Source organism: Streptomyces sp. NPDC052721 (assembly GCF_040678315.1).
In the GTDB taxonomy this organism is placed as follows: domain Bacteria; phylum Actinomycetota; class Actinomycetes; order Streptomycetales; family Streptomycetaceae; genus Streptomyces.
In genome coordinates, this window is sequence record NZ_JBFATL010000037.1 from 1 (window position 1) to 56,474 (window position 56,474).

The 56,474-nt window shown below is 72.0% G+C and carries 46 protein-coding genes and 4 pseudogenes; 24 read left to right on the forward strand and 26 right to left on the reverse strand.

What is annotated here, in order from left to right; translation table 11 throughout:
- Positions 1-87: 87 nt before the first annotated feature.
- The 3 genes from AB0L21_RS29110 to AB0L21_RS29120 all read right to left on the reverse strand — a co-directional run bounded on the left by AB0L21_RS29110 (position 88) and on the right by AB0L21_RS29120 (position 2,603).
- Positions 88-1,035: a beta-ketoacyl-ACP synthase III gene (locus AB0L21_RS29110; protein WP_365707006.1), complete on the reverse strand. Its 948-nt coding sequence runs from the start codon at positions 1,033-1,035 to the stop codon at positions 88-90.
- A 136-nt stretch (positions 1,036-1,171) separates the two neighbouring features.
- Positions 1,172-1,300, reverse strand: coding sequence for a hypothetical protein (locus AB0L21_RS29115; RefSeq protein WP_258055802.1), 129 nt, complete (start codon positions 1,298-1,300; stop codon positions 1,172-1,174).
- A complete protein-coding gene (locus AB0L21_RS29120) occupies positions 1,275-2,603 on the reverse strand; it encodes an OFA family MFS transporter (RefSeq protein ID WP_365787405.1) in 1,329 nt (442 codons plus the stop codon). The genes AB0L21_RS29115 and AB0L21_RS29120 overlap by 26 nt, the downstream gene beginning before the upstream one ends.
- Positions 2,604-2,866: 263 nt before the next feature.
- Here AB0L21_RS29120 and AB0L21_RS29125 point away from each other — a divergent pair, with 263 nt between their 5' ends.
- Genes AB0L21_RS29125 through fdhD form a run of 5 tightly spaced genes read left to right on the forward strand, consistent with a single transcriptional unit; the run spans position 2,867 to position 9,296 of the window.
- Complete coding sequence (locus AB0L21_RS29125; protein WP_365787407.1) at positions 2,867-3,838, forward strand: 2-dehydropantoate 2-reductase; 972 nt, start codon at positions 2,867-2,869, stop codon at positions 3,836-3,838.
- Entirely contained in the window at positions 3,835-5,754 is a 1,920-nt protein-coding gene (locus AB0L21_RS29130) for a molybdopterin-dependent oxidoreductase (protein WP_365707000.1), read from the forward strand. The genes AB0L21_RS29125 and AB0L21_RS29130 overlap by 4 nt, the downstream gene beginning before the upstream one ends.
- Before the next feature lie 5 nt (positions 5,755-5,759).
- Positions 5,760-7,583 carry an NADH-ubiquinone oxidoreductase-F iron-sulfur binding region domain-containing protein gene (locus tag AB0L21_RS29135; protein ID WP_365787486.1) on the forward strand — a complete coding sequence of 608 codons (1,824 nt, stop codon included), beginning with the start codon at positions 5,760-5,762 and terminating at the stop codon, positions 7,581-7,583.
- The gene (locus AB0L21_RS29140) at positions 7,580-8,440 is read left to right on the forward strand and encodes a 2Fe-2S iron-sulfur cluster-binding protein (protein ID WP_365787409.1); all 861 of its coding nucleotides are present in this window, start codon (positions 7,580-7,582) and stop codon (positions 8,438-8,440) included. The genes AB0L21_RS29135 and AB0L21_RS29140 overlap by 4 nt, the downstream gene beginning before the upstream one ends.
- A 7-nt stretch (positions 8,441-8,447) precedes the next feature.
- Positions 8,448-9,296, forward strand: coding sequence for a formate dehydrogenase accessory sulfurtransferase FdhD (gene fdhD, locus AB0L21_RS29145; protein WP_365706996.1), 849 nt, complete (start codon positions 8,448-8,450; stop codon positions 9,294-9,296).
- 179 nt (positions 9,297-9,475) lie between these two features.
- Here the strand turns inward: fdhD and AB0L21_RS29150 are convergent, their stop codons facing one another.
- The 3 genes and pseudogenes from AB0L21_RS29150 to AB0L21_RS29160 all read right to left on the reverse strand — a co-directional run bounded on the left by AB0L21_RS29150 (position 9,476) and on the right by AB0L21_RS29160 (position 11,850).
- Complete coding sequence (locus tag AB0L21_RS29150; RefSeq protein WP_365706994.1) at positions 9,476-9,997, reverse strand: isochorismatase family protein; 522 nt, start codon at positions 9,995-9,997, stop codon at positions 9,476-9,478.
- 19 nt (positions 9,998-10,016) lie between these two features.
- Positions 10,017-10,136, reverse strand: a pseudogene (locus AB0L21_RS29155) (MarR family transcriptional regulator); the annotation flags it as partial.
- 697 nt (positions 10,137-10,833) lie between these two features.
- Positions 10,834-11,850, reverse strand: coding sequence for a bile acid:sodium symporter family protein (locus AB0L21_RS29160; RefSeq protein WP_365706989.1), 1,017 nt, complete (start codon positions 11,848-11,850; stop codon positions 10,834-10,836).
- Positions 11,851-12,020: 170 nt separating this feature from the next.
- Between AB0L21_RS29160 and AB0L21_RS29165 the strand changes: the two genes are divergently transcribed.
- Entirely contained in the window at positions 12,021-12,890 is an 870-nt protein-coding gene (locus tag AB0L21_RS29165; protein WP_365706987.1) for a LysR substrate-binding domain-containing protein, read from the forward strand.
- A gap of 809 nt (positions 12,891-13,699) precedes the next feature.
- On the forward strand, positions 13,700-15,526 hold the full coding sequence (locus AB0L21_RS29170) for an AMP-dependent synthetase/ligase (RefSeq protein WP_365787411.1): 1,827 nt from the start codon (positions 13,700-13,702) through the stop codon (positions 15,524-15,526).
- A 21-nt stretch (positions 15,527-15,547) separates the two neighbouring features.
- On the opposite strand, the gene AB0L21_RS29175 is transcribed toward AB0L21_RS29170, so the two are convergent.
- The 5 genes and pseudogenes from AB0L21_RS29175 to pqqA form a co-directional block, all read right to left on the reverse strand.
- Entirely contained in the window at positions 15,548-17,578 is a 2,031-nt protein-coding gene (locus AB0L21_RS29175; protein WP_365787413.1) for a PQQ-dependent sugar dehydrogenase, read from the reverse strand.
- Positions 17,575-22,104, reverse strand: coding sequence for a glycosyl hydrolase family 28 protein (locus tag AB0L21_RS29180; RefSeq protein ID WP_365787415.1), 4,530 nt, complete (start codon positions 22,102-22,104; stop codon positions 17,575-17,577). Before AB0L21_RS29180 ends, AB0L21_RS29175 begins: the two co-directional genes overlap by 4 nt.
- Positions 22,105-22,113: 9 nt before the next feature.
- Complete coding sequence (locus AB0L21_RS29185; RefSeq protein WP_365787417.1) at positions 22,114-22,890, reverse strand: heparin lyase I family protein; 777 nt, start codon at positions 22,888-22,890, stop codon at positions 22,114-22,116.
- Positions 22,887-24,104 (reverse strand): glycoside hydrolase family 88 protein, encoded by a 1,218-nt coding sequence (locus AB0L21_RS29190; RefSeq protein ID WP_365787488.1) that lies wholly within the window; start codon positions 24,102-24,104, stop codon positions 22,887-22,889. Before AB0L21_RS29190 ends, AB0L21_RS29185 begins: the two co-directional genes overlap by 4 nt.
- Before the next feature lie 12 nt (positions 24,105-24,116).
- A pseudogene (gene pqqA, locus AB0L21_RS29195) lies at positions 24,117-24,188 on the reverse strand (pyrroloquinoline quinone precursor peptide PqqA); the annotation flags it as partial.
- A 355-nt stretch (positions 24,189-24,543) separates the two neighbouring features.
- Between pqqA and AB0L21_RS29200 the strand changes: the two are divergent.
- The gene (locus AB0L21_RS29200; RefSeq protein WP_365706977.1) at positions 24,544-25,380 is read left to right on the forward strand and encodes an aldo/keto reductase; all 837 of its coding nucleotides are present in this window, start codon (positions 24,544-24,546) and stop codon (positions 25,378-25,380) included.
- A 98-nt stretch (positions 25,381-25,478) separates the two neighbouring features.
- On the opposite strand, the gene AB0L21_RS29205 is transcribed toward AB0L21_RS29200, so the two are convergent.
- Positions 25,479-26,090, reverse strand: coding sequence for a hypothetical protein (locus tag AB0L21_RS29205; protein ID WP_365706975.1), 612 nt, complete (start codon positions 26,088-26,090; stop codon positions 25,479-25,481).
- Positions 26,091-26,297: 207 nt separating this feature from the next.
- Here AB0L21_RS29205 and AB0L21_RS29210 point away from each other — a divergent pair, with 207 nt between their 5' ends.
- Positions 26,298-26,993, forward strand: a complete 696-nt coding sequence (locus AB0L21_RS29210) for a glycoside hydrolase family 75 protein (RefSeq protein ID WP_365706973.1) — start codon at positions 26,298-26,300, stop codon at positions 26,991-26,993.
- Between the two features lie 13 nt (positions 26,994-27,006).
- Here the strand turns inward: AB0L21_RS29210 and AB0L21_RS29215 are convergent, their stop codons facing one another.
- Complete coding sequence (locus tag AB0L21_RS29215) at positions 27,007-27,708, reverse strand: SDR family oxidoreductase (RefSeq protein WP_365787419.1); 702 nt, start codon at positions 27,706-27,708, stop codon at positions 27,007-27,009.
- Between the two features lie 94 nt (positions 27,709-27,802).
- Complete coding sequence (locus AB0L21_RS29220; RefSeq protein ID WP_365787421.1) at positions 27,803-28,711, reverse strand: methyltransferase; 909 nt, start codon at positions 28,709-28,711, stop codon at positions 27,803-27,805.
- Positions 28,712-28,834: 123 nt separating this feature from the next.
- Between AB0L21_RS29220 and AB0L21_RS29225 the strand changes: the two genes are divergently transcribed.
- A complete protein-coding gene (locus AB0L21_RS29225; protein WP_365787423.1) occupies positions 28,835-29,605 on the forward strand; it encodes a phytanoyl-CoA dioxygenase family protein in 771 nt (256 codons plus the stop codon).
- A gap of 36 nt (positions 29,606-29,641) precedes the next feature.
- Here AB0L21_RS29225 and AB0L21_RS29230 read toward each other — a convergent pair whose 3' ends face one another.
- Together AB0L21_RS29230 and AB0L21_RS29235 are read right to left on the reverse strand one after the other, a co-directional pair.
- The gene (locus AB0L21_RS29230) at positions 29,642-31,393 is read right to left on the reverse strand and encodes a glycoside hydrolase family 6 protein (RefSeq protein ID WP_365787425.1); all 1,752 of its coding nucleotides are present in this window, start codon (positions 31,391-31,393) and stop codon (positions 29,642-29,644) included.
- A gap of 31 nt (positions 31,394-31,424) precedes the next feature.
- Positions 31,425-32,885 carry a cellulose binding domain-containing protein gene (locus AB0L21_RS29235; protein ID WP_365787427.1) on the reverse strand — a complete coding sequence of 487 codons (1,461 nt, stop codon included), beginning with the start codon at positions 32,883-32,885 and terminating at the stop codon, positions 31,425-31,427.
- 261 nt (positions 32,886-33,146) lie between these two features.
- Here AB0L21_RS29235 and AB0L21_RS29240 point away from each other — a divergent pair, with 261 nt between their 5' ends.
- The 3 genes and pseudogenes from AB0L21_RS29240 to AB0L21_RS29250 all read left to right on the forward strand — a co-directional run.
- Positions 33,147-36,059, forward strand: a complete 2,913-nt coding sequence (locus AB0L21_RS29240) for a glycoside hydrolase family 48 protein (protein ID WP_365787429.1) — start codon at positions 33,147-33,149, stop codon at positions 36,057-36,059.
- Positions 36,060-36,132: 73 nt separating this feature from the next.
- Entirely contained in the window at positions 36,133-36,273 is a 141-nt protein-coding gene (locus tag AB0L21_RS29245; protein WP_365707014.1) for a hypothetical protein, read from the forward strand.
- Positions 36,225-36,460 (forward strand): annotated as a pseudogene (locus AB0L21_RS29250) (cellulose binding domain-containing protein); the annotation flags it as partial. The gene AB0L21_RS29245 and the pseudogene AB0L21_RS29250, both read left to right, overlap by 49 nt.
- Positions 36,461-36,633: 173 nt before the next feature.
- Here AB0L21_RS29250 and AB0L21_RS29255 read toward each other — a convergent pair.
- Both AB0L21_RS29255 and AB0L21_RS29260 read right to left on the reverse strand, forming a co-directional pair.
- Positions 36,634-37,398 (reverse strand): class I SAM-dependent methyltransferase, encoded by a 765-nt coding sequence (locus AB0L21_RS29255; protein ID WP_365787431.1) that lies wholly within the window; start codon positions 37,396-37,398, stop codon positions 36,634-36,636.
- A 5-nt stretch (positions 37,399-37,403) separates the two neighbouring features.
- The gene (locus tag AB0L21_RS29260) at positions 37,404-37,709 is read right to left on the reverse strand and encodes a 4a-hydroxytetrahydrobiopterin dehydratase (RefSeq protein ID WP_365706960.1); all 306 of its coding nucleotides are present in this window, start codon (positions 37,707-37,709) and stop codon (positions 37,404-37,406) included.
- Positions 37,710-37,853: 144 nt separating this feature from the next.
- On the opposite strand from AB0L21_RS29260, the gene AB0L21_RS29265 reads away from it, so the two are divergent.
- The 4 genes and pseudogenes from AB0L21_RS29265 (at position 37,854) to narJ (ending at position 40,487) form a co-directional block, all read left to right on the forward strand.
- Positions 37,854-38,681 carry a helix-turn-helix transcriptional regulator gene (locus tag AB0L21_RS29265; protein WP_365787433.1) on the forward strand — a complete coding sequence of 276 codons (828 nt, stop codon included), beginning with the start codon at positions 37,854-37,856 and terminating at the stop codon, positions 38,679-38,681.
- A gap of 86 nt (positions 38,682-38,767) precedes the next feature.
- A complete protein-coding gene (locus tag AB0L21_RS29270) occupies positions 38,768-39,631 on the forward strand; it encodes a helix-turn-helix transcriptional regulator (RefSeq protein ID WP_365706956.1) in 864 nt (287 codons plus the stop codon).
- 128 nt (positions 39,632-39,759) lie between these two features.
- Positions 39,760-39,993, forward strand: a pseudogene (narY, locus tag AB0L21_RS29275) (nitrate reductase subunit beta); the annotation flags it as partial.
- Positions 39,993-40,487 (forward strand): nitrate reductase molybdenum cofactor assembly chaperone, encoded by a 495-nt coding sequence (gene narJ, locus AB0L21_RS29280; protein ID WP_365787435.1) that lies wholly within the window; start codon positions 39,993-39,995, stop codon positions 40,485-40,487. The pseudogene narY and the gene narJ, both read left to right, overlap by 1 nt.
- 72 nt (positions 40,488-40,559) lie before the next feature.
- On the opposite strand, the gene AB0L21_RS29285 is transcribed toward narJ, so the two are convergent.
- The 3 genes from AB0L21_RS29285 to AB0L21_RS29295 form a co-directional block, all read right to left on the reverse strand.
- Entirely contained in the window at positions 40,560-40,985 is a 426-nt protein-coding gene (locus tag AB0L21_RS29285; RefSeq protein WP_365706952.1) for an OsmC family protein, read from the reverse strand.
- Positions 40,986-41,243: 258 nt separating this feature from the next.
- Positions 41,244-43,400 carry a phage holin family protein gene (locus tag AB0L21_RS29290; RefSeq protein WP_365787437.1) on the reverse strand — a complete coding sequence of 719 codons (2,157 nt, stop codon included), beginning with the start codon at positions 43,398-43,400 and terminating at the stop codon, positions 41,244-41,246.
- 139 nt (positions 43,401-43,539) lie between these two features.
- Positions 43,540-43,971, reverse strand: a complete 432-nt coding sequence (locus AB0L21_RS29295) for a hypothetical protein (RefSeq protein ID WP_030643559.1) — start codon at positions 43,969-43,971, stop codon at positions 43,540-43,542.
- An 84-nt stretch (positions 43,972-44,055) separates the two neighbouring features.
- Between AB0L21_RS29295 and AB0L21_RS29300 the strand changes: the two genes are divergently transcribed.
- Together AB0L21_RS29300 and AB0L21_RS29305 are read left to right on the forward strand one after the other, a co-directional pair.
- On the forward strand, positions 44,056-44,829 hold the full coding sequence (locus AB0L21_RS29300; protein ID WP_365787439.1) for an MBL fold metallo-hydrolase: 774 nt from the start codon (positions 44,056-44,058) through the stop codon (positions 44,827-44,829).
- Positions 44,826-45,446, forward strand: a complete 621-nt coding sequence (locus tag AB0L21_RS29305) for a VTT domain-containing protein (protein WP_365706946.1) — start codon at positions 44,826-44,828, stop codon at positions 45,444-45,446. Before AB0L21_RS29300 ends, AB0L21_RS29305 begins: the two co-directional genes overlap by 4 nt.
- A gap of 22 nt (positions 45,447-45,468) precedes the next feature.
- Here AB0L21_RS29305 and AB0L21_RS29310 read toward each other — a convergent pair whose 3' ends face one another.
- From AB0L21_RS29310 to AB0L21_RS29320, 3 genes are all read right to left on the reverse strand, one after another.
- Entirely contained in the window at positions 45,469-46,530 is a 1,062-nt protein-coding gene (locus AB0L21_RS29310) for an MBL fold metallo-hydrolase (RefSeq protein WP_365787441.1), read from the reverse strand.
- Complete coding sequence (locus AB0L21_RS29315) at positions 46,527-47,783, reverse strand: aminotransferase class I/II-fold pyridoxal phosphate-dependent enzyme (RefSeq protein WP_365706942.1); 1,257 nt, start codon at positions 47,781-47,783, stop codon at positions 46,527-46,529. Before AB0L21_RS29315 ends, AB0L21_RS29310 begins: the two co-directional genes overlap by 4 nt.
- 269 nt (positions 47,784-48,052) lie before the next feature.
- Positions 48,053-49,222, reverse strand: coding sequence for a hypothetical protein (locus AB0L21_RS29320; protein WP_365787443.1), 1,170 nt, complete (start codon positions 49,220-49,222; stop codon positions 48,053-48,055).
- 395 nt (positions 49,223-49,617) lie between these two features.
- Here AB0L21_RS29320 and AB0L21_RS29325 point away from each other — a divergent pair, with 395 nt between their 5' ends.
- The 4 genes from AB0L21_RS29325 to AB0L21_RS29340 all read left to right on the forward strand — a co-directional run bounded on the left by AB0L21_RS29325 (position 49,618) and on the right by AB0L21_RS29340 (position 53,078).
- Positions 49,618-51,414 carry a thiamine pyrophosphate-requiring protein gene (locus AB0L21_RS29325; RefSeq protein ID WP_365706938.1) on the forward strand — a complete coding sequence of 599 codons (1,797 nt, stop codon included), beginning with the start codon at positions 49,618-49,620 and terminating at the stop codon, positions 51,412-51,414.
- Positions 51,415-51,502: 88 nt separating this feature from the next.
- Positions 51,503-51,880, forward strand: coding sequence for a DUF2795 domain-containing protein (locus tag AB0L21_RS29330; protein ID WP_365706936.1), 378 nt, complete (start codon positions 51,503-51,505; stop codon positions 51,878-51,880).
- A complete protein-coding gene (locus AB0L21_RS29335) occupies positions 51,877-52,530 on the forward strand; it encodes a diguanylate cyclase (protein ID WP_365787445.1) in 654 nt (217 codons plus the stop codon). The genes AB0L21_RS29330 and AB0L21_RS29335 overlap by 4 nt, the downstream gene beginning before the upstream one ends.
- 5 nt (positions 52,531-52,535) lie before the next feature.
- Entirely contained in the window at positions 52,536-53,078 is a 543-nt protein-coding gene (locus AB0L21_RS29340; RefSeq protein ID WP_365787447.1) for a type 1 glutamine amidotransferase domain-containing protein, read from the forward strand.
- A gap of 108 nt (positions 53,079-53,186) precedes the next feature.
- Here the strand turns inward: AB0L21_RS29340 and AB0L21_RS29345 are convergent, their stop codons facing one another.
- Positions 53,187-53,474: a DUF6158 family protein gene (locus tag AB0L21_RS29345; protein ID WP_365706930.1), complete on the reverse strand. Its 288-nt coding sequence runs from the start codon at positions 53,472-53,474 to the stop codon at positions 53,187-53,189.
- A gap of 57 nt (positions 53,475-53,531) precedes the next feature.
- On the opposite strand from AB0L21_RS29345, the gene AB0L21_RS29350 reads away from it, so the two are divergent.
- The gene (locus tag AB0L21_RS29350; RefSeq protein WP_365706928.1) at positions 53,532-54,650 is read left to right on the forward strand and encodes a Vms1/Ankzf1 family peptidyl-tRNA hydrolase; all 1,119 of its coding nucleotides are present in this window, start codon (positions 53,532-53,534) and stop codon (positions 54,648-54,650) included.
- A 61-nt stretch (positions 54,651-54,711) separates the two neighbouring features.
- On the opposite strand, the gene AB0L21_RS29355 is transcribed toward AB0L21_RS29350, so the two are convergent.
- The gene (locus AB0L21_RS29355) at positions 54,712-56,331 is read right to left on the reverse strand and encodes an ATP-binding cassette domain-containing protein (RefSeq protein ID WP_365787449.1); all 1,620 of its coding nucleotides are present in this window, start codon (positions 56,329-56,331) and stop codon (positions 54,712-54,714) included.
- Positions 56,332-56,474 lie beyond the last annotated feature (143 nt).

The window sequence follows — 56,474 nt, forward strand, 5'->3', positions numbered from 1 at the left end:
TCGTACTGGATGTACTTGGGTCGGGGCCCGGTGCGGCGAGAGTGCGTGCATGGCGTCGCGCGGCAGACGGGAGTTTGACGACAGGGCCTAGGGGCACCGCACGACCTGACCGGCGTACGAGAGATTGCCGCCGAAACCGAACAGCAGCACCGGGTCGCCCGTGCTGAGCGCTCCCCGTTCGGCCAGCTTGGAGAAGGCGAGCGGGATACTGGCGGCCGAGGTGTTGCCGGACTCGGTGACGTCCCGTGCGACCACCGCATTGACGGCGCCGAGCTTCTCGGCCAGCGGCTCGATGATCCGCAGGTTGGCCTGGTGCAGCACGACCCCGGCCAGGTCCTCGGGCGCCACCCCGGCCTTCTCGCAGGCCTGGCGGGCGATGGCGGGCAGCTGGGTGGTGGCCCAGCGGTAGACGCTCTGCCCCTCCTGCGCGAACCGCGGCGGCGTGCCCTCGATCCGCACGGCGTGTCCCATCTCGGGCACCGATCCCCACAGCACCGGTCCGATCCCGGGCTCCCGGTCCGGCCCGCACGCCTCCACCACGGCTGCCCCGGCGCCGTCTCCGACGAGGACGCAGGTGCTGCGGTCGGTCCAGTCGGTGACGTCGGACATCTTGTCGGCGCCGATGACGAGCGCCCGGGTCGCGGCGCCCGCCCGGACGGTGTGGTCGGCGGTGGCGAGGGCGTGGGTGAAGCCGGCGCAGACGACGTTGACGTCCATCGCGGCCGGCCGCGGGATGCCGAGGCGGGCGGCCACCCGGGCGGCGGTGTTCGGGGACCGGTCGATCGCGGTGGACGTGGCCACCAGCACCAGGTCGATGTCGTGCGGCGCGAGTCCGGCCGCGGCGAGGGCCTTGGCGGCGGCGTGCGCGGCCAGCTCGTCGACCGGTTCGTCGGGGCCGGCGATGTGCCGGGTGCGGATGCCCACCCGGCTGCGGATCCACGCGTCACTGGTGTCCACCATGCCCGCCAGGTCGTCGTTGGTGAGCACCTTGGCGGGCTGGTAGTGACCGATGGCGGCGATGCGCGAGCCGTTCATGCCGGGTATCCCCTCGTGCGTGGGTAGCGGGATCCACCAGTCTGATCAGTGACTCGCGAGTACGACGGCAGGTGAAGCCACAGGAATCGGGCGCCCGGGTTGTCGGCTTCGCTCAGGCCCTCGGACGCCCGACCTTTCACCCTGTGAACAGCTGTGTCGCCTTCCGCACCAGCTCGTACAGGCCGTAGGCGAGGGGTGTGCCCACCCACAGCCAGGCGAAGGCGATCAGGCCCCTGCGGCTAGGCGGGCTGCTGTCGCTGGGCATCTGCGGCCTCCCTCGGGGCGGGGACGTGGTGGCGGGGGTGGACGGGACGGACGAGTTCACCGGCGACGAAGCCGACGACGAGCAGGCCGATCATGATGCCGAACGACAGCCCGTACAGCGACGGGCCGTGCTTGCCGGCCGCCTCCTGCCGGTCGGCGATCCAGTTGACGATCAGCGGCCCGAGCACGCCGGCCGTGGACCAGGCGGTCAGCAGCCGGCCGTGGATGGCACCGACCTGGTAGCTGCCGAAGAGGTCCTTCAGATAGGCGGGGATCGTCGCGAAGCCGCCGCCGTAGAAGGAGAGGATCACCAGCGCGCACAGCACGAACAGCGGTTTCGACGTGTCTCCGAACAGCGCGATCAGCAGGTACATCAGCGCGCCGACGCCGAGGTAGACGCGGTAGATGTTCTTGCGGCCGACTCTGTCGGAGGTGGAGGACCAGCCGATGCGGCCGGCCATGTTGGCGGCCGACAGCAGCGCGACGAAGCCGGCCGCGGCCGAGGCCGACACGGGGGTGGAGCTGTCCGCGAAGAAGTCCGTGATCATCGGCGCGGCCTTTTCGAGGATGCCGATGCCGGCGGTCACGTTCATGCACAGCACGAGCCACAGACACCAGAACTGCGGGGTGCGCACGGCCTGGCGGGCGGAGACCTGCACGCCGTCGACGGCGCTCGGCCCGCTCTCGACGGGCTTCTCGGAGCGCGGCACACGGACCAGGAGGACGCCGAGGGTCATGAAGGCGGCGTACGACAGCCCGTGCACCAGGAAGGCGAGGGCGATGCCCTCGTTGTCGGAGCCGAAGGATTCGAGCATCTGGGCCGACCACGGCGAGGCGATCAGCGCGCCGCCGCCGAAGCCCATGATGGCGATGCCGGTGGCCATGCCCGGCCGGTCCGGGAACCACTTGATCAGGGTGGAGACGGGCGAGATGTAGCCGATGCCGAGGCCGATTCCGCCGACGAAGCCGTAGCCGAGGACGATCAGCCAGTACTGCTTCGTCCCGGCGCCGAGGGCGGAGATCAGGAAGCCGGAGGAGAAGCAGGCGAGGGCCACGGTCATCGCCCAGCGCGGGCCGTTGCGCTCGACGAGCGTGCCGCCGAACGCGGCGGACAGCCCGAGCATCACGATCGCCACCTGGAAGGGCAGCGCGCTCTGGGTGCCGTCGAGACCCAGCGCGGATTCGAGCGGCGGCTTGAAGACGCTCCAGGCGTAGGCCTGGCCGATGGAGAGGTGGACGGAGAGGGCGGCGGGCGGGACGAGCCAGCGGCTCCAGCCCGGGGGTGCGACAGGGGGGCTGCTCATGACGCCGGACGGTAGGGCGGGGCACGGGAGTTGAGAAGACGGCCGTCGACCGTATGCGGTGAACGGTATGCGCGCTGCGCTCAACGGTCGCCGCGCGGGCCCGCGGTCAGCGCGCGAGCCCCGCAACGGTCGCCGCGCGAACCCTTGCTGACATCAACTCCATACTGTAGACAATATTTCGTCGACAGGATTCAGCGACGTGTCTCCGCGCCGGCTCCCGTCCTCACCTCCGCGGTATCCCTCGAACCGAACGGAGCGTCCCCGTGAAAGTCGCAGTCCTCGGCGCCGGGGCCATCGGCGCCTACGTCGGTGCCGCGCTCCACCGCGCCGGCGCCGACGTGCACCTCATCGCCCGTGGACCGCATCTCGCGGCCATGAGGCGGCACGGCGTCCGGGTGGTCAGCCCGCGCGGTGACTTCACCGCGCACCCCCACGCCACCGACGACCCGGCCGACGTCGGCCCGGTCGACCATGTCTTCCTGGGCCTGAAGGCCACCGCGTACGCGGCGTGCGGGCCGCTGATCGCACCCCTGCTGCACGAGCGCACCACGGTGGTGGCCGCGCAGAACGGCATCCCCTGGTGGTACTTCCACCGGCACGGCGGCCCCTACGACGGTCACCGCCTGGAGAGCGTCGACCCCGACGGCGCCGTCAGCGCGGTCCTGGCCCCCGAACGGGCCGTCGGCTGCGTCGTCTACGCGGCGACGGAGCTCCAGGCGCCCGGCGTGGTGCGGCACGTGGAGGGCACCCGCTTCTCCCTCGGCGAGCCCGACCGCAGTATCTCGGCGCGCTGCCTGGAGCTGAGCGGGGCGATGCAGGCCGGCGGCCTGAAGTGCCCCGTGGAGCCGGATCTGCGCAACGACATCTGGCTGAAGCTGCTCGGGAACATCTCCTTCAACCCGATCAGCGCCCTGGCCCGGGCCACCATGCGGCAGATGTGCCGGCACGGCGGCACCCGCCGGGTCATCGAGACGATGATGCGCGAGACGCTCTCCGTCGCCGAGGCCCTCGGCTGCGAGGTGGGCGTCTCCATCGAGCGCCGGCTCGCCGGCGCGGAACGCGTCGGCGACCACCGCACCTCCACCCTCCAGGACCTGGAGCGCGGCAAGCCGCTGGAGCTGGACGTGCTGCTCGCCGCCGTGGTCGAACTCGCGGAGATCACCGGTGTGGAGGTGCCCACCCTGCGCACCGTGCACGCCATCTCGGACCTGCTCGCGCTGAGGAGCGCCGCATGAGGAACCGGCAACCGAAGACCTACACCCGGCTGACGCGCCCCCTGGTGCGCGACTGCCGTGACGAGCCGTTCCGGGAGGCGAGCTGGGAGGAGGCACTGGACCGCGCCGCCCGGGGCCTGGAGCGCAACCGGGGGGCGTTCGGAATGTTCTCCTGCGCCCGCGCCACGAACGAGATGAACTACGTGGCGCAGAAGTTCGCGCGGGTGGTGATGGGCACCAACAACGTCGACTCCTGCAACCGGACGTGTCACGCGCCCAGTGTCGCGGGGCTGTCGGCCGCGTTCGGCTCCGGCGGCGGCACCTCGTCGTACGAGGAGATCGAGCACACCGACGTCATCGTGATGTGGGGCTCGAACGCCCGCTTCGCGCACCCGATCTTCTTTCAGCACGTGCTGAAGGGCATCCGGAACGGCGCCCGGATGTACGCCGTCGACCCACGCCGGACCTCCACCGCCGAGTGGGCGGAGAGCTGGCTCGGGCTGAACGTCGGCACCGACATCCCGATGGCGCACGCGATCGGCCGGGAGATCATCCACGCCGATCTGGTGAACGAGGCGTTCGCCGGGCGGGCGACCACCGGCTTCGAGGAGTACCGCAAGCTGGTCGAGCCCTGGACCCTGTCCCTGGCCGAGAAGGTGACCGGCGTACCGGCCCGCGCCATCCGGGAGCTGGCACACGCCTACGCCCGCGCCGAACGCGCCCAGCTGTGCTGGACGCTCGGCATCACCGAGCACCACAACGGCACCGACAACGTCCGCGCGCTGATCAACCTCTCCCTGCTCACCGGCCATGTCGGCCGCTACGGCTCCGGGCTCCAGCCGCTGCGCGGGCAGAACAACGTGCAGGGCGGCGGCGACATGGGCGCCATCCCCAACCGGCTGCCCGGCTTCCAGGACATCCTGGACCCGGACGTCCGGCTGAAGTTCGAGTCGGCCTGGGACACCGTCATCCAGCCGCACTACGGGCTGAACCTGACGGAGATGTTCGAGGCGATGGAGGACGGCAGGCTGCGCGCGGTGTACTGCGTCGGGGAGAACCCGGCCCAGTCGGAGGCCGACAGCGAGCAGGCCGTACGCCGCCTGAAGGCACTGGACTTCCTCGTCGTCCAGGACATCTTCCTCACGAAGACCGCCGAGCTGGCGGACGTCGTCCTGCCCGCGACCGCCGGCTGGGCGGAGACCGAGGGCACCACCACCAACAGCGAGCGGCGCGTGCAGCGGGTGCGGCGGGCCGTCACCCCGCCCGGTGAGGCCCGCGAGGACATCGACATCATCTGCGAACTGGCCGCCCGGCTGGGCCACGGCTGGAAGTACGCCGACGCGGAGGCCGTGTGGAACGAGCTGCGGTCGGTGTCCCCGGACCACTACGGGATGACGTACCGCCGGCTGGAGGAGCACCAGGGCATCCAGTGGCCCTGCCCGAGCACCGAGGAACTCGAACCTCCGTTCCTGCACGGCAGGCTGTGGGAGCCGGACCCCGGGCGGCGGGGCAGGCGGGCGCCGTTCGGGCTGGTGCAGCACGATCCGCCGGTGGACCTCACCGACGAGGAGTACCCCATCCGGCTCACCACCGGCCGGCGGCTGGACTCCTACAACACCGGTGTGCAGAGCGGCGGTTTCGCCTCCCCGCTGCGGCGCGGCGAGTACATCGAGCTGTGCCCGGAGGACGCCGAGCGGTACGGGGTCGTCGTCGGCGAGGAGGTGCGGGTGTCCTCACGGCGGGGCTCGGTCGTGGCCCCCGTGTGGATCGACACGGCCCTGCGCCCCGGCCTCGCCTTCATGACCATGCACTTTCCCGACGAGGTCGACACCAACCAGCTGACCATCGAGGCGAACTGCCCGATCGCGGGGACGGCGGAGTTCAAGGCGTCGGCGATCCGGATCGAGAAGCTGCCCGCAGTGACCTATGTGAGGTGACCTTCGTGGACCTGCACTTCGGTGACAGCAAACCGACGGACGAGGAACGCGCCGCCGTGGACGCGCTGTTGGGCCCCCCGGAATCGGCCTGGGAGGGCGCCGACCGTACCGACGCCGACCTGCGGTGGGCGCGCGGCGGCCGGGCGGCCCGCGACCGCCGCGATCTGCTGCTGCCGGGGCTGCACGCCCTCAACGACCGCGTCGGCTGGATCAGCGAGGGCGGCCTCGGCTATCTGTGCCGCAGGCTGACCGTGCCACCGGCCGAGGCGTACGGGGTGGCCACCTTCTACGCCATGTTCTCCGTCCGGCCGCGCCCCGCCACGGTCCTGCACGTCTGCACCGACCTGGCCTGCATGGCCGCCGGTGCGGAGGAGGTGTGCGCCGGGATCGAGGCGCGGCTCGGCCCCGGCAGCGGGGTGAGCGTCGAACGCGGCCCCTGCCTGGGCCTGTGCGAACGCGCCCCGGCCGCCCTCGCGGTCCGGGCGGGCGACCCGGTGCGTACGGCGGTGTCGGCGCCCGCGTCCGTGACGGAGGCCGTCGACGCGGCGAGCGCACCGGACGCGGCACCCGGGGAGCCGCCGGCCGTGGCGGCGGTACCGCAGGCGGGAGACCCCTCACTGGTGCTGCTGCGCCGGGTCGGTGTGGTGGACCCGTCCTCGCTGGACGACTACCGGGCGCACGGCGGCTATACGGCCCTGCGCCGGGCCTTCGCGCTCGGCCCGGCCGGGGTGATCCGGGAGGTGACGGACGCGGGGCTGGCCGGGCGCGGCGGCGCCGCCTTCCCCACCGGCCGCAAGTGGCAGGCCACGGCGTCCCAGCCGGACCACCCGCACTATCTGGTGTGCAACGCCGACGAGTCGGAGCCCGGGACCTTCAAGGACCGGGTGCTGATGGAGGGCGATCCGTTCGCGCTCGTGGAGGCGATCACCATCGCGTCGTACGCGGTCTCCGCGCACCGGGCCTTCGTCTACATCCGCGGTGAGTACCCGCGGGCGGTGCGCCGGGTGCAGCACGCGATCGACCAGGCCCGGGCGCGCGGTCTGCTCGGCGACGACATCCTCGGCCAGGGCTACCGCCTGGACATCGAGATCCGGCGCGGCGCCGGCGCCTACGTCTGCGGCGAGGAGACGGCCCTGTTCAACTCCATCGAGGGCCACCGCGGCGAGCCCCGCAGCAAACCGCCCTTCCCCGTGGAGAAGGGCCTGTTCGGCAAGCCGACCGCCGAGAACAACGTGGAGACACTGGTCAACGTCCTGCCGATCCTGACCATGGGCGCCCCGGCGTACGCGGCCATCGGCACGGCGCGCTCCACCGGGCCGAAGCTGTTCTGCGTCTCCGGCAGTGTCGACCGGCCCGGGGTCTACGAGCTGCCGTTCGGTGCCACGCTCGGGGAGCTGCTGACCCTGGCCGGGGTGCGCGCGGGGCTGCGGGCGGTCCTGCTCGGCGGGGCGGCCGGCGGGTTCGTACGGCCCGACGAGCTGGACCTCCCGCTCACCTTCGAAGGCACCCGGGAGGCCGGCACCACGCTGGGCTCCGGAGTGGTGACGGCCTTCGACGACACCGTGCCGCTGCCCCGGCTGCTGCTGCGCATCGCCCGGTTCTTCCGGGAGGAGTCCTGCGGACAGTGCGTGCCCTGCCGGGTCGGCACCGTGCGGCAGGAGGAGGCGCTGCGCCGGATCGCCGACCGCACCGGCGCCGGGGCCGCGGACGACGTCGCTCTGCTGCGGGAGGTCGGCCGGGCGATGCGGGACGCCTCGATCTGCGGTCTGGGACAGACCGCGTGGAACGCCGTGGAATCCGCCATCGACCGTCTGGGGGCCTACACATGACCGCGATACCGATCGGGGTGCCGCGCCGGCTGGTCGGGTTCACGCTCGACGGGCAGGAGGCCCGGGTTCCCGAGGGCGCCACCGTCCTCGACGCCTGCCGGGCCGCGGGCAAGGACGTCCCGACGCTGTGCGAGGGCGACACACTGCGCCCGAAGAACGCCTGCCGGGTGTGCGTGGTGGAGGTCGAGGGGTCGCGGACGCTGGTGCCGGCCTGCTCGCGCCGGGCCGAGCCCGGCATGGAGGTGCGCACGGACACCGAGCGCGTCCGGCACAGCCGGAAGATCGTCCTGGAACTGCTGGCCTCCTCGGCCGACCTGTCGACCACGCCACGGGTCGCCGAGTGGATCAAGGAGTACGAGGCGAAGCCGGACCGCTTCGGCCCCGACGCCGCCCGCCTGAACGACGAACCGAAGATCGACAACGAGCTGTACGTGCGCGACTACGCGAAGTGCATCCTGTGCTACAAGTGCGTCGACGCCTGTGGCGACCAGTGGCAGAACACCTTCGCGATCTCGGTCGCCGGGCGCGGTTTCGACGCGCGGATCGCCGTGGAGCACGACGCGCCGCTGACCGACTCGGCCTGCGTGTTCTGCGGCAACTGCGTGGAGGTGTGCCCGACCGGGGCGCTGTCCGCCAAGCGGGAGTTCGACCTGCGGGCGGCCGGCGACTGGGACGAGTCGCGGCAGACGGAGACGACCACCGTGTGCGCGTACTGCGGGGTGGGCTGCACGCTCACCCTCCATGTGCAGGACAATGAGATCGTGAAGGTCACCTCACCGCACGACAATCCGGTGACCCACGGCAACCTCTGCATCAAGGGCCGTTTCGGCTACCAGCACGTACAGAACCGGGGCTGATCAGACCATGGGACGAGTCACGGAACGACGCAAGGTCCTCCGCATCCGGGACGGGGCGGTCTCCACCCGGCCGGACACGCTCGTCGCCGAGGAACCCCTGGAGATCCGGCTGAACGGCAAGCCGCTCGCGATCACCATGCGCACCCCCGGCGACGACTTCGCGCTCGCGGCCGGCTTCCTGGTGAGCGAGGGCGTACTGGCCACGGCGTCCGACCTGCAGAACATCGTCTACTGCGCCGGCGCGACGGTGGACGGTTCGAACACCTACAACGTGGTCGACGTGAAGACCACGCCGGGCGTCACCCTCCCGGACTTCACGCTGGAGCGGAACGTCTACACCTCCTCCTCGTGCGGGCTGTGCGGCAAGGCCAGCCTGGACGCCGTCCGGACGACCGCGCGCTGGCCGATCGCCGACACTCCCCCGCTCCGGGTCACCCCCGGACTGCTGGCGAGCCTGCCCGACCGGCTGCGGTCGGCCCAGCGGGTGTTCGACCGGACCGGGGGCCTGCACGCGGCGGCCCTGTTCAGCGAGGACGGCGAGCTGCTGGACACCCGGGAGGACGTCGGCCGGCACAACGCGGTCGACAAGCTGGTCGGCCGGGCCCTGCAGAACGACGCCCTGCCGCTGTCCCGGGCGATCCTCATGGTCTCCGGCCGGGCCTCCTTCGAACTGGCGCAGAAGGCGGTGATGGCGGGCATCCCGGTGCTCGCGGCCGTGTCGGCGCCGTCGTCGCTGGCGGTGGACCTGGCCGCCGAGACGGGGCTGACCCTGGTGGGCTTCCTCCGGGGCAGCTCGATGAACGTGTACGCGGGCCAGGACCGGATCGCCCTGCGGGAGGCGGCCGCCCAGGGCTGACCGGCCCCCCGCGGCACGGCGGCGGGGCCCCGTCCGGCGGGGAGCGCCCCCTGCGCCCGCGGGGCTCCGCCGATCTTGCTTCGTTCACCTACGGGGGCGCCTCAGCCGGTGTCGCGGCCGGCGCGCCGGGACAGCGGGAGTTGGTGGGCCCTTGCCGTGGGGCGGGTTCGGGCCGCTGTTCAGCCGAAGGTCAGGTCCGTCGACCTCGTCACCGTGCCCAGTCTCGGGAAGTCGAGGCGTACGGACGCCTCGTGCTCGGCCGCGGTGAACGCTGCCATGGCGTCCTCGGCGAAGACGAGGTCGTAGCCGAGGTCGGCGGCGGCGCGGGCGGTGGACTCGACACCCAGGTTGGTGGCGATGCCGCCGAACACCAGGGTGGTGATGCCGCGTTCGCGCAGCCGCTCGTCCAGGCCGGTGCCCTGGAAGGCGCCCAGGGTCCGCTTGACGACCTCCAGATCGCCGTCCCGGCGCAGGCCGGGCACCAGCCCGCTGCCGGGCGGCTGTTCGGCGACGGCGGGACGCTCGACCCGCACGAGGACGACGAGAGCACCGGCGCGGCGGAAGGTGGTCGCCGCCTCCTCGGCGGCGGCGAGTACTTCGGTGCCCTTGCGGGGTTCCAGGGGCAGCGCGACGATGCGGTCCATCAGGTCGACGAGGATGAGGGCGGTGCGCTGCGGATCGAGCAGGGGAGCTGCGGTCATGACGGAACGTTAACCGTCGTCAGCCGTCCGTGCCGGAAATCCCGATCAACAGACCCATGAACTGATCGCGTTCGACGGCCGGCAGCGGGGCGAGCGGTTCCTCGCTGGCCTCACGGGCGGCCTTCTCGCAGCGCAGGAGTCCGAGTTCCCCTGGAGCACGCGGCGGCGGCGCACGAGGTGATCCGGAGCCCGTTGCGGGTGGTCGACGAGGACGGCGGCGACACCCACGGCAACCCGGCCCCGGTCGTGGACCGTGTCACCGGGCGGGTCTGGGTGGCGGAGACGTACGACACGGGCCGTACGGACAGCGCCGGCGGTACGGTCCCCTGCGACCGCACCCCGCATCTGCAGTACAGCGACGACGACGGCCGTACCTGGTCCCGGCCGCGCGATCCGAGCCCCGAGATCCTGCCCGCCGACTGGAACTCCTGGTACGCCACCGGGCCCGTGCCCCATGGCACGGACGGCGCCGTGCGCCTGCCGTACCGGGCTGCGGCTCGGCACGAACGTCTTCGCGGCGCCGGGGAACAGCCACTGCTGTGGAGGGGCGGGATCGGCACCAGCCAGCCGCAGGTGTGGCTGCGCGGGGAGCCGGCGGACAACCGCGCGCAGGGGCTGATCGCCGTGCGGAACGGAGCCGCCGCGCCGCAGACCGCGTACGTGCGCACGGACTGGCGGGGACCGGCTGTCGCTGTCCGGCGACGGTGCGCTGCTCCGTCGCAGACGTACCGGGCTCCGTCAGCCGCAACTCCCCCTTCGGCGTGCGCCTCGGTCAGCGCATGGACAGCCGCGCCTTCCTCACCGACGCCACACTCGCCGACCCCAAGGTGCTGCGGTCACCGCAGGACACGGTCCTGTGGCTGCCCCTGCACCGCGTGCGCGGCTGACGCGTCGGGCGCGTCCGTGGTCGCCTCCGGGTCACGGGCGCGCCGCTTGGCGATGACCGCGCACACCATGAGCTGCATCTGGTGGAAGAGCATCAGCGGCAGGACGGCCAGTGAGGCGTGGCTGCCGAACAGGACGCTCGCCATCGGCAGCCCCGAGGCGAGGGACTTCTTCGACCCGGCGAACTGGATGGCGATCCGGTCCTCCCGGCGGAAGCCGAGCGCCTTGGCGCCGTACCAGGTCAGCACCAGCATCACGGCCAGCAGGACGGCCTCGACGCCGAGCAGTCCGGCCAGCCGCACGGGGCTGACCTGGTGCCAGATGCCCCGGTTCATGCCCTCGCTGAACGCGGTGTAGACGACCAGCAGGATCGAACCCCGGTCGACCAGTCCGAGGACCTTCTTGTGCCGGGTGACGAACCCGCCGATCCACCTCCGCAGCAGCTGTCCGGCGAGGAACGGCACCAGCAGCTGGAGCACGATCTTCACCACCGAGTCGGCGGAGAACCCGACCGCCTCGCCGCCGAGCAGCCCCGCCGCGAGCAGCGGTGTGAGGACGATGCCGACGAGGGAGGAGAAGGACCCGGCGCAGATCGCGGCGGGCACGTTGCCCCGGGCGATCGAGGTGAACGCGATGGACGACTGGATGGTGGACGGCACCAGCGTCAGGAACAGCAGGCCCTGGTACAGGGGCTGGGTCAGCAGGACCGGCACCAGCCCGCGCGCGGCGAGCCCGAACACCGGGAAGACGACGAAGGTGCACGTCAGCACGGTGACGTGGAGCCGCCAGTGCTTGAACCCGTCCAGCGCCTCACGGGTGGACAGCCGGGCGCCGTAGAGGAAGAAGAGGAAGGCGATCGCGGCCGTGGAGGCGCCCGAGGTCACGTCGGCGGCGGTGCCCCGGGCCGGAAGGAGCGCGGCGAGACCGACCGTGCCGAGCAGCAGCACGATGTACGGGTCGATCGGCATCCGACTCGGCCAGTGCAGGCGTTTCACGGTGCTCCGATTGCTGTGGGTGACGTGCGGTCGCGGGCCCGTAGGGCCCCCCTCGATTGTCCTCCTCCGGCCGTTGATCGGGAATCCCGGATACCGCTCTGACTGTCATCATGATCTGCGATGAGCGGCTAGGCTCGGACGTCGTGTACGAACCGACGCACCTGCGCACCTTCCTCGCGGTCGCCCAGACGCTGAGCTTCACGCAGGCCGCCCGGCGGCTGGGGCTGCGCCAGTCCACGGTCAGCCAGCATGTGCGGCGGCTGGAGGACGCGGCCGGCCGGCAGCTGTTCTCCCGGGACACCCATTCGGTGGAGCTGACCGAGGACGGCGAGGCGATGCTGGGGTTCGCCCGCCGGATCCTGGAGGTGCACGAGCAGGCGACGGCGTTCTTCAGCGGCACGCGCGTGCGTGGCCGGCTGCGCTTCGGCGCCTCGGAGGACTTCGTCCTGACCCGGCTGCCGGAGATCCTGGAGGGCTTCCGCTACGACCATCCGGAGGTCGACCTGGAGTTGACGGTGGAGCTGTCCGGCACCCTGCACGAGCAGCTGGCCGCCGGGAAGCTCGACCTGGTGCTGGCCAAGCGGCTCCCGGAGGATCCGCGCGGAGAGCTGGTCTGGCGGGACGACCTGGTGTGGATCGGCGCCGAGCGGCTGCGGCTGGACCCCGACCGGCCCGTTCCGCTGATCGTGTACCCGCCGCCGGGCATCACCCGGGTCCGCGCGCTGGAGGTGCTGGAGCGGCAGGGCCGTGACTGGCGGATCGTGTGCACGAGCGGCAGCCTCAACGGGCTGATCGCGGCGGCCCGCGCCGGCCTCGGGGTGATGGCCCACTCCCGGCGGCTGATCCCGCCGGGCCTGTTCCGGCTGCCCGACCGGGCCGGCCTGCCCGAGCTGGGCAAGGTCGACTTCGTCCTCGTCCACGGCCACCGCCGGGGCCCGGCCGGGCCCGCCGCGGACGCGCTGGCGGCGGCGGTCCTGGCGGGCGGCGAGCGGCTGCGGCGCAGGAGCGGCTGACACCGGCGGGCCCGCGCCGGGGCACCTCACCGCCCCGGGCCGGCCCAGGTAGGCGTACAGGGCGGCGGTGTCGCGGACGGCGGGCGGTGAGGATGATGGGGGCCGGGCCTGCGGGGGCCGGCCCGAAGGCGGTCTCGTCGTGGGTGGCCAGGGCCCGGCCGACGGAGTCCAGCGCGGCCGTCGCCCACCCCGAGCGTCGTGGAGATCCGCGCCCTGCGACTCCCGCGTCGCTCCTACGGCGGCCCGGCCCGGCTGGCTGCCCAGTCTCCGGGCGCCCAGCGACGAGCAGACCGCGCCGACGGCGGCCGGGGCGCTGCGCGGGGCTTTCCCCGAGCACACGCCGCGGGCCGCGTTCGCCTCGGGTTCTGAACGGCGCGCTCGTGGTGGCGGGGCCGGCCGGGATGGTGGCGGGCGCCCTGGCGCTGGTGCGGGCGGGTCGGCCGACAGCTCCGAAGGCTTCCGGCGTGGTGCCGGAGGAGGCGGTGGCGGCCCGGGGGCGCGCGGCGGACCGGCACTCCTTGTGAGCGGGGCGGTCACGGAGCGGTGTTCCGGGGTCGCCCCGCGCGCGGGGTGCCGTAATCGGCGCGTACAGATTCGGTGGAGATTACGCTACCGAAACTTACTGACCTGTCAGTAGTTGTGTCCGGCCCTTCCCCATGTGCGGGCATTTCAGGGTCACCGTCCGGACAGATCGTGTGGTTTGCTCGGTTTCCGCACCCCTCCCGCACACCGACCGGGTGGGGTAGCTTTCACCGCGCTGTGCGGTGCGTGGACCAACGTCACTGAGGCGCGAGACACGGGGAGCGAGGTTGCGCGAGTTCACCAACCCTCCGTTGGCGTCGCCGCCGCCGGTGGGCGGTCTGGCAGACGTCGTCTTCGACCATGCCCGGACCGACCCGCTGCACATCGCGCTCGGCCGCAAGGACCCCGACGGACAGTGGCGGGACGTGACCTCCGCCGAGTTCCGCGACGAGGTCATGGCCCTCGCCAAGGGGCTGCTGGCCCGCGGCATCCGCTTCGGCGACCGGGTCGCGATCATGTCCCGCACCCGCTACGAGTGGACCCTGTTCGACTTCGCCCTGTGGTCCATCGGCGCCCAGGTGGTGCCCGTCTACCCCACATCCTCGGCCGAACAGTGCTTCTGGATGCTCTACGACGCCGAGGTGTCCGCGGCGATCGTGGAGCACGAGGACCACGCGATGACCATCGCCACCGTCATCGACCGGCTGCCGCGGCTGCGGCAGCTGTGGCAGCTGGACGCCGGCTGTGTGCAGGAGTTGTACGACGCCGGGGCGCACCTGGACGACGAGGTGGTGCACCGGCACCGGGAGGCGGTCACCCCGGACTCGGTGGCCACCGTCATCTACACCTCCGGCACCACCGGCCGCCCCAAGGGCTGTGTGATCTCCCACGGCAACTTCATGTGCGAGGCGGACACCGTGATCCAGCGGTGGGAGCCGGTGTTCCACTCGAAGAAGGGCGACGAGGCGTCGACGCTGCTGTTCCTGCCGCTGGCGCACGTCTTCGGGCGGATGGTGGAGGTCGCCGCGATCCGCGGCCGGGTCCGCTTCGGGCACCAGCCGCAGCTGCACGCCGCCGCCCTGCTGCCCGACCTGGCCGCCTTCCGGCCGACGTTCATCCTCGCGGTGCCGTACATCTTCGAGAAGGTGTTCAACGCGGCCCGCCGCAAGGCCGAGAAGGAGGGCAAGGCGGGGCCGTTCGAGAAGGCCGTCGACATCGCTGTCAGGTACGCGGAAGCGGTGGAGGCCAGGGCGTGGGGCACCGGGCCCGGCCCGTCGGCGGGGCTGCGGATGCAGCACCAGCTCTTCGACAAGCTGGTGTACGCGAAGGTCCGCGCCGCGATGGGCGGCCGGATCCGGAACGCGATGTCGGGCGGGTCGGCGATGGACCGCCGGCTGGGGCTGTTCTTCGCGGGCGCGGGCGTGCAGATCTACGAGGGCTACGGCCTGACCGAGTCGACGGCCGCGGCGACCGCCAACCCGCCCGAGCGCACCCGTTACGGCACCGTGGGCCAGGCCATCCCGGGCACGACCGTGCACATCGCCGACGACGGCGAGATCTGGCTGCACGGCCCGAACGTCTTCCAGGGGTACCTCAACAACCCGAAGGCCACCGACGAGACCCTGCACGACGGCTGGCTCGCCACCGGCGACCTCGGCTCCCTGGACGAGGACGGCTATCTGACCATCACCGGCCGCAAGAAGGAGATCCTGGTGACCTCCGGCGGCAAGAGCGTCTCCCCGGGCGTGCTGGAGGAGCGGGTCCGTGAACATCCGCTGGTCAACCAGTGCATCGTCGTCGGCAACGACCGCCCGTACATCGCGGCCCTGGTCACCCTCGACCAGGAGGCGGTCGAACACTGGCTGCAGATGCGCGGCAAGCCGAGGATGACCCCGGCCAAGCTGGTGCACGACCCGGACCTGGAGACGGAGGTGCGGCGGGCGGTGGTCGCCGCCAACACCCTCGTCTCCCAGGCCGAGTCGATCCGCACCTTCCGCATCCTGGCCCAGCCGTTCACCGAGGAACACGGCCTGCTGACACCGTCGCTGAAGCTGAAGCGGAAGGCGATCGAGAAGGCGTACGCGAACGAGGTCGAGGCCCTCTACCGGAGCTGACGCTCCGTCACCTCGCGTTCGTCAGCTGATCGTCACCCGGAAGATCTTGTCGGATCCGTCCGCCGCGCCTCCGTTGTTGTCGCAGTTGGTGGTGGACAGCCACAGCTGGTCGGCGCCCGGGACCTTGGTGACCGTGCGCAGCCGGCCGTAGGTGCCGACGTAGTACGCGGTCGGGGTGCCGACCTTCTCGGTGTCGCCGTTGACCGGGATCCGCCACAGGCGTTCGCCGCGCAGGGACGCCATGTAGACGACGTTGCGGACGATGGCGATGCCGCTGGGCGAGGCCTCGGAGACGTTCCAGGTGGCCTTGGGGTTGGTCATGCCGGCGACGGAGCAGTTGCCCTCGCAGGCCGGCCAGCCGTAGTTGGCGCCCGGCTTGATGAGGTTCAGTTCGTCCTTGGAGCTGTTGCCGAACTCCGCCTCCCACAGCCGCCCGCCGCGGTCGAAGGCGAGGCCCTGCGGATTGCGGTGGCCGAGGCTGTAGACGTAGTTCCCGAACGGGTTGCCGGGGGCCGGCTTCCCGTCCGTCGTCATGCGCAGGATCTTGCCGTTGAGGGAGTTCTTGTCCTGCGCGAGGTCGGGCTGCTGGGCCTCGCCGGTGGAGACGTACAGAAGGCCGTCGGGGCCGAAGAGCAGTCGTCCGCCGTTGTGGTAGCGGTTCTTCTTGATGCCCTGGAGCAGGACCTTGTAGTCGCCCAGCGTGCCGCCGTCGTAGGTCATGCGGACGACCCGGTTGCCCTCGGCGGCGGTGTGCATGAAGTAGACGTGGTGGTTGGTCTCCCACTCGGGGTCGACGGCCACCCCGAGCAGTCCGCCCTCGCCGTTGGTGGTGACGGCGTTCGGGACCGTGCCCACCTGGGTCCGGGTGCCGTTCCTGGTCAGCTTCCACACCCGGAAGTCGTCCCGCTCGGTGACCAGCGCGGACTGGCCGTCGGGCAGCCAGGAGGTGCCCCAGGGGATGGTCCAGCCGCTGGACAGGGTGCTCACGGAGGACGGGACCCCGCCGTCGGTGGCGCAGGCCTTGGTGGTGAAGGTGACGGTGTTCCCGGGCGGGGAGACGTTGCCGGCCGCGTCCCGGGCGACGACGTTCAGGCTGTACGGGCTGTCGCAGGCGAGGCCGGTGAGGGTGGTCGACGTGCCGCTGGTGACGGTCTTGTAGACGGTGGTGCCGCTGCGCACGTCGTAGGCGACGACGGCCCGGTCGTCGGTCGAGGCGCCCCAGGTGAGGTCGGCGCTGTTCGACGTGACGTCGTCCGCGTGCAGGGTGCCGGGTGCGGTCGGCGGTGTGCTGTCGGAACTGGGCCTGGTCGTGCAGTCGACGACCGGGCTGGCCGGTGAGGTGTTGCCGGCCGCGTCCCGGGCGATGACCGTGAGGTCGTAGGTGGTGTTGGGGGTGAGCCCGGTGAGCGCCTTGGCGGTGGCGGTGCCGGGGGCCTCGCCGAGCTTGTTGCCGTGCTCGTAGAGGTCGTACGCCGTGACGCCGGTGTCGTCCGTGGAGGCGCCCCAGGCGAGGGTGAGCCGGTCCTCGCCGATGTCCGGGCAGGAGGGCGCGCCGGGCCGGGTGGGGGCCTGGGTGTCGGCCGGGGTGCCGAGGCTGACGCGGTCCAGGTTCGGGCCGCCGTTGTCGGTGGTGGCCGTGGCGCGGAGCGTGTTGGTGCCCGCCTTCAGGGTGACGTTCACGGCCTTGGTGGCCCAGGTGTTCCAGTCGGCGGTGGCCGGGAAGGAGACGGCGGACGCGGCGACGGCGCCGTTGACGGAAAGGTCCATCGGGCGGTCGGTGGCGGTGCCGTTGGCGTACCGGAGGGTGACCGGCACGGTGCCGGCGGAGGCCGCGTCGACCGTGAACTCCACGGAGGAGCCCTTGACGTTGGTGTAGTCGACGAAGCCGCTGCCCGTGTACCCGGTGTGGTTCGTGGCCACGGTGCCCTGGGTGATGCGGGCGTCCTCGGCCTGGTAGTCGGTGGCCGCGCTCGCGGTGCCCTGGCTCAGCGCGACGAGCGGCACGGCCAGGGCCAGAGAGACGGCGCAGGCGAGAGTTCTGTCGCGTTTCATGATCGTCCCCTCGACCGGCTGTCGACCGGGTTCACACGGATGAGCCGTGTTTCGCCCGGCCGCAGCGTCGCGCTGTACGTATCGGCGATCACGCCCTTGTGGGAGCCGGACCAGAGGTCCGTGACGTCACCGGAGCCGGTGAAGCCCACCTTCGACCAGTTCACGGAGACCGTCGCGTTGCCGGACGTACCGGTGTTGAACAGCGCGACCACGTACGCGCCGCTGTTCTCGCGTTTGCTCCAGACCTGCTGGACACCACTGTTCACCACCCGCTTCGCGGCCACCCCGTCCTGGTCGACGCCGATCAGCCGGTCGTTGGTGAGCATCGCCTTGTCGACCGGGTCGAGACGGGTGAGGTCCGTGCCGAGCAGCAGCGGTGCCGCCGCCATCGCCCACAGTGTGAAGTGCGAACGGCGCTGGTCGGCGGTGAGACCCACCTGGTCGCCGTTGCCGATCTCCAGCGAGTCCAGGTCGTTCCAGCCGCCCGGCCCGGCGTACGGCTGCCAGGCCGCGGCCGAGTCGAAGCGCGCCGAGACGTGCGACCAGTCGGTGAGCGGATAGCCGCTGCCGTGGTCCCCGGGCCCGCAGTAGCACTCCACGTCGCCCTGGGTGCGCCAGCTGTTGGCGAGCTGCCGCCAGGTGGTGGCGTGGTCGATCGGGAGGTTGTTGGACAGCGCGAAGGTGATGGGCCGGCCGGTGGCGCGCAGCGCCTTGTCCCAGGCCTGGACGTCGGGGACGTCCTGGCTGCCCACGCCGTCGATCTTCAGGTGGTCGACCCCCCAGGAGGCGAACTGCCGGGCCCAGGAGTCGACGAACTCCTGCGCGCCCGGCTTGGAGTAGTCGATGTAGTACATGTTCTTGCAGTTGTAGTTCTTCTCGGTCTTCGAGGTGTCCGCGATGTCCTTCGCGTGGTACGGCGTCCCCTCGATCGGCGTGTTCTTCAGGACCGCGTTCCTGGCGATGCCCGGGGTGACGTAGAAGCCGAACTTCAGGCCCCTGGCGTGGACGTAGTCGGCGAGGGCCTTGATGCCGGACGGGAACTTCGCCGTGTCGACGGCCCAGCGGCCGTAGGAGTCGACGGTGAAGCCGTTGTCGTCGCACTTCTGCCAGAAGTCGTCCAGGTTGACCTGGACGAAGCCGTGGTCCCTCAGACCGGTCGCGACCAGTGCGTCGGCCTGTGCCTTGATCTTCGCCTCGGTCGGCTGCCGCCGCACGAAGCTCCAGCTGCTCCAGCCCATGGCGGGGCGCAGGGCCTGCCCGTTGTCCGAGCGGGTGCGCACGGCGGTCGCCGGGGTGGCGTACGAGGTGCCGACCCAGGCCTCGTCGATCCGCAGCCGCTGGTAGCGGGTGGTGTCGGTGGCGGCGGCCCAGGTGGAGTCGACCTCCAGACGGACGTACCGGGCGGTGGCGGCGGTCAGGTCGATGCCCTGGATGCCGCGGGCGCTGGGCAGTTGCCCCGTCTTCACGGCACTCCCCCAGTGTGTGCCGTCGTCGCTGAGGAAGACCTTGTACGCCTTGATCCGGGCCGACTGCTCGGTGTCGGAGCGGGCGTAGGCGACGGAGTCCTCGCGCTGGTTGAGCCCGAGGTACCGCACCTTCTTCGCCGAGCCGAGGTCGAAGGTGAGGGTGACGGGCAGGGTCTTGCCGTTGTCCCAGTAGGTGAGGTGGTCGCCGTCGCCGGCGGCGGAGCCGGGGTGGCCGCTCGCCGAGGCGCTCGCGGTCACGGTGACGCCGGACAGGATGCCCTGCCGGCCGGCCGTGGTCACCTTGAAGACGGTGTCGTACGGGTCCCAGGCGCCGAGCCCGGTGAGCGTGAGCACACCGCCGGACTGCGACCAGGAGACGACCTTGCCGGTACGGAGGTCGGTCACGGACGCGACGCGGTAGCCGTTGTCGCGGATGCGCAGGGTGCTGGTACTGGGCGGGGTCAGGACGTGGACGTACTGCCGGCCGGGGTCGTCCTTGGCGACGGTGGTCACGCCGTGGGCGCCGTCGTTCCAGAAGCCGGGCTTGAGGCCGCCGTACATGTAGCCGCCGCCCTCGGTGCCGTGCAGGGACTCCCAGATCGGGGCGAGGTAGCTGTCCGTGAAGGTGTTGAAGGCCGCCTGGTTGGCCGGGAACTTGCCGTTGACCTGGGCGGTCTCGGCCATCAGGGCCTTCACCGAGGAGCCGGCGTTGGTGATCAGCCGGCCGAGGGTGAGCCCCCGGTCGACCGCGGGATCGGATCCGTCGTACCACCAGGCGCCGGTCGACGGCAGTTTGAAGTCCGCCTCGGTCAGGCGCGGCTGGGCGGTGTACACGGCCTGCGGATAGTCGTACGCGGGCGTCATCCCCGTCTTCTGCTCGTTGCTGATCATGTCCATGATCGGCGTGTCCTCGTTGTTGTTGCTGAGCGTGTAGGCGGGGCGCTTCTCGCGGATCTGCTCGTAGAGGTGGTGGCTCTCCCAGTAGGCGTTGTCGTTGTCGATCCAGAAGCCGCCGAGGTCGGGGTAGCGGTCCATGACCTCGAAGAAGTTGTCGTAGGAGAACCGGCCGAAGCCGTCGCGCGTGGTCAGGTCCACGTCCTCGCCCTTGTAGGCGGAGTACGCGGCGGAGTCGAGCCATTCGTGGCCGCCCTCGGCGTGCCACTGGGGGTCGTCGGTCATGTAGAGGATGACCTTCATGCCCTTCGCCTTGGCGGCGCCGATCAGTTCACCGAGGAAGTCCCGCTGGGTGGAGCAGGAGCCGGGGATCCTGGACGGCCAGGGGCGGGCGTAGCCCAGCCGGCTGTGGAACGTCGCCAGGACGAGGTACTGCGTGTGCAGTTTCCGGGCCTCGTTCACCCAGTAGTCCGGCGTCCAGCCGCCGTTGGTCACGTCCTTCTCCCAGGCGGTGCAGCTGGTGTGGGCGGGCGCGGTGCGCAGGCCCCAGTGCAGGAAGAGGCCACCGACGGAGCCGCGGAGGAAGGCCTGGCGGGAGTCGTCCGCCGCTCGCGGGCGCACCGGCGTGGCGCAGTCCTGGCGGGAGCCGCTCGCCGAGATCCGCAGGGCGCCGCCGGAGGTGGTGCGGCTGTCGGTCAGGCAGTAGCCGGTGACGTTCTGGAAGCCGATGTCGTGCGGGGAGCCGTCGCCCTTCTGGGCGGTGAACCGGGTGAAGCGCAGGCCGCTCGCCGCGTGGGCGATGACGGCGGGGCGGCCGTCGTCGGCGGCGAAGCGCACCCTGCTGTCGGTGAACCGCACGTCGTCGGCGTTGTGCAGGTACCAGCCGTAGGCCGGCCGGGTCCCGATGCTCTTCGGGTTGTAGTCGGTGGGGTTGTTGTCGGGCACACCGGTGGACAGGGTGCCGTTGCCGCCGGGCACGGTGATGTCGACGTCGTTGAACCGCACCCCGCTGATCCGGTGGCCGCTCTCGCCCCACAGGGTCGGGCTGAAGGACGGGCTGTCGCCGGTGGCCGTGATGTGGTCGTAGGTGATGTCGCTGATCGAACCGACACCGGGACTGTTCCCGCACCGTTTCCGGGTGCCGATCTTCTGCATGATCGGCGAGTGGACGTCCGTCATGGTGATGTCGCGGTAGTGGACGTCGGAGATCTTCGCGCCGTCCATGGAGACCATGCCGAGCCCGGACTTGTCGGCGCCCTCGATGCGGATCTTCTCGAACTGGTAGTCGGAGAAGTCGCCGCAGGTCTCGGAGCCGAACATCAGGGCGTTGCAGCAGCGCGCGGACAGGTAGGAGTCGCTGACCCGGACATGGCCGTTGGGGAGCTTGGCGCCGAGGGCGTAGTCGCTCTTGAAGACCAGGGCGTCGTCGTTGGCCTCGATGTGCGCGTTGGTGATCGTGACGTCGGTGGTGGAGATGATGTTCCAGCCGTCGCGGTCGCTCGCGGTGTCGATGGTCAGACGGTCGGAGACGACGTTCTCGCAGCCGTTGATCAGGGCGGCGAAGTGGCCGCCGCGGCGCAGGGTGAGGCCGTCGCCGAGCCGCAGTCCGTCGCAGCGGGTCAGGGACAGGATCTTGTCGGCCTCACCCGGCTTGGGGTTGCCGGTGATCAGGTTGCCGGCGCCGTCGATGACCCCGTCGCCGGTGAAGCCGATGTTCGTCAGCCGGTCGCCGTAGATCATCGCGTTGTGGAAGTGGCTGTGGCCGTAGTCCTGGTACGCGTCGTTCGCGTTGGGTTCGGGTGCGTCGTAGGTGTCGGCCGAAGAGCCCTGGAGGGTGGCGCCCTTGTCGAGCTGGAGCGTCACGTTGCTCTTCATGTGGATGGTGTTCTTGGACTTGTAGGTGCCGGGCGGGAAGCGGACGGTGCCGCCGCCGGCCGCGTTGGCGGCCGTGATGGCCTTGTCGACGGCGGGGGTGTCGTTGGTGGAACCGTCGCCCTTGGCGCCGTAGTCGCGCACGTTGTGGACGGCGGCGGTCTGCCGCTGCGGGGCCGCGAGGGCCGACGGGTGGGCGAGTCCGAGGACGACGGCGAGGACGCAGAGCACGACGGCCGCCGCCGGCCTTCTGCGCGCGCCCTGGAGGCGCACCTGACGATGGGGCGAGTCCATGACGCTCCCTCAGACCAGTTGGTAACCGCGGAGGTTGGTGAGCAGCAGATAGGTGTCCTGGAGCGAGCCGGAGGTGTCGCCGAGGGAGCGGTAGATGCCCCACTTGGGGCGGACCCGGTCGGCCAGGAAGGTGTCCCCGGTCTTCGACTTGTCGAGGACCGTGGTGGAACCGCTCTTGAGGATCCAGCGGACGGAACCGGCCGAGCCGTTGCCGATCTTGATCTGGAAGTCCACGTCGGTCCACTTGTCGTGCAGCGGCTCCAGGTCCGCGCGGCCGACGAGCACGTCGCCCTCAACGATCTTCAGCTCGATGGTCTGCTTGCCGTCCACCCGGCGCAGGGACTGCACGACGATCGGCGAGGAACCGGCGCCGGGCTGTTTCATCTGCATGATGTGCGTGAAGGTGGTGGTCGCCTTCAGGCTGCTGGGGATGTACATCGAGTAGGTGATCCGCCAGGTCTGGCCCTCGGTCCACTTCAGGTAGCTGCTGCCGCTGGTGCGCAGCCCGGTGACCTCCTGCCGCTGGCGGTCGTCGGATGTGTCCCGGTCGACCTTGTGCATGGTGAAGCGCCAGTTGTCGCCCGTGGCGTAGATGTGCGGGTGGCCGGCGGGGTGGGAGTCGGCGCGGTCGTCCTCGATGGTCTCGAAGGCGCCGAGCCCGTCGGAGCGCGCCGACGGTGACCACTTCAGCTGCCAGGACGCCGCGTGGGCGCCGGTCGAGGGAACGATCGCCGCCGCGGCGCCGCCGAGCGCGGCTCCGAGAACCGCTCTTCTGGACGTGCTCATGACACTCCTTCGTCTCGCAGTTGTTCGTTCATGATCAGAAAGGCCCCGAGGCCGTGGAAGTCGTTGGTGGCCCGGGTCCGGCCGACGTAGTACGCGTAGTCGCCGACGTTCGTGCCGACGGAGACGCCGGCGAGCTCGGTACGGCCGTCCGCGCCCACCGAGAGCCGGGCGAGCACGCCCCGGTAGGCACGCCGGGCGACAGCCGTGTACCGCGGGTCGAGGTAGCCCTGCCGGACCCCGCGGGCGAGGGCGTAGGCGAACATGCTGGAGCAGGACGTCTCGGTCCAGTTGCCGGACCGGTCACCCCGGTCCATCACCTGGAACCAGCGGCCGGTCGCCGGGTCCTGGTACGCCTCCAGTCCACCGGCCAGCTTCCGGAGGATGCCCAGGAGTTCCGGCCGGCGTGGCTGGTCCGCGGGGATCGCGTCCAGGACGTCGACGAGCGCCATCGCGTACCAGCCGACGGCACGGCACCAGTGCTCGGGGGCGAGCCCGGTGCGGGGGTCGGCCCAGCTCGCCGACTTCGACTCGTCGTAGGCGTGCTTCAACAGGCCGTTCGACGCCTGGAGATGGCCGCCGTACACCGCCAACTGCCGGGCCGCCTCGTCGTTCGCGTAGCCGCTGTCGCCGAACTCCTCGCCGTACTCGACCAGGAAGGGGTTCACCATGTAGACGCCGTCGGCCCAGAGTTGATGGGCGCGGCTGCTGGTGTCGGCGTGCCAGAAGCCGCCGTCGGCGGTGCGCGGGTAGCTGTTCAGACGGTCACGGATCTTCCGCGCGGCCTTGCGGTAGCGGTCCTGGCCCGTCTCGTGGTGCAGGATCACCAGCAGCCGGCCCGCCTGCATGCTGTCGAGGCTGTTGAACGACTGGCCGATCGTGCCGTCGTCGCGCACGAACCGGTCGACGTAGGCCTCGATGTACGACAGGTAGCGGGGGTCGTGGGTGCGCCGGTACACGAGGTACTGGCCGTAGAGGTACAGGCCCACCGGGTACGACCAGCCGCCGATGGTGTCCGGGGTGTAGCGCGCCATGGTGGAGTCGACCACGGCCGTGGACCAGTCGGGAGCGGTGACGGGGCGGTGCCCGGCGGTCCAGGCCGTCGCGGCCGGGGCGGGAGCCGCGGTGGCCGGGGGGACGACGGCGGGGAGCGTGGCCAGGGTGGCGGTGGCGAGCGCGGCGGCCGTCAGCGCCGCCCGCAGGCGTCGGCGCCCCATGGCCCTCCTCCTCGCCGTCACCTCCAGCGTGGTCTCCACGATGTGGTAGCCAGGGCTTTGCCAGACCTTTTCATCCGATGTCTGCGTGCCGGAGAGGGCGGATCGATATGGCAGGGAAGGGTTCTCGTTCATGTGGGTGTACCCGGTTTCCTGAGGTGAGGGATCCCAGAAGGGGGACAGCGGCCGTGGTCAGGGGCCTATTCACATGCATGTACCGGGTTCAGCGATACGTCCGGTGGCGCGATACAGAGTCGCGGCACGACGGTCACCGGTCAATGGTCCGGACCGAGAACGTCGGATGCATTTCCGGCCATTCTCCGTCCGGGACACTGACTCGCCGGTCAGTCGCAGCGGATTCCGCGGTCAGGAATGCGCAGCGGGCCGTGATCGTTGACGATGGGAGCACCACCTTGTCGACAACCGAAGGATCAAGAGGCTCGTGAGCAGCAAGGTCCCCCCGATCATCCTCAACAACGGCGTCGAGATGCCCCAGCTGGGCTTCGGCGTCTGGCAGGTGCCGGACGACGAGGCCGAGCGGGCCGTCGCCACGGCGCTGGAGGCCGGGTACCGCAGCATCGACACCGCTGCGATCTACGGCAACGAAGAGGGCACCGGCAAGGCCATCGCCGCCTCCGGCCTGCCCCGCGAGGACATCTTCGTCACCACCAAGCTCTGGAACAGCGACCAAGGTTACGACTCCACGCTCCGCGCGTTCGACACGTCGCTGGAGAAGCTGGGGCTCGACTACGTCGACCTCTACCTGATCCACTGGCCGCTGCCGTCCCGGGGCACGTACATCGACACCTACAAGGCGTTCGAGAAGCTGCACGCCGACGGCCGTGTCCGCGCCATCGGCGTCTCCAACTTCCTGCCCGAGCACCTGCGGCGGCTGATCGCGGAGACCTCGGTCATCCCCGCGGTCAACCAGATCGAGCTGCACCCGCACCTGCAGCAGCGCGAGGCGCGCGAGTTCCACGCGGAGCAGGGCATCGCCACCGAGGCCTGGTCGCCGCTGGGCCAGGGCAAGGGCCTGCTGGAGGTGCCGGCGATCGTCGCCATCGCGCAGAAGCACAACCGCACCCCGGCCCAGGTCGTGCTGCGCTGGCACATCCAGCTCGGCAACGTCGTGATCCCGAAGTCCGTGACGCCGTCCCGGATCAAGGAGAACATCGAGGTGTTCGACTTCAGCCTGGACGACGAGGACCTCGCCGCGATCAGCGCGCTCAACGAGGACCGGCGCCTGGGTCCCGACCCCGCCACCTTCGACATGGGCTGACTCCCCGGTACACCCGCGGCACCGGACACGGCCGTACGTCCCGCGCCTCAGCAGGGCGCACGGCCGTGTGCCGCTCGGCACCCGCGGCGACTCGCCGCTCAGTCGAAGCGCACGTCCGCGTGCACGACCTCGAACTCCTCCAGGCCGACCACGTCCGCGTGCGCCTTGGCCGACGCCGCGTGACGCAGGCCCGCGACGGCCGCGCGCGAGGCGGCCAGGGAGGCGCGGTCGACGAACAGGGAGCCGGTCATGGCCCGGCCCCGTTCCCGGTCGATCAGCAGGGTCGTCTCGGCGAGTCCGGGCAGTGACTCGGACCTCGGCACCACCGTGGCCCGGAAGGTGTCGATGACCAGATCTGCGTCCCGCGGGTCGAACTCCATCCTGGTGACGCGCAGTCCGCCGCCCTGCCGGGGGTGCCTGACCTCATGGAGCACGGCAGCCTCGTAGTTGGCCACCGTCATGGTGCCGGCGAACGGCTCCAGGAGCCCCCTGCGCCGCTCGCGCATCACCTCGTCGCTGTTCCGTCGCGCCTCCTCGGTCTCCCACCAGCTCACCGTGAGGAGTTTGCCGAGTTCCCGGTCCGCGAACACGCCCGCGCCACGGTACCCGGGGCGTTCCTCCAGCAGGTCCCGCCCCTCGCTGTTCACCGACCGGATGGCCGTGTCCAGCAGTGCCGGATCACCGGTCGCGTACACCGCACGGACGAACATGAGCCTCACCTCCGGGGGAAGGGGACCTCCGGCAGCACCGGGCAGACCATGACATATCCGTCTCGTCCAGTCTTACCGCCGATGGAACTCACCGCAATACGCACAGGTTTCAGCCGTTCGCAATCCCAGGGTTGACGGGGCCATGGCGAAGGGGCCACCGTGTACGGCACCCGGTAAGGAAACTTTCCTAACAGAAGGGTCCCCCACATGCGTTTGCGAACCCTCACCCTCGCCGCGGCCTCCGGCACCGCCCTGCTCGCCGCCGGCCTCCTGCCCGCGCACGCCTCCGCCGCCGCCTCGCCCAAGTCCGCGCAGGAGGGCACGGTCAGCGCCGCCGACCTGCTCGCCAAGGTGACGTCCTGTTCGCAGATCTCCAACGGCAAGTACCGGACGGACGAGGAGACGTCGGCCACGGTCCCCGTGTGCGGCAAGAACGGCGCGGTGTTCTGGAAGGCCGACATGGACATCGACTGCGACGGCCAGCGCACCACCAACTGCAACGAGGACCGCGACCCCTGGTACCAGGACGACACCGCCTTCCACCAGTCCGACGGCAAGCCGCTGAAGGCGGAGACCCTGCCGTACGTCGTCGTGCCCAGCACCAGCAGCATCTGGAACTACTCGAACGCCGGCATCAAGGGCGGCGGTGTGGTCGCCGTCATCTACAACAACAAGGTCGAGTACGCCGTCGTCGGCGACACCGGCCCCACGCAGATCATCGGCGAGGCGTCGTACGCCACCGCCAAGGCGCTCGGCATCGACCCGGACCCGGCCACCGGCGGCGTCGACTCGGGCGTGACCTACATCCTGTTCAAGAACTCCAAGGTCTCCCCCATCGAGAGCCACAGCGCGGCGGTCTCCCTCGGGGACCAGCTGGCCAAGCAGTTCATCGCCAACAACTGAAGTCAGCCGTCGGTCAGTTGGGCTGGCCGAGCGGGCGGATGACGACGGTGTTGACATCGACCCCGGCCGGCTGCCGGATCGCCCACACGACCGAGTCGGCGATCTGGCCGGCGGTGAGGAGGTGCCCCGGGGGCAGGCTGCCGTAGCCGTCCCAGAAGGGGGTCTCCACCCGGCCGGGGGCGACCAGCGTGACACCGATGCCGAACTCCGTGACCTGGCGCCGGATGTTCTCGGCGAGACCGGTCACCGCCCACTTGGTGGCACCGTAGAGGTTGCCAGGAGTGTTCACGAACCCGGCCACGCTGCCGACGAGGACGATCCGGCCGCGGGTCTCCTTCAGCGCGTCGACGGAGGCGCGGACGAGCAGTGCGGGACCGAGGACGTTGGTGAGGACCATCTCGGTCCAGCCGGACGGGTCGCCCTCCGCCACGGTGTCATGGGTGGCGAAGCCGGCGTTGGCGACGACGGTGTCCAGCCGGCCGTACGCCTTGAGCGTGCGGTCGACCGCGTGCTGTACGTCGTCGTACGCCGACGCGTCACCGGCGACCGTCAGCAGTCCCTCGGGATGTCCCAGGCTCTCGGCGAAATCCCGCAGCCGCCGCTCGCCGCGCCCGGTGACGGTGACCCGGTGTCCGGCGTCCAGCAGTTGCCGCGCCACAGCGGCGCCGATACCGCTGCCCCCGCCCGTGATGAGCGCGACCGGAGCGTCGTTCATGAGGTCCCCCTGCGTTGTGTGTGTCTCGCGGTGTCGAAGACGCCCGGAGTCCATCACTTGGAGACCACTCGAAGTCAAGCCCCGTCGGAAGGTCCTATCCCCGGCGGACCGCCGTGTGCACGGTGTACGCGCCCAGTACGAACACGTCCGGCCGTACGTGCACGCTCGCCGGGTCGGACGGGTCGAGCAGCCGGTCCAGGGTGGCGCGGTCGTCGGTGTCCAGCGCGTCGCCGAGGCCCTCGCGCAGCCGGGACAGGTGCGCGGCGACGTAGGCGCGACCCCGGTCGGTGACGGGGGCCGGCAGGTCGAGCAGGAAGGTACGGGTACGGGCGTGCTTCAGGCCGGCGGCGGTCAGCAGGGCGGCCCAGTCCTCGGTCTCGGCGACGGAGCCCGGCAGGTCGGCGCGCATCCGGCCGAACCACTCCTCCTCCAGGGCGTCCAGCCGTGCCTGCAGTCCGGGGCGGCCGATGCCGATGTCCCGGGGCAGGAAGCGGGAGGGCAGACCGCCTTCCTGGAGGGCCAGGGTGCCGCCGGGGGCGAGCCGCTCGGCGAACGCGGCGAGCGCCGCCCGCTGGTCACCGAGGTGGTGCAGACTGCGACTGGCCCACAGCAGATCGGCCGGGTACTCCAACTGGTCCAGCACGTCGGGCAGTTCACCGACGAGGGTGTCGAAACGGTCGGCCACGCCCTGGCGGACGGCCCGGGCGCGGGCGCGCTCCAGCAGGGGCGCGGTGGCGTCGACGGCGACGACCCGGGCCCCGGGGAAGGCCTCGGCGAACAGGCAGGAGACCACTCCGGGCCCGCTGCCCGCGTCCACGATCAGCCCCGGCTCGGTCACCTCCCGCGCGAGCCACGCCATGGCCCGCTCGTACACCGGGGTGAACAGCTCCGCCTGCGACTCCAGCAGGGGGCCCATCTCGCTCCAGTCGATGTCCGTGCCGTGCCCGTGCCCGTGTCCGTGGCCCTGCCGGTGCCCGGTGTCGTGGTGGTGGTCGTGCGCCATGGTGGTCAGCCTCTCTTCCGGATGCGGTCAGGGTGCGACGGCACGCCGGACGGAGGCCAGCGGTGTTGCCGATGCGGCAAAAACGGGCTGCGTCCCAGCAACGTCAGCGGCGACGATGGGCGCATGGACGACAACCAGGTGGAGCGCTTCGTCGAAGACGGGTTCGTGAGGATCGGGGGAGCCGTCCCGCCACGGGTGGCCGAGGACTGCGCCCGGCTGCTGTGGCGGGAGACGGGCTACGACCCGGAGGACCGCGCCACCTGGAAGGACCCGGTGGTGTGGGTGGGCGGCATGGCCCAGGGCCCGTTCGCGGCGGCGGCCAACTCCCCGGTGCTGCACGACGCGTTCGACGCCCTGGTGGGCGCGGGACGCTGGGAGCCGCGCTACTCGCTGGGCACCTTCCCGCTGCGCTTCCCGCACGCCGACGAGCCGGACGACGCAGGATGGCACATCGAAGGCGGCTATCTCCCCGAGGGCCAGGCGCAGTATCACACCAACCTGCGCTCCCGGGACCGCGCGCTGCTGATGCTGTTCCTGTTCAGCGAGGTCACGCAGGCCGACGCCCCGACCCGCATCCGGGTCGGCTCGCACCTGGACGTGCCCGCGGTGCTCCGGCCGTACGGCGAGGCGGGGGCGTCCTTCCTGGAGCTGGGTCCCCAGGTGGCGGCGGCCTCCGCCCACCGCGCCCTCGCCCACGCCACGGGCCGCCCCGGTGACGTCTACCTCTGTCACCCGTTCCTGGTGCACGCGGCCCAGCCGCACCACGGCACCCGGCCCCGCTTCCTGGCGCAGCCCCCGCTGCATCCGGCCGTGCCGTACGAGCTGGAGCGGCCGGACGGGGCGTACTCACCGGTGGAGCGCGCGATCCGCCGGGGCCTGACCGGTGCGGTGTGAACCGCTGCGGTCCGGCCCCGGCGGACGTTCACCCCGCTACGGCAGCGGCGGGTAGGCGTTCTGCATCAGCTGCTGGAACTGGGCGGAGAACCAGTGCCCGGCCAGCGGCGAGTTCGGCAGCGCGCCCGTGGGGTTGTTGCCGTTGCGGGCGTTGCCGCCGTACGTCGGGTCGCACATCCGGTCGAAGCCCTTGCCCTCGTCGTTGGAGATGGCGGAGCTGGCTCCGTCCGACTCCCCCGGGGGCTTGACCCACACGTAGGCGTCGATCCCGGCCGCCGGGGCCGCGGTCGGCCGTTCACCGAGACCGGCGCCGTTCTGGTTGCACCAGTTGCCGGCGTGGATGCGCCGGTCGACGCGGCTGCCGTTGACGTAGTCGTCGACGGAGGTCAGCGGGCCGGACCTGGTGGGCCGGGCGGAGCCGCCCCAGCCGTTGCGGGAGGTGTCGATCAGCATGCCGAGGTTGCTGTTGAACCCGGCCGTGACGAGCTTGTCGCGCAGTGCCTGGGCGAAGGACTGCTCGTCCACGTACTGGTTCCAGTCGACCCACTTCGACTGGCGCACGGTCTGCCCGTTGACGCTGTCGGTGACCTTGAAGTACGGCTCCTTGGTGGCGCCGTAGTTGGCGGTGTTGACGATGAAGCCCGTCACGTCGTTCACGCTCGCGCCGTTGGTGGTGGCCACCTTGTAGAACTCCTGGACGGTGGGCCCGAGGTTGGAGTCCCAGCCGAGCCAGGCGTGGTGGCCGGCGTCGATGTAGTTGTAGACGTTCGGGATGGCGCCCAGCTTGTCGAGGGCGTAGCTGACGCCCTTCTCGTAGTTGCCGTTGGCCTTCATGGTCGCGCAGGCGTCGGTGCTGCCGGCGGTGCCGCCCGCGTTGGTGACCAGGTTGGGCAGGGAGTCGGGTTCGATGACGGCGGCGATGCGCAGGCCCGCGTACTTGGGGTCGGAGAGGATGGACGCGATCGGGTCGATGTACTGCGCCTTGTACTTGTCGATGTCGTTCGGCCCCAGTTCGCCGTTGGAGGCGAGGGCGGAGCAGTCGCGGCCGGGAAGGTCGTAGATGACCAGCTGGACGACGAGTTCGCCCGAGCCCTTCTGCCTCAGTGCCTCGTCCAGGTGGGCGCGCAGGCCCATCCCGCCGTTCACGCCGTTGATGGTGGCGATCCGGTCGAGCCACACCGCGGTGGACTGGTTGGCGATGCGGCTGCCGCCCGGTTCGGCGGCGGCCTTGGCCGACCACTCCGGGTTCACGTAGCCCTTGGCTCCGCTGTAGGGGTTGTCGGCGCGGCTGCCGGTGCCGCCCCCGCCGCCTCCGCCACCGGTGCCGCCACCGGTGTCGCCGCCGCCGCTGCCGCCGCTGCCGTCGTCCACGTTGCAGGTGACGCCGTCGAGCGTGAACGTGGCGGGGACGGAGTTGCTGCCGCTGAAGGTGCCGTTGAAGCCGAAGCTGACCGTGCCGCCGGTCGCGAGCGCGCCGTTGTAGCTCTCGTTGGCCGCGGTGACCGCGGTGCCGCTCTGGCTGACCTTGGCGTTCCAGCCGCTCGTGACCTTCTGGGTGCCGCCGTACGACCACTTCAGTGACCAACTCGATTTGGCGGCACCGTTGTTGGTGATGGTCACGGCGGCGGTGAAGCCGGTGTCCCACTGGCTCTGGATCTTGTAGTCGACGGCACAGGGCACGGCGGCGACGGCGGCGCCCGAGCCGCCGGGCAGGGCCGCGAACGCCGTTCCGGAGGCTCCGGCGAGAAGCCCCAGGGCGACCAGCAGTGTTGTCTTGGTACGACTCATGAGTGCGGGTTCCTTCGGTGTTCCGTGGGATCTACGGGTGGAGGGCGCGTAGATGGTCACGCAGCCCGGTGCCGTACGCGGTGGGAGTGCCGTCGTAGGCGGAGATCAGGGACGGCCCAAAGGAGCAGTCCCAGGTGTTCCAGGTCCAGCCGAGGTAGGACAGGTCGTGGTCGTCGAACCACTTCATGACCTGGTCGGTGAACCCGTGCGCGCAGCTGTTCTCGCCGATCTCCCCGGCCACCAGGGGCACGTGGGCGGCGACCGGGGCGAGGGTGGAGTTCCAGCAGGTCTCGCTCGCGCAGGAGTTGAAGTTGTAGACGTGGTACGCGGCGGCGAGATTGCCGGCCGGGTCGGAGGGCTTGTACGCGTTCCACCGGCTGAGGTCGTTCGAGTACGCCAGGCCGCCGGCCATGATGACGTTCCTGGCGCCGGTGGCCCGGACGCTGTCCACGAGGTCCTGCATGCCGGCGACCTCGTAGGAGATCCCGGGGCAGGTGCCCCCGTCCCGCCAGCACTTCCAGGCGTCCGTGGCGCTGGAGGCCGCCCGGTCCGGATACGGCTCGTTGAAGAGGTCGAACACGGCCGCCTCGTCGTCCTTGAAGGTGCTCGCCACCGACGACCAGAACGACGGCGAGTACCGCAGGTCGGGCATCGGCTTCTGGCAGGTGGCGTGCACGTCGGAGCAGCCGGCCGAGTTCCCGGTGTACTGGCCGTGGGACCAGTGCAGTTCGAGGACCGGGGTCATGCCGTGCGCCTCGACGCGGGCCACCAGCTCCTTGACGGCGGAGATGTAGTGGGCGCCGCCGTACTCGGGCTTGATGTCGGGCAGGCCCAGCCAGCACTCCTCGTTGAGCGGGATGCGGACCGCGTTGGCCTTCCAGTCGGCGATCGCCTTGATCGCCGCGTCGTCCACCGGTCCGTCCCAGATGCCGTAGCCCTGCACGCACATGAACTCGCCGCCGGACCGGTTGACGCCGAGCAGGCGGCGGGTGGTGCCGTCGGCGTCCACGAGTTTGTTGCCGGAGACCCGCAGCGCGGGCGGGGTACCGCCGGACGGCGGCGGGGTGGTCGGCTCCGGGTCGACGTCGCAGGTCGTGCCGTTGAGCTTGAACACGGCCGGCGCGGGGTTGCTCCCCGACCAGGAGGCGAGGAAGCCGGCGCTGACGCTCGCACCGGTGCCGAGCGCGCCGTTCCAGCCCTCGCCCGCCGCGGTCACGGTGGTGCCGGACTGGGACCACTTGGCGTTCCAGCCCTGGCTGACCTTCTGCCCGCCGGCGAAGTCGAAGGTGAGCTGCCAACCGCTCAGCGCGGACCGGTTGTTGGTGACCTTCACCGAGCCCTGGAAGCCGCTGTCCCACTGGCTGGTGACGGCGTACTCCACCGTGCAGGCGGGCGTGGCTCCCTGGGCCGACACCGCCGGCACGACCACGCTCCCGACGAGCGCGACCGCACCGGCGGCGGCTAAAAGTACGGAACGCGGGGGGTGTCGCATGAGCGACTCCTTGCAGCTTGGCGCGCCGTTACGGACGCGTCGACTGAACGGAACCGCTCCCACTGGTGCGAGTGAAGGTAGCGCCAAGTGGCGGGTCTGCCCAGGGGAGCCGCCTGACTTTTCCTCAACGGGATCCGTCGAATCTTTTCGACTCTTCAAGCACCTTGACCGCTCCGGGACCCATCCCCACTATGGGAGCGCTCCCACTGGTTCAAGCCTTGACTTCTCCCGAGCCGCACGCCCGCAAGGAGGAACCAGCACATGGATCCCGGACGTAAGCGCAGAGCTGTGCGCCGGCTGTGGACCGCGGTCGCCGCCGCGTTCGCCCTGCCCCTGACGATGCTCGCCACCGGCACCCCGGCCGCGCACGCGGCATCCGTACAGTGCAGCGTCGACTACAAGACCAACGACTGGGGTTCCGGCTTCACCGCCGACCTCACGGTCACCAACCGCGGTACCGACGCCATCGACGGCTGGACGCTGACGTACGCCTACTCGGGCAACCAGAAGCTGACCAACGGCTGGAACGGCACCTGGTCCCAGTCGGGCCAGACCGTCACCGTGAAGAACGCCTCGTACAACGGCACCATCGCGGCGGGGGCCGCCGTCTCCACCGGCGCCCAGTTCACCTACAGCGGCACCAACGCCGCCCCCACGTCCTTCGCCGTCAACGGCACCACCTGCGCCGGCGCCCACCAGCCGCCGGTGACCGTGCTGACCAGCCCGAGCGCGGGCGCGGTCTACTCGCAGGGTGAGGCGGTGCCGCTCGCGGCGACCGCGGCGGCGGCCGACAACGCGACCATCGGCAAGGTGGAGTTCTACGACGACACCACGCTGCTGGGCACGGACACGAGCGCGCCGTACTCGCTCTCGGTCTCCAGTTTGACCGTGGGCAGTCATTCTCTGGTGGCGAAGGCGTACGACAGCCTGGGTGCGTCCGCCGCCTCCACCCCGGTCGGCATCACGGTCGCCTCCGGGCCCGCCGTGGTGGTCTCGCCGTCCCAACTCGGCGTGCAGCAAGGGAAGTCGGGCACGTTCTCGGTGAAGCTGTCGACACAGCCGAGCGCGAACGTGACGGTGGGCACGAGCCGCACGAGCGGCAACACCGGCCTGTCCGTGACGGGTGGTTCCTCGCTGACCTTCACCCCGTCGAACTGGAACACCGCGCAGACGGTGACCATCACGGCGGACTCCTCCGGCACCGGCAGCGCGACCTTCACCGCGTCGGCCACCGGCCACACCAAGGCGACGGTCACGGTCACGGAGCTGCCCGCTTCGAAGGCCTACGACGCCCGATTCCTGGACCTGTACGGGAAGATCACCAACCCGGCGAACGGCTACTTCTCCCCCGAGGGCATCCCCTACCACTCGGTGGAGACGCTGATCGTCGAGGCCCCGGACCAGGGCCACGAGACCACGTCGGAGGCGTACAGCTATCTGCTCTGGCTCCAGGCGATGTACGGCAAGGTGACCGGCGACTGGTCGAAGTTCAACGGCGCGTGGGACCTCATGGAGAAGTACATGATCCCCACGCACGCCGACCAGCCGACGAACTCCTCCTACAACGCCTCCAAGCCGGCCACGTACGCGCCCGAGCTGGACACCCCGAACGAGTACCCGGCGAAGCTGGACTCGTCGGTGTCGGTCGGAACGGACCCGATCGCCGGTGAGCTGAAGTCGGCCTACGGCACGGACGACGTCTACGGCATGCACTGGATCCAGGACGTGGACAACGTCTACGGCTACGGCAACGAACCCGGCACGTGCGAAGCCGGTCCGACGGCCACCGGCCCGTCGTACATCAACACCTTCCAGCGCGGCGCGCAGGAGTCCGTCTGGGAGACGGTCCCGCAGCCGACCTGCGACGCCTTCAAGTACGGCGGCAGGAACGGCTACCTGGACCTGTTCACCGGCGACTCCTCCTACGCCAAGCAGTGGAAGTACACCGACGCCCCGGACGCGGACTCCCGCGCCGTGCAGGCCGCGTACTGGGCGGACGTGTGGGCGAAGGCGCAGGGCAAGGGCGGTGACGTGTCCGCGACCGTCGCCAAGGCCGCCAAGATGGGCGACTACCTGCGGTACGCGATGTACGACAAGTACTTCAAGAAGATCGGCAACTGCACGAGCCCGTCCTGCCCGGCCGGCACCGGCAAGGACGCCTCGCACTACCTGCTGTCCTGGTACTACGCCTGGGGCGGCGCCACCGACACGTCCGCCGGCTGGGCCTGGCGGATCGGCTCCAGCCATGTCCACGGCGGCTACCAGAACCCCCTCGCCGCCTACGCGCTCAGCTCGGTCGCCGACCTGAAGCCCAAGTCGGCGACGGGCGCGACGGACTGGGGCAAGTCGCTCCAGCGGCAGCTGGAGTTCTACCAGTGGCTCCAGTCGTCCGAGGGCGCCATCGCGGGCGGCGCGACCAACAGCTGGCAGGGCCGGTACGCCGCCCCGCCGGCCGGCGCGTCCACCTTCTACGGCATGTACTACGACTGGCAGCCCGTCTACCACGACCCGCCGTCCAACCAGTGGTTCGGGTTCCAGGCGTGGTCGATGGAGCGGGTCGCCGAGTACTACCAGCAGACGGGGAACGCCACGGCGAAGGCGATCCTCGACAAGTGGGTCAAGTGGGCACTGTCCAAGACCACGATCAACCCGGACGGCACCTACCGCATCCCCTCCACCCTCCAGTGGTCGGGTCAGCCCGACACCTGGAACGCGTCCAGTCCCGGCTCCAACAGCGGGCTGCACGTCACCGTCGCGGACTACACCGACGACGTCGGCGTGGCCGCCGCCTACGCCAAGACGCTGACGTACTACGCCGCCAAGTCCGGTGACGCCGGCGCCAAGTCCACGGCGAAGGCGCTGCTGGACGGCATGTGGAACAACCACCAGGACAGCCTCGGCGTCGCCGTCCCCGAGACCCGCACCGACTACAGCCGGTTCAACGACAAGGTGTACGTGCCGAGCGGCTGGAGCGGCACCATGCCGAACGGCGACGCGATCAACTCCTCGTCCACGTTCGCCTCGCTGAGGTCCTTCTACAAGAGCGACCCGAACTGGTCGAAGATCGAGGCCTACCTCAAGGGCGGCGCCGCGCCCGTCTTCACGTACCACCGCTTCTGGGCCCAGGCGGACATCGCCCTGGCCATGGGCTCGTACGCGGAGCTCCTGGAATAGACCGGCACGTCTTCCCGGGCGGCCCCCACCCGCACTGGGGGCCGCCCCCGGCGGTGGTTTCGTCCCCGGGATCATGTTCAACCGCTCCGAGAAGAACCTGGTCCACGCCCGCACCGACATCGGCGGCGCCTACCGCTGGCAGGAGCCGACGAAGACCTGGACAACAAGATCACCAACCAGTGAGCCGACGGCTTCCAGGCGGACGTACGACTGACCAACACCGGCACCACAACCTGGAACGGCTGGTCCCCCGGCTGGACCTTCCCGGACGGCCAGAAGATCAAAACGGCACCGTGACGGCGGGCTCCTCGGTCGCCTTCGGCTTCACGGGCAGCTGGTCCGGCACGAACACGAAACCGGCGTCGTTCACCCTGGGCGACCGGACCTGCGCCACCGGCTGACCTCGCGGCACTGGTGCGGCGGCGGTTCCCGTGGTGTCCTGGTGGTGGCGGGAAGGACGCGTTGCAGACGCGGGGAAGCGGCCGGCAGCCGCGCACCGCGCAATCCTGATCCGCGAGAAGCGGGTGACGCCCTTCCCGTCCTGTCGTGCCGGTGCCGCTCCGCCGTGCCCGGTTCATGGTGACGCGGGGCGGGCCGGCGCCGGCTTGCGGAAGGCTCTCAGACTGAAGCGCGGATCGGGGCGCGGGCGGTCCTGGTCGGGGAGTCCGGCCAGGCGGGCGGCGAACTCCTCGGTGCGCGGCTCGCCGGGCGGCAGCAGGGTGAACCAGCCGCGGCGCAGGTCGGCGATGGTGGTGCGGGGGCTGCGGCCCTGTCCGGTGCCGCGGAAGGAGCCGTGTCCGGCGGGTCCGAGTCCGTGCCGGGCGGCGTGGCCGGTGACGGTTCCCGCGGCGTCGGCGGCCCGGCGGCGCGGGCGGGCGGCGAGGACGGTGTCGATGTCGCTGCCGACGTCGTGCGCGGCGGCCTTGTCGACCGTGGTGACGTACACCCCGCCGGGCCGCAGCACACGGGCGCACTCGCCGACGACCGCGCCCACGTCCTCCGGGTCGTCCAGCAGGTGCAGCAGCCAGATGGTGGTGACCGCGTCGAAGGCGCCGTCAGGGAAGGGCAGTCGGCGGCTGTCGGCCCGTACGATCGCGCCGGGCAGCCGGGCCGACGCCCTGCGGACCATGGCGGAGCTGAGGTCCGCGCCGGTCACCCGCAGCCCCGGGCGCGCGGCGGCGAGCCGCCGGGTGACGATCCCCGTGCCGCAGGCGACGTCGAGGAGACGGCCCGGCCCCCCGGGTATCAGACCGAGGACGGCCTGTGCGGCCTCGTGTGCGCGGGCCTCGCCGCCGCGCGAGGTGTCGTAACCGTCGGCTTCCTTGTCGTAGTCGAGCACATCGCTCAGTGTGCTCCGTGACCTGGGGCGATGTCCTCCACCCTGCGGGCGAGGGCGAAGTCCTTCGCGGTGACGGCGCCGCCCGCACTGTGGGTGTGCACGCTGAGGGAAACGGTGTTGTAGCCGAGGGTGAGGTCGGAGTGGTGGTCCAGCTCGTCCTGGATGCCGGCGATGTGGACGACGAGGGCCGCCGCCGCGAAGTGGGAGCCGAGCCGGTAGGAGCGGGTGAGGCGGTCACCGTCCACCGACCAGCCGGGCAGCTCGGCCAGCCGGTCCTCGATCTCCTTCTGCGACAGCGGTTCGACGGCCATGGCCCGGGCTCCCTTCGCTGCGTGCCCCCCGCGGGGCGTGGCGGGTACGGGTTCAGCCTGCCACGCCGGCGAGGGGCTCGGCGCACCGACGCGGCCCGGCACGACCCGCTCGTTCCCCGGCCCCCCTCGACTAGGGTCGGCGGCATGTCTGTCCCCACGTCCGGTCCCACCGCTTCCGCCGACGTCACCGGCAAGGGCGTCGGCCCGCTGTTGCGCGCCTGGCGGGAGCGGCGGCGGATCTCGCAGCTGGACCTGGCGCTGCGCGCGGACTCCTCCGCCCGGCACATCAGCTTCGTGGAGAACGGCCGGTCCCGGCCCAGCGAGGAGATGCTGCTGCGGCTCGCCGAACAGCTCGACGTGCCGGTGCGGGAGCGCAACGCCCTGCTCCTGGCGGCCGGTTACGCGCCGCGCTACCCGCAGACCCCGCTCGACGATCCGGCGCTGGACGCGCTGCGCGACGGCTTGGAGCGGCTCATCCGGGGCTACGAGCCCTACCCCGCGCTGGTGGTCGACGCCGGGTACACGGTCGTCGCCGCGAACCGGGGCATCGCCCTGCTGCTGGAGGGCGTGCCGGAGAAGCTGATGGCCCCGGCGCCGAACGCGATGCGGCTGACCCTGCACCCGGAGGGGCTGGCGCCGCGCATCCGGAATCTGCGGGAGTGGCGCGGACATCTGCTGGCCCAGATGGAGCGGGAGATCGCCCTGCACCGCTCGGAGCGGCTCCGCGCCCTGTACGAGGAGGTGGCGGCCTATCCGGTGCCCGAGGAGCCGTCCGGTGGCGAACCTGCCGAGAAGGTGCCGTACTTCGCGCTGCCGCTGCGCATCGAGCACGCCGGCCGGACCCTGTCGTTCGTGTCCTCGATCTCCACGTTCAACACGCCGATGGACGTCACGGTCGCCGAACTCGCCATCGAGACGTTCCTGCCGGCGGACCCGGCGACCGTCAAGTACCTGCAGGGTCAGGCGGATTGAGGCTCGTTGCACGGGCATGTGTGCGAGACGGCAACACGTGGCAGACTGCTCCCCGCGTGAATCGGTGCGCAGGGGAGGGCGTGGCGGTGAGTGAACGGCGGGCTGCGCCCACCGTGGGCCAGGTGGTGCTGGGCAAACGGTTGCAGGAGCTCCGGGAGGCGGCGGGGCTCAGCCGTGAGGAGGCCGCCCGGGTCCTGCGGGTGGCGTCGGCGACCGTACGGCGGATGGAGATGGCCGAGGTCGCGCTGAAGATCCCCTACGTGCAGGTGCTGGTGACCACCTACGGGGTGCCCGAGGAGGAGGCCGACGCGTTCGTGCGGCTGGCCGAGGAGGCGAACCAGCCGGGCTGGTGGCAGCGGTACCACGACGTGCTGCCGGACTGGTTCAGCCTGTACGTCAGCCTGGAGGGCGCCGCCCGGGTCATCCGCTCCTACGAGCCGCACTTCGTGCCCGGTCTGCTGCAGACCGAGGAGTACGCGCGCGCGGTGCTGGAGGCGGGGACGATCGGGCAGACCTCGCCGGAGGCGGTCGAACGGCATGTGTCGCTGCGCATGGAGCGGCAGCGGCTGCTGGAGCGGGAGGACCCGCCCCACCTGTGGGTGATCATGGACGAGACGGTGTTCAGGCGCCCGGTGAGCATGCGGCCCGAGGTGCTGCGGGACCAGCTGGACCGGCTGCTGGAGTACGCCGGGCGGGACCGGGTCACACTGCAGATCGCCGAGTTCGCGGCGGGCCCGCATCCGGGGACGTACGCGCCGTTCACGCTGTTCCGGTTCGCCGAGCCCGAGCTGCCGGACATGGTGTTCACCGAGTACCTGACCGGCGCCCTCTATCTGGACTCGCGCCAGGAGGTGGCCGCGCACCTGGAGGTGCTGGACCACATGACGGCCCGGGCCGCGTCCGCCCAGCGCACGCTGAGGCTGCTGCGGGAGCACCGCGAGAGCCTCTGAGCCCGGTGTGACCCGTACGGGTCTGCGGGCAGGTGCGTTCCCGGGGCCGCCCCTAGGTTCTGAGTACGGGGTGAACCGAGGGAGCGCACGTGACCGACGAGCGGACACCGCCCAGGAAGCCCGGCACGGCGCTGGAGAAGCTCGCCGCGCCGCGCTCCCCCGTGCGTGCGGTCGGCCTCGGCGAGGAACCTGACGCGGCGAACACCGAGTACGAGGAGCGGTGCGTCATCCCGACCGCCGCCGTCGGCGGGGACGGGCCGTTCGCGCGGGACTCCGGCCGCAGAAGCCTCCCGCTGGTGTCCGCGGAGGACTTCCACCCGCCGCGCGGGCCGCGGACGTCCGACGACGCGAAGGAGGCCTGATGCCCTCGGACGCGGTGCTCTACCAGGCGGCGGCCCTGTGCCTGACCTACCCGGACGACGACCTGATCGCCCGGCTGCCGCTGCTGCGCGAGGCCGCCCCGCAGCTGCGGGCGTTCACCGACCACGCGGCCGTCACCCCGCTGCGGGAACTGGCCGCGCACTACGTGCGGGTCTTCGGCCGAGGGAACCGGCACAGCCTGTACCTGAGCCGGTGGCACGACGGCGACCCCCGGCGGGTCGGGATGTGCCTGGTCCGCTTCCAGGAGGTCTACCACAGGCACGGCCTGGAGTTCAGCGGCGAGGAGCCGCCGGACTTCCTGCCGGCGGTGCTGGAGTGCACCGCGCGGACCGGCGACACCGGCCTGCTGACCGAGTACCGCGACGGCCTGGAGCGGCTGCGTACACGGTTGACCGGCTACGGCACCCCGTACGCCGGCGTGCTGGACGCGGTGTGCGCCGCCCTGCCGACCGCCACGCCGGAGCCGCGGGGCTGAGCGGCCGAGCGCCCGGCACGGCAGCGGTGCCGCGCCCCTCGGCGGGGCGCGGCACCCGGGGCCGTACGGGCCTCAGGCCAGCTCGGCCGTCAGCGTGATCGTCGTACCGGTCAGGGCCTGGCTGACCGGGCAGTTCTTCTTGGCGTCCTCGGCGGCGGACCGGAAGCCGTCCGCGTCCACCCCCGGCACCTCGCCACGCACGGTGAGGTGGATGCCGGTGATGCCCTCGCCGGGCTGGAAGGTGACGTCGGCGTTGGTCTCCAGCCGGGTGGGCGGGGTGCCGGCGCCGGCCAGGGCGTGCGAGAGGGCCATGGAGAAGCAGCTGGAGTGGGCGGCGGCGATCAGTTCCTCGGGGCTGGTCTTGCCGTTCGCGTCCTGGGCGCGCGAGGCCCACGTGACCGGCTGCTGGCCGATGCCGGAGGAGTCGAAGGTGACGATGCCGTTGCCTTCGAGCAGGTTGCCTTCCCAGACGGTGTGCGCGGTGCGCGTGGTTGCCACGGTGGTTCCTTTCGCGAGTGTCGCGGTTCCGGGGTTCCCGGATGTCCCTATCCGATCACATCCGGGCTCATCGCACTCTGAAGACCGGCCCACGGGGCGTGAACGACAGGTGACTTCCCCGCCGGATCACACCGGGCGCCCGTCGCGGATCCGCGGCACCAGGCCGAGCGAGGCGGCGAACTCCCGCACCAGGGAGGACGTGCCGATGCCCGGGGCGCCGCAGACGTGGGTGTACGGCGGTGCGGGCGCAGCCGGATGTCAGGCGGCCCGCTCCTCCGCCACGTCCGGGGTGAGCGGCACGTGGGGCCCGTCCAGCTCGCTCAGCCAGCGGCGGAGCACGCGGTGGATGTGCTCGGCGCCGGTCAGTTCCTCCCCGTCCCCGGCCGGTGCGGACAGCTCGCGCGGGGAGAGCAGGAACGGGTGGGACTGGGCGCCGCCGAGCCCGCCGTGGGAGCCGATCTGTTCCTCGAAGGCGAGGACTTCGCCGTCGGCGGGGTCGTAGGCGGAGTTCACCATGATGTCGGCGGTGTGCGGGAAGGAGTGGGTGCGGCGGACGGCGTCGGCGGCGCCGGGGCCGAAGCGGGCCAGCGGTCCCGGCTCGTCGTCCAGCTCCGCCAGCGGTATCTCGGCACCGTGGGCGCCGAGGACGACGCCGCCGTGCTCCTCGCTGCGCACCAGCAGGAAGCCGATGCCGGGGTGGTTGGCGAGGGTGGTGAGCAGGGCGGGGTGGCGGGCGTCGATCTCCTCCTTGGTCATGCGGTGCGGGACGTCCGGGAAGGAGATGAGGCCGAGGTTGCCGGAGGCCAGCACGATCGGCTCGGAGCGGCGTGAGGGGCGGTGGTGGTCGCCCTTCTCCTCCACCGGCCGGCGCAGGGCGGCGCGGACGGCGGCCCGGGCCTCGGCGCCACTGCGGGTGCCCTGGGCCCGGCGCGGGACGGGCAGTCCGCAGCCGGCCCGGACCAGGTCGCCGAGGGTGAGGCCGTAGCGGGCGCGGAACGTTTCGCCGGGGCTCTGTCCGTGGTCGGAGAGGACGACGATCCGGTAGGGGCGCGGGGCGTGTTCGGCGACCCGTTCGAGGAGGGCGAGGGACCGGTCGAGGCGTCGCAGGACCTTCTCGGCGTCACGGCTGCGCGGGCCGGAGTGGTGGGCGACCTCGTCGTAGGCGACGAGGTCGGCGTAGACGGCGGTGCGGCCGGCGAGCATGTCGCCCATGACCGCGGCGACGACGACGTCCCGTTCGACGACGGTCGCGAAGGCACGGACGAACGGGTAGAGGCCGCCCCGGCCGACGCGCGGGCGCTGTCCCCGCAGACGGGCGCGGGTGGACTGGCCGATCTCGCGGGCCACCTCGGCGACGAACGACAGGGCGGTGCGGACGGCGCCCGCCGGGTCGCAGAAGTAGGCGAAGTACCCGGCGCGGGAACGGTTCGCCGGGCTGCGGCGGCGGGCGGCGATCGACAGGACGAGGGCCTGCTCGCCGGCGCCGCCGCTGAACAGGTTGCCCCGGCTGGCGCCGTCGACGGTGAGCAGCCCGCCGTCACCGGTGTGCAGGATGGCGCGGCGCTGCAGCTCGGCGGCGCTCGTCGGCCGGTTGCAGACCATCACCTCGCCCCGGTCCTTCTCGTACCAGCGGAACGCCGGCACGTCGAAGGTGCTGCCGTGCAGGATGCCGAGCTGACTGGCGCCGGTCTGGCTGGACCAGTCGGTGCGCCAGGGCGTGAGGCGGTGGCTGGACCGGACGCGGCCGACCGCCGGTCGCGGGGTGCCGTCCGCCGGCGGTGTGCGGTCGCCCGCACTCGTCGGCTGTGGGCCGTCGCCGCCGGACAGCCAGCGGCCCACCGTCGGCATCAGCCCCTTGCGGACCGCGTCGACCAGGACGTCGTGGCCGACACCGTCGAGCTGCACACACAGCAGTCCGGGCGCGGGGGGGCAGGGCGGATGGGCCCGGCGGTCGCGGGTGGCGAGGCGGTGCAGGCGGCGCCGGTAGGTCTCGTCGTCGCGCACGGCCAGGGCCGCGCCGGTGGCGGACGCGACGGCGGACATCACGGCGGCCACGATGACGGCGGTCTCGGGCGCGGCCTCACCGCGCCCGGAGGGGTTGATGCGCAGGGCGAGCAGCAGCAGGGAACCGTTGAGGAAGAAGACCAGCAGGCCGAGGACGAGGGCGGGGACGAGCAGCAGCAGGCGGACCAGGAGCGGCCAGACCACGGCCGAGAGGATGCCGAAGGCGCCGGCACCGCAGGCGGCGGCCACGGCGATGCGGGTGGCACTGTCACCGTCGGCGGACTGGAGCTGGAAGTCGGGCAGGAGCGCGGCGAGGACCAGCATGGTGACCGTGGAGACCGCCCATACGGCGACGCTGCGCCCGACCTGACTGGCGATCCGCCGCCACCGCACCCCGCCCACGCCCCGCACACCTCACGTCCCGGCCCTCCCCCACCCTGCGGCCGGGGGGCCTCCTCTCGCTTCACCGGCCCGATCGAGCCCGGCTCCACCTTGTCACACGCGCGGCCGTCCGCCCGGGCGGGTCATCGGGAGCGGAACGGGGACGCGGTCACCGGCCGTCGTAGCCGGCCGTCGGCATCGACAGCCGCCGGTGCACCCGTGCCTTCATCTGCGCGTCGTACGCCGGCTCGGCCCGCCCCACCGTCTCCACGCGCACGCCCCGGCGCGCGCACTCGGCGGTGAACTCCTCCACCGACGACAGGGCCCGGCGCAGGACCCGGAGGCTGGGCGCGACGAACACGTCCACTCCGGGGCGCACCCCGTCCCAGAGCGCGCAGTGGTCGAAACGCAGTCCGCCGACGAGAAGTTCCCGGGCGACCACATAGCCGCGCTCGGCGGCCCAGCGGGCGCACATCGCGTGCTGGCTGCGCGAGTCCACCAGGAAGGGGTCGGCCTCCAGCTCCTCCAGGGGTGTGAGGCTGGCGATGGCGGTGACCCGCACGGTCGTGAGCGCCCCGAAGGCACCCCGCGGCTGTCCCATGGCGTCCCCCTCACCTCCGGGTTTCGCCGCCGACCCTACTCCTGCCCGTAGGCTTCGGGGAGTCGCGCGAAGGAGGCGAAGAGGGTGCCGGTGGAGATCACGTGGTGGGGTCACGCCACCTGTGCGCTGGAGGATGCGAACGTACGCCTGCTGACCGACCCTCTGTTCGCCCGCCGGCTGGCGCATCTGCGACGCCGCCGGGGTGCCGTGCCGCCCGCCGAGGCCCGCCGCGCGGACGTGGCGCTGGTCTCCCACCTGCACGCCGACCATCTGCATCTGCCGTCGCTCGCCTGCCTCGACCCGGGCACGCGCCTGCTCGTGCCCCGGGGCGCACCACGGGCGGTACCCGGTCTGCGCCGGCTGCGACAGCTGCGGATCACCGAGGTCGCCCCCGGGGACGAGGTACGGATCGGCGAGCTGCTGGTGCGTGTGGTGCCGGCGCTGCACGACGGGCGGCGGCTGCCGGTGGGCTCGCACCGCTCGCCCGCGCTGGGCTACGTCATCGAGGGCGAGGCGCGGACGTACTTCGCCGGGGACACCGGGCTGTTCGACGACATGGCCGAGCGGGTGGGGCCGGTGGACGTGGCGCTGCTGCCGGTGGGCGGCTGGGGACCGTATCTGGGGGAGGGACATCTGGACGCGGGGCGCGCGGCGCGGGCGCTCGCCCTGCTGGCGCCGCGGGTGGCGGTGCCGGTGCACTACGGGACGTACTGGCCGATCGGCATGGACGCGGTGCGCCCCCACGAGTTCCACGCGCCGGGCGACGAGTTCGTGCGGCTGGCGGCGGTGGCCGCGCCGCGGGTGGCGGCGCACAAACTGGGGCACGGGGAGAGTGTGCGGCTGGAGGTCGCGCGGTGACGTGGCTGGCCGACGCGTCGCGGGCCGTGACGCCCGAGTCCACGCAGCAGGTGGTGGGCTATCCGTCGCTGTTCCTGCTCGTGCTGATCGGGGCGCTGGTGCCGGTCGTGCCGACGGGCGCGCTGGTGAGTTCGGCGGCGGTGGTGGCGTTCCATCGGACGGCGCCGTTCTCGCTGGCGCTGGTGTTCGTGACGGCGTCGCTGGCCGCGTTCCTCGGGGACGCGGCGCTGTACTGGCTGGGGCGGCGCGGGATGCGGTCGAAGAACGGGTCGCGGTGGCTGGAGGCGATCCGGTCGCGGGCGCCGGAGGAGCGGCTCGCGCAGGCGCGGGGGAAGCTGGCCGAGCACGGGGTGTCGGTGCTGGTGCTGTCCCGGCTGGTGCCGGCCGGGCGGATACCGGTGATGCTGGCCTGCCTGATGGCCGAGTGGCCGCTGAGGCGGTTCGCGCGGGGGAATCTGCCTGCGTGTCTGGCCTGGGCGGCCACGTATCAGGTGATCGGGATCTTGGGGGGTTCGTTGTTCGCCGAGCCGTGGGAGGGCGTGGTGGTGGCGGTGGTGCTGACCGTTCTGATCGGCGCGGCGCCTGGCGTCTGGCGGCGGGTTCGGGCTGCCGGGTGAGTGTGCCCCCGCGGGCCACGCCTCACTCGAGCACGTGGGAACCTCCGACCGGCAGATCCCACAGGTCCTCGCGCTCCAGCCCCGCTTTCTCCCAGGCCGTCCGCACCCTGGTGAGCGGTTCCAGGACCGGTTCCGCCGAGAGGATGAAGGTGGCCCAGTGCATGGGGGCCATGCGGCGGGCGCCGAGGTCGAGGGTGGCCTGGACCGCTTCCTCGGGGTCGCAGTGGACGTCGCTGAGCCACCAGCGGGGGTCGTAGGCGCCGATGGGCATCAAGGCGAGGTCGATGCCGGGGTAGCGGCGGCCGATGCGGGAGAACCAGTGGCCGTAACCGGTGTCGCCGGCGAAGTAGAGGCGCTGTCCGCCGGAGTCGGTGAGGACCCAGCCGCCCCACAGGCTGTGACAGGTGTCGGTGAGGGTGCGCTTGGACCAGTGGTGGGCGGGGACGAAGTCGAAGCGGACCCCGGCGAGTTCGGCGCCCTCCCACCAGTCGAGTTCGGTGACGCGGGTGAACCGGCGGCGGCGGAACCAGCGGCCGAGGCCGGCGGGCGCGAACACCGGGGTGTCGCGCGGGAGTCGGCGCAGGGTGGGGGCGTCCAGGTGGTCGTAGTGGTTGTGGCTGATGACGACGGCGTCGACGCGGGGCAGGCTCTCCCAGGGCACGCCCACCGGGGTGATGCGGGCCGGGGTGCCGAGGATGCGGCGGGACCAGACGGGGTCGGTGAGGACGGTCAGGCCGCCGATGCGGACGATCCAGCTGGCGTGTCCGGCCCAGGTGACGGCGAGGGTGCGGGTGTCGACGCGGGGCAGCGGGGCCGGTGCGTAGGGCAGGCGGGGGACGTCGGCGAGGCCTTCCGGGCCGGGGCGCACGGCGCCTTCGCGGGCGAAGCGGGCCAGGGCCTTCAGGCCGGGCAGCGGGGCGGTGAGCCGGTCGTGGAACGTGCGGGGCCAGACCCGGTGTTCGCCCAGCGGGCGGGGCTCGGCCAGGGGCGGAAAAGGGGGCGCGAGGGGGGCCTGCGTGCCGGGTTCGCCGGCTGTCGCGGTCGTCGTCGTGGCCGGGCCGGGCTCATGCGTCTGCTGCGTCATCGAGGCTCCCATCGCTGAGCGTCGTCGCGGAGATCGTCGAAGGCCGACCTCAAGGAGACCAACGCGCGTTGCACGTGTGGCAGTTCCAACGGTTCGGGTGCCGTGAGGCATTCCGCGCGTTCCTCGTCCGTGGCGCCCAGCAGGGGCCCGGTGGCGAGCCGGACGCGCAGCGCTCCGAGGTCGTCGCCGAAGCGGTGGCCGCCGGGCGCGGGCATGCCGAGCCGTGCGGTGAGGAGGTCCTCCAGTTCCTGTGCGTCGCCGACGCCCCGGGCGGCGAGCGGTTCACGCAGCGGGCCGAGATCGACGTACAGGTGCCGGCCGGCCTGCGGCGGCCGGGCGAGCGCCCCGGCGCCGACGACGGCGGCGTGCGCGGCGGCGGCCACGCGCGCGTGCAACCGTACGGTGGCCTCGCGGCGTTCGATGACCGGCGGGGGTTCGTCCAGGGCGTAGCCGGCGGCCGCGGCGACCGGTGCGGGGAGGCGCGCGCCGAGAGCGGTGAGGATGTCGAGCACGCGCGCGTGGAGGTGCCGTCCGCTGTCGGTGGCCGGGAAGCGGGCGACGGCGGCGGGCCAGCCGGGGGGCAGCAGGGCGCCGGCCAGGTCGGTGACCACGGTGACCTGGTCGGGCCACATCTCGGCGGGGCTGAGCAGGACGGTGTCGTGCGGGGCGTGCAGGGTGTCCCGCCAGGTCTCGTCGCTGACCAGGTGCAGGCCCTCGGCGGTGGCGGCCTCGACGGTCTCGTGCAGCAGTTCGGGCGGGGTGACGGTGGCGGTGGGGTCGTCGGCGACGGACAGCACCAGCAGCCGGGGGTCGCCGCCCTCGGCGCGGACCCGGCGGACGGTCTCCAGCAGGGCGTACGGGTCGGGGACGCCACCGCCCTCGGCCGGTGTCGGCACGTGGAAGGCGGGCCGGCCGAGAATGCGGGCGTACGGGGCCCACCAGGCGGGGCAGGGCCGGGGCACGAGGACGTCCGCGCCGTCGCCGGCGAGCGCGGCGGTCAGGGCCAGCAGCAGGGCGGGGGCGCCGGGCCCGGCGGCCACCTGGTCGGGGACGCAGGGCAGGCCGCGCCGGGTCCAGTAGCCGCAGGCCGCCTCCAGCAGGGCGGGGGCGCCGCCGACGGGATGGGCGTCGGCGCGGCTCGCGGCGGCGGCCAGTACGGCGGACAGTTCCGGGAGCACGGGCAGGCCGTCACCGGGGAGCGGCGGGCCGTAGCGGACGGGGCCGTGGCCTTCTCCGGGGTCCGTCCGCCGCATGTCCGCCTCCGCGCAGTCCGTGGTGCCGTCGTGCCGCCCGCTCCGGGCCGTGCCGTCCTCGTGGGCTGCTGTGCCGTCCGCGTGTGCCGTGTGGGTCTGTGACCTGTGTGGGCCGGTGTCCGTCTCGTGTCGTCCGTGTCGTGCCGTGTCCTGTGGTGTCCCGGGCCGGCTGTGCGGCGGGCGGTTCCGGTGAGGTCCCTCGGCGGTGCCCTCGGGAGGTGTGTACCCGCCGAACGGCCCTCCATGGGCGGTTTTGGGAGTTGCCCGGATCACATCCCCGCGTGTTCGCCTCCCCGGAACCGCCGGTGGCCGAACAGCCGGTAGACGGCGCCCGCGCAGGCGGCGGCGAGGAGGGTGGCACCGGCGGCCAGCGCGGGGACCGAGTCGTTGAAGGTGCCGCCCTGTCCCGCGTCCACGCCGTGCTGCACGCCGGCCGGCGTGCAGGAGTCGGAGCCGTGGGACTCGCGACAGGCACGGCCGTCCGCGCAGGTCGCCTCCCGGGACCCCGCGCACGGTTCGCCGTCATGGCCGCAGGAGCCCGCCCCCGCCCCCGCGCACTCACGCCCGGAACCGTCCTGCCCGGCGGAGTCCTTGCCCGTGCCGTCCCGCCCGGCGGAGTCCTTCCCGGTGCTTTGCCGTCCACCACTGTCCTGGCCGACACCGTCCCGCCCGGCTCCCGTCCCGCCCCCGTCCTGGCCGCCCCCGTCCGCTCCGGTCACCTGGCCGGGCCCCACTTCCCCGGCGCCGACCCCGCCGGCACCGTCCGGGCCGAGACCGTCCTGCCCGACGCCGTCGAGCCCCGCACTCGGCCCGATCCCGACGCCCGGTACCCCGACGCCGTCCAGTGCGGGTACGTCCCCGGCCCCCTCCCGCCCGGCGTTCTGCCGGCCGTCCTGACCGCACGGTTTGTCGTCCACGCAGACCGTGGCCGGCGCCGTGGGGGCCTCGCCGCTCCGGGTGACGGGGTGGCCGCCGGTCAACGGCCTGCCCGGGGCCCCGGAGGGGGACGGACAGGGACCGGCGCCGCCCGGCTTGCCGCCCGTGGTGGTGCGGACGGTGACCCGGCTGAGGCGCGCGGCGCCGTCCGGGAGGACCGGTGAGGTGGCGGCCAGGGTGACCGGCGCCGGCCCCCCCGCGGGGTCGCAGAACGCGGAGGCGGCGAGGCTACCGAAGGCGGGTGCGGCGACGACGGCGGGGCCGGTGCGGGCGCCGGTGCGGGTACTGGAGAGGCGGGCGGCGACGACGGCGGAACCGGTCAAGGTCCCGGAAGCAGGCGCGACGACGGCGGCGGGGCCGGTCAGGATCCTGGAGGCGCGGGCGGCGACGGCGGAACCGGTGAGGGTGCCGGAGGCAGGCGCGACGACGGCGGCGGGGCCGGTGAGGGCGAGCACGGCACCGGCGGCGAGGGCGGCGGACAGGGCGCGGGCGGTGCGGCGCATGGGAGGGGCTCCTCGGCGGACAGCGGACAGCGGACGGTGGGCGGCGGCGGGACGGCCGGGCGTCGGTGCGCGGTGCGGCGTACACCGGCGTACCGGTCGCGCACGGTGTGGCCGTCGTCCAGGGCGTCGGCGTCACCGTGCGGTGCCCCGGTGACGGAGGGGCACGGGGCGTGCCCTCGCTGCCATGACAGCCCGCGTGCCGCCGTACCGCGCGCGGCCGGAGCCCATTCGCGGGACGCGCGGGGCCGGCCGGGTGACGGTCCGGCCGACGGCACGCGCCACGCGCCCCGGAACCCGCCCCCGTACCCGCCCCGCAGGTTTTCCGTCCCCCGCGCAGGTGACTCGGTATCCGCTGGCCGGATCGTCCGCTTCGTACTGCACCGGGAGGTCTCTCCATGAGCACCAAGGTCTCGGACCACATCCTCGAGCGCCTGCGCGCTTGGGGCGTCGAACAGGTCTTCGGCTATCCGGGTGACGGCATCAACGGGCTGCTCGCCGCCTGGGGCCGCGCCGAGGACCAGCCGCGGTTCATCCAGTCCCGGCACGAGGAGATGTCCGCGTTCGAGGCGGTCGGGTACGCCAAGTTCAGCGGCCGGATCGGGGTCTGCGCGGCGACGTCGGGACCGGGCGCCATCCATCTGCTCAACGGCCTGTACGACGCGAAGCTGGACCACGTGCCGGTGCTGGCGATCGTCGGGCAGACCAACCGGACGGCGATGGGCGGTTCGTACCAGCAGGAGGTCGACCTGCACACGCTGTACAAGGACGTCGCCTCGGAGTTCGTCGAGACCGTGACCGTGCCGGAGCAGCTGCCGAACGTGCTGGACCGGGCGATCCGGACGGCGTACGCCCGGCGCTGCCCGACCGCGCTGATCATCCCGGGTGATGTGCAGGAGCTGGACTACTCGCCGCCGACGCACGAGTTCAAGATGGTGCCCTCCAGCCTGGGGATGAGCGACTACACGGCGACCCCGACGGACGAGGCGCTGCGCCGGGCGGCGGACGTGCTGAACGCGGGCGACAAGGTGGCCGTCCTGATCGGGCAGGGGGCCGCGGGCGCGGTCGCGGAGGTCCGGGAGGTCGCCGAGCTGCTCGGCGCGGGGGTGGCGAAGGCGCTGCTCGGCAAGGACGTGCTGAGCGACGAGCTGCCGTACGTCACCGGGCCGATCGGGCTGCTGGGCAGCCGGCCGTCGTACGAGATGATGCGGGACTGCGACACGCTGCTGACGATCGGCTCGTCCTTCCCGTACACGCAGTTCATGCCGGACTTCGGCAAGGCGCGCGGGGTGCAGATCGACATCGACGCGCACATGATCGGCATGCGCTATCCGTACGAGGTGAACCTGGTCGGTGACGCCCAGGCCACGCTGCGGCGGCTGATCCCGCTGCTGAAGGCGGAGGGGCGCGGACGCGAGTGGTACGACACGGTGTGCGCGAACGTGAAGCGCTGGCACGAGACGATGGAGCGGCGGGCCGGGCTGTCGGCCGATCCGATCAACCCGGAGTACGTGGCCCGGGCGCTCGATCCGCTGCTGCCGGACAACGCGATCCTCACCTCGGACTCGGGGTCGGTCGCCAACTGGTACGCGCGGCACATCACGATGCGGCCGGGCATGCGCGGTTCGCTGTCCGGGACGCTGGCGACGATGGGCCCGGGCGTGCCGTACGCGATCGGGGCGAAGTTCGCCCATCCGGACCGGCCCGTGTTCGCGCTGGTCGGGGACGGGGCGATGCAGATGAACGGCCTGGCGGAGATGATCACGGCGGCGAAGTACCGGGACCGCTGGTCGGATCCGCGGCTCGTGGTGGCCGTGTGGAACAACCAGGACCTGAACCAGGTGACGTGGGAGATGCGGGCGATGGAGGGCGCCCCGTCGTTCCTGCCGTCGCAGGCGATCCCGGACGTGCAGTACGCGGCGTTCGCCCGGTCCCTCGGTCTGACCGGGATCCGGGTGGAGAAGCCGGAGGACGTGGAGGCGGGCTGGCGGGCCGCCCTGGACGCGGACGGACCGGCGGTGGTCGAGTTCCTCACCGACCCCGCCGTACCGCCGATCCCGCCGCACGCCAGCTGGGAGCAGATGGAGGCCACGGCCGCGTCGATCCTCAAGGGCGACGCCGACCGGGGTTCGGTGGTCAAGCAGGGACTGAAGGCGAAGGTGCAGGAGTTCCTGCCGGGCCGGCAGAAGCACTAGGCCGAGCGGTGGCCGGGCGGCGCCGATCCCGTGTCGGACGTGCGGTACCGGGTACGCGGTGCGGACCTTCGACCCTCTGGAGGGAGACATGCAGCGAGGCAGTGACCGGCTGAGCGTCCACCGGGACGACGAGATGAAGCACGAACTGAAGGGACTGCTCCGGTCCGGCCATCCCACGCGCGTCGAGGAGTGGCACGACCCGGAGCCGGCCGCGGACGACGATCCGGAGGTGTGGAGCGGACCGGTGGGCGGTCTGGGGTCTCCGGCGTCGCTGGAGCGGACCCGGCTGGAGCTGGCCCGGCACCTGAGCCGGCACACCTTCCCCGCGAAGCCGGGCGAGCTGGCCCGGGCGCTGCGCCGGAACAACGCGCCCGGCGGGCTGATCGACGCGGTGGCCGGGCTGCCGCACGGCGGCCGGTACGAGAACGTGCAGCAGCTGGCCGAGGCCGTGGTGGGCGGCGCATGAGTCAGGACCAGGCGGCCGACATCGCGCGCGGTGCCACGGTCGACGTGGGGGACGCCACCACGCGGTTTCTGCTGTACGGGCTGCTGCCCGGCTGGTTCGTGCCGGGGCTCGCCGACTGGGCGATGCACCGGCGGACCCGGATCGAGGACACGACGGGGACGAAGGAGTCCCTGATCCATTCGTTGATGATGGCCGAGGTGGGCCTGCCCATCGCGCTCACCCTGCGCTACGAGGTCAATCCGCTGCTGCTGTCCGTGCAGCTGGGCGCGGCGGCGGTGCACGAGGCGACGGCGCTGTGGGACGTGCGGACCGCCGTCCGCGGCGACCGTGAGGTCAAGCCCGTCGAGCAGCACATCCACAGCTTTCTGGAGTCGCTGCCGTTCGGCGGGCTGGCCTCGCTGATGTGCCTGCACGCCGATCAGGTGCGGTCGCTGCTGCGCGGGGGGCGCGGGGATCCGGACGCCTGGCGTCTGGTGCCGCGCCGGCGCCCGCTGTCGCCCGGCTATCTGGCGGGCATCGGCCTCGCGATCGGCGTGTGTGTGCTGCTGCCGTACGGCGAGGAGCTGGCGCGCTGCCGGCGGGCTGCCCGGGCGAGGAGGCGCCGGGCCCGGGCGCACCGGGCCACGCTGCGGAGAGTGAAAGGAAGCTGAGGTTCATGCGTATCGCGTTTCTGGTGGCACCCGAGGGCGTCGAGCAGGTCGAGCTGACCGAGCCGTGGCAGGCGGCCTCCGGTGCCGGGCACGAGCCGGTGCTGGTGTCGACCCAGTCCGGGAAGATCCAGGCGTTCAACCATCTGGACAAGGCGGACACGTTCCCCGTGGACGAGGTGGTGGGCGAGGCGTCGGCCGGGTCGTTCGGCGGTCTCGTACTGCCGGGCGGGGTGGCCAACCCGGACTTCCTGCGGATGGACGAGAAGGCCGTCGCGTTCGTGAAGGACTTCTTCGAGCGGGGCCGTCCGGTGGCCGCGATCTGCCACGCGCCGTGGACGCTGGTGGAGGCCGACGTCGTACGCGGCCGGGTGCTGACCTCCTGGCCGAGTCTGCGCACGGACATCCGGAACGCCGGCGGCACGTGGGTGGACGAGCAGGTGAAGATCTGCGACCACGGCTCCAACCAGCTGGTGACCAGCCGCAAGCCGGACGACCTGAAGGCGTTCTGCGACGCGTTCCTGCACGTGTTCGCCGGCGAGGCCGGCTGACGGACGCGGGATGAGAGGGCCGGCCCGTCGGGGGCCGGCCCTTTCGTGTGGGTGCCTCGTCTCGTGTCTCGTGAGGGTGCCGTCCCGCGGATGTTGCTGTGGGCGGCGTCAGGTGCCGGTCGTGCCCGGAGTCGCCGCCTCGCCGCAGCCGCGCTCACGGGCGCCCTCGCGGGTGCGGCCCGCGCTCACCAGGCGGCGGGGGTTGCGGCGCAGGTACTCGCCCTCCAGCTGCGCCATGCGCTCGTTGTGGGCCCGCAGTGCGTCGTTCGAGCCGTACAGGAGAGTGTCGTGGCGCGTGCGGTGGATCGTCTCCAGCTCCTTCATGAGCTGCTGGTCGTCCAGCCGGCTGGGGTCGACTCCGGTCATGGTGGTGCCCCGCTCGTCGTGTTCGTTCATGGGCTTCGGGTACCCGCCCGGCACGCACTGCCCCCGAGCGATTTCCGGGAGGAATCCATGGAGCTCGCGTTCCTGAATCCACTGTACGAACATCCGGGGTCCTGGGCCTCCGCTTACGTGGACCTGTCGCAGCACGACGAGGACATGGAGCACCGGCGGCATCTGACGGCGGAGGCGGTGGCCCGGCAGCTGCGTGAGCAGGGCGCCGACGAGGCCACCTGCGGGGCGGTGTACGACACCGTGGACGCGCTGCGGCACAGCACGGAGCCGTACGGGCGGGCCGTCTTCGCCCGGAACGGCGAGGTGGTGCTCCAGGTGCCGCTGACCCAGGCCCCGCCGCACGGCCTGGTGCACTGGGGCACGCTGCCGCACGTCACACCGCTGCTGGACCTGGCCGGGGAGGATCCGGTGTCGCTGGTGGCGTACATCGACCGCACCGGTGCCGGCTTCGAGCTGCGCAGCGCGGTGCTCCAGGAGGAGGCCGGGCATGTCACGGGCAGCCGGCAGTGGCCGATGCACCGGTCGAAGGCCTCCGACTGGTCCGAGCGGCACTTCCAGCTGAAGGTGGAGAACACCTGGGAGTACAACGCGCGGGAGATCGCCGAGGCGCTCGCGGCCTGCCAGGCCGAGACCGGGGCCGACCTGCTGATCCTGTGCGGCGAGGAGCGTGAGTGCCGGTCGGTGCACGAGCAGCTGCCCCAGCAGTTGCGGGACCGGGCGGTTCAGGCCGCGCACGGCGTCGGCAGCAGGCTGCTGCCGCAGGAGGTGGAGGACATCCGGGCCCGGCACGTCCGGGAGCGGGTCCTGGCCGAGGTGGACCGGTACCGGGCCGCCCGGACGCCCGACGAGGAGCGGCGGGCCGCGGCGATCGAGGGTGTGCCGCAGCTGATCGAGGCGGCGCGCGAGCACCGGCTGGCCGAGCTGCTGATCCGCCCGGACGCGCCGGACACGCACCGCGAGGTGTGGATCGGCGAGGACCCGGACCAGCTGGCGGCCCGCCGCACCGAGCTGAAGAGCATCGGCGAGCAGCACGCCTGGCCGGCCCGCGCCGATGACGCGCTGGTGCGGGCGGCCGTGGTGACGGACGCGCCGGTCGTCTCGCTGACGCCGGTGCTGGAGGAGGCCGGCGACGAGGTCGCGGCGGGCGGCATGGGCGCGCTGCTGCGCTGGAAGTGACGGCCCCGGCGCGGCGGACCGGCCGGGCGGCGCGGTGGGCGGCGTGGTGGGCGGGCCCGGGTCAGCGGGCCCGATCGACCCGCCGTTCGTCCCAGACCGGTTCCGGTGTCTCGCGGACCCGGCCGTCGGAGCCGAAGACCAGGAAGCGGTCGAAGGAGCGGGCGAACCAGCGGTCGTGGGTGACCGCGAGGACCGTGCCCTGGAACGCCTCCAGACCCTCCTGGAGGGCCTCGGCCGACTCCAGGTCGAGGTTGTCGGTGGGCTCGTCCAGGAGCAGAGCGGTGGCACCGGCCAGCTCCAGCAGCAGGATCTGGAAGCGGGCCTGCTGTCCGCCGGAGAGGCGGTCGAAGGTCTGCTCGGCCTGCTGGGTGAGTTCGTAGCGGCGCAGCCGGGACATGGCGGCGCCCCGGTCCTGGGCGTGTTCCTTCCAGAGGATGTCGAGGAGGGTGCGGCCCTGGAGTTCGGGGTGGGCGTGGGTCTGGGCGAAGTGGCCGGGCACGACCCGGGCGCCCAGCTTCCACTCCCCCGTGTGGGCGACGTCCTCGCCGGCGAGGAGCCTGAGGAAGTGCGATTTGCCGGAGCCGTTGGAGCCGAGGACGGCGACCCGTTCGCCGTAGAAGACCTCCAGGTCGAACGGTTTCATCAGCCCGGTCAGCTCAAGTCCCGTGCAGGTGACGGCCCGTACGCCGGTACGGCCGCCCTTCAGCCGCATGGTGATGTCCTGCTCGCGGGGCGGCTCGGGGGGCGGGCCGGCCTCCTCGAACTTGCGCAGGCGGGTCTGGGCGGCCTGGTAGCGGGAGGCCATCTCATGGCTGACGGCGGCGGCCTGGCGGAGCGTGAGGACCAGCTTCTTCAGCTGGGCGTGCTTCTCGTCCCAGCGGCGGTGCAACTCCTCGAAGCGGGCGAAGCGTTCGCGGCGGGCCTGGTGGTAGGTGGCGAAGCCGCCGCCGTGCACCCAGGCGTCGGCGCCGGCCGGGCCCGGTTCGACGGAGACGATCTTCTCGGCGGAGCGTGCCAGGAGTTCGCGGTCGTGGGAGACGAACAGGACCGTCTTCCGGGTCTCCTTGAGCTGCTCCTCCAGCCACCGTTTGCCGGGCACGTCGAGGTAGTTGTCCGGCTCGTCCAGCAGCAGCACCTCGTCGGTACCGCGCAGCAGCGCCTCCAGCACGAGCCGCTTCTGCTCACCGCCGGAGAGGGTGCGCACCTGCCGCCACTGCGCGCGCTCGTACGGCACGCCGAGCGCGGCGGTGGTGCACATGTCCCACAGGGTCTCGGCCTCGTAGCCGCGCGCCTCGGCCCAGTCGGCGAGGGCCTGCGCGTACCGCAGCTGGGCCGCCTCGTCGTCGACGGTCATGATGGCGTGCTCGGCCTCGTCGACCGTCTGCGCCGCCTCGCGGATGCGGGGCGGGGCGACGGAGACGAGCAGGTCGCGTACGGTCGTCTCGTCCCGTACGGAGCCGACGAACTGGCGCATCACGCCGAGGCCGCCGCCGACGGTGACACTGCCGCCGTGCGGTTTCAGCTCGCCGGAGATCAGCCGCAGCAAGGTGGTCTTGCCGGCGCCGTTCGGACCGACCAGGGCGACGACCGCCCCTTCTCCCACCCGGAAGGACACATCGCCGAGCAGCGCCCTCCCGTCGGGGAGGTGGTACTCCAGGTGCGCGGCTTCCAGATGTCCCATGGCCAGGCATTCTCCGAGCCACCCCACGCCCGGGGCAAACCGTTATCCGCCGCCCTGGTCCCGCGACCCCGGCAGGAGCGGCGCGAGGCGGCGGACCCCGTCGGAACCACCGGCCGACGCGGCGGGGGCCACGGCCCGACTCC

Coding starts and splice junctions, on each gene's coding strand:
- AB0L21_RS29190 (WP_365787488.1), bottom strand. CDS start 24,104: ATGGGGCGCCGACGCCTGCGGGCGGCGCTGACGGCCGCCGCGCTCGCC.
- AB0L21_RS29265 (WP_365787433.1), top strand. CDS start 37,854: ATGTCTGTCCCCACGTCCGGTCCCACCGCTTCCGCCGACGTCACCGGC.
- AB0L21_RS29295 (WP_030643559.1), bottom strand. CDS start 43,971: ATGGGACAGCCGCGGGGTGCCTTCGGGGCGCTCACGACCGTGCGGGTC.
- AB0L21_RS29335 (WP_365787445.1), top strand. CDS start 51,877: ATGAGTCAGGACCAGGCGGCCGACATCGCGCGCGGTGCCACGGTCGAC.
- AB0L21_RS29175 (WP_365787413.1), bottom strand. CDS start 17,578: ATGAAACGCGACAGAACTCTCGCCTGCGCCGTCTCTCTGGCCCTGGCC.
- AB0L21_RS29150 (WP_365706994.1), bottom strand. CDS start 9,997: ATGACCGCAGCTCCCCTGCTCGATCCGCAGCGCACCGCCCTCATCCTC.
- AB0L21_RS29110 (WP_365707006.1), bottom strand. CDS start 1,035: ATGAACGGCTCGCGCATCGCCGCCATCGGTCACTACCAGCCCGCCAAG.
- AB0L21_RS29240 (WP_365787429.1), top strand. CDS start 33,147: ATGGATCCCGGACGTAAGCGCAGAGCTGTGCGCCGGCTGTGGACCGCG.
- narJ (WP_365787435.1), top strand. CDS start 39,993: ATGCCCTCGGACGCGGTGCTCTACCAGGCGGCGGCCCTGTGCCTGACC.
- fdhD (WP_365706996.1), top strand. CDS start 8,448: ATGGGACGAGTCACGGAACGACGCAAGGTCCTCCGCATCCGGGACGGG.
- AB0L21_RS29330 (WP_365706936.1), top strand. CDS start 51,503: ATGCAGCGAGGCAGTGACCGGCTGAGCGTCCACCGGGACGACGAGATG.
- AB0L21_RS29245 (WP_365707014.1), top strand. CDS start 36,133: ATGTTCAACCGCTCCGAGAAGAACCTGGTCCACGCCCGCACCGACATC.
- AB0L21_RS29320 (WP_365787443.1), bottom strand. CDS start 49,222: ATGCGCCGCACCGCCCGCGCCCTGTCCGCCGCCCTCGCCGCCGGTGCC.
- AB0L21_RS29310 (WP_365787441.1), bottom strand. CDS start 46,530: ATGACGCAGCAGACGCATGAGCCCGGCCCGGCCACGACGACGACCGCG.
- AB0L21_RS29210 (WP_365706973.1), top strand. CDS start 26,298: ATGCGTTTGCGAACCCTCACCCTCGCCGCGGCCTCCGGCACCGCCCTG.
- AB0L21_RS29340 (WP_365787447.1), top strand. CDS start 52,536: ATGCGTATCGCGTTTCTGGTGGCACCCGAGGGCGTCGAGCAGGTCGAG.
- AB0L21_RS29345 (WP_365706930.1), bottom strand. CDS start 53,474: ATGAACGAACACGACGAGCGGGGCACCACCATGACCGGAGTCGACCCC.
- AB0L21_RS29115 (WP_258055802.1), bottom strand. CDS start 1,300: ATGCCCAGCGACAGCAGCCCGCCTAGCCGCAGGGGCCTGATCGCCTTC.
- AB0L21_RS29220 (WP_365787421.1), bottom strand. CDS start 28,711: ATGGCGCACGACCACCACCACGACACCGGGCACCGGCAGGGCCACGGA.
- AB0L21_RS29215 (WP_365787419.1), bottom strand. CDS start 27,708: ATGAACGACGCTCCGGTCGCGCTCATCACGGGCGGGGGCAGCGGTATC.
- AB0L21_RS29230 (WP_365787425.1), bottom strand. CDS start 31,393: ATGAGTCGTACCAAGACAACACTGCTGGTCGCCCTGGGGCTTCTCGCC.
- AB0L21_RS29325 (WP_365706938.1), top strand. CDS start 49,618: ATGAGCACCAAGGTCTCGGACCACATCCTCGAGCGCCTGCGCGCTTGG.
- AB0L21_RS29235 (WP_365787427.1), bottom strand. CDS start 32,885: ATGCGACACCCCCCGCGTTCCGTACTTTTAGCCGCCGCCGGTGCGGTC.
- AB0L21_RS29315 (WP_365706942.1), bottom strand. CDS start 47,783: ATGCGGCGGACGGACCCCGGAGAAGGCCACGGCCCCGTCCGCTACGGC.
- AB0L21_RS29160 (WP_365706989.1), bottom strand. CDS start 11,850: ATGCCGATCGACCCGTACATCGTGCTGCTGCTCGGCACGGTCGGTCTC.
- AB0L21_RS29185 (WP_365787417.1), bottom strand. CDS start 22,890: ATGAGCACGTCCAGAAGAGCGGTTCTCGGAGCCGCGCTCGGCGGCGCC.
- AB0L21_RS29350 (WP_365706928.1), top strand. CDS start 53,532: ATGGAGCTCGCGTTCCTGAATCCACTGTACGAACATCCGGGGTCCTGG.
- AB0L21_RS29140 (WP_365787409.1), top strand. CDS start 7,580: ATGACCGCGATACCGATCGGGGTGCCGCGCCGGCTGGTCGGGTTCACG.
- AB0L21_RS29180 (WP_365787415.1), bottom strand. CDS start 22,104: ATGGACTCGCCCCATCGTCAGGTGCGCCTCCAGGGCGCGCGCAGAAGG.
- AB0L21_RS29130 (WP_365707000.1), top strand. CDS start 3,835: ATGAGGAACCGGCAACCGAAGACCTACACCCGGCTGACGCGCCCCCTG.
- AB0L21_RS29205 (WP_365706975.1), bottom strand. CDS start 26,090: ATGTTCGTCCGTGCGGTGTACGCGACCGGTGATCCGGCACTGCTGGAC.
- AB0L21_RS29355 (WP_365787449.1), bottom strand. CDS start 56,331: ATGGGACATCTGGAAGCCGCGCACCTGGAGTACCACCTCCCCGACGGG.
- AB0L21_RS29120 (WP_365787405.1), bottom strand. CDS start 2,603: ATGAGCAGCCCCCCTGTCGCACCCCCGGGCTGGAGCCGCTGGCTCGTC.
- AB0L21_RS29260 (WP_365706960.1), bottom strand. CDS start 37,709: ATGGCCGTCGAACCGCTGTCGCAGAAGGAGATCGAGGACCGGCTGGCC.
- AB0L21_RS29225 (WP_365787423.1), top strand. CDS start 28,835: ATGGACGACAACCAGGTGGAGCGCTTCGTCGAAGACGGGTTCGTGAGG.